The 42589-nt window shown below is 60.3% G+C and carries 48 protein-coding genes and 4 tRNA genes (1 of these 52 running past the window's edge); 51 read left to right on the top strand and 1 reads right to left on the bottom strand.

Annotation, left to right across the window (positions count from 1 at the left end; translation table 11 throughout):
• Positions 1-132 precede the first annotated feature (132 nt).
• The 51 genes from U5A67_RS32855 to dsbD all read left to right on the top strand — a co-directional run bounded on the left by U5A67_RS32855 (position 133) and on the right by dsbD (position 41978).
• Positions 133-218, top strand: a tRNA-Tyr gene (locus tag U5A67_RS32855).
• Positions 219-271: 53 nt separating this feature from the next.
• Positions 272-345: transfer RNA gene (locus U5A67_RS32850), tRNA-Gly, on the top strand.
• A gap of 15 nt (positions 346-360) precedes the next feature.
• Positions 361-435: transfer RNA gene (locus U5A67_RS32845), tRNA-Thr, on the top strand.
• A 107-nt stretch (positions 436-542) separates the two neighbouring features.
• On the top strand, positions 543-1733 hold the full coding sequence (gene tuf / locus U5A67_RS32840; RefSeq protein ID WP_205986964.1) for an elongation factor Tu: 1191 nt from the start codon (positions 543-545) through the stop codon (positions 1731-1733).
• Between the two features lie 68 nt (positions 1734-1801).
• Positions 1802-1877, top strand: a tRNA-Trp gene (locus U5A67_RS32835).
• A 38-nt stretch (positions 1878-1915) separates the two neighbouring features.
• Entirely contained in the window at positions 1916-2296 is a 381-nt protein-coding gene (gene secE / locus U5A67_RS32830) for a preprotein translocase subunit SecE (protein ID WP_205986972.1), read from the top strand.
• A 1-nt stretch (position 2297) separates the two neighbouring features.
• Positions 2298-2855 (top strand): transcription termination/antitermination protein NusG, encoded by a 558-nt coding sequence (gene nusG / locus U5A67_RS32825; RefSeq protein ID WP_027821101.1) that lies wholly within the window; start codon positions 2298-2300, stop codon positions 2853-2855.
• Positions 2856-3046: 191 nt separating this feature from the next.
• Positions 3047-3478 carry a 50S ribosomal protein L11 gene (rplK, locus tag U5A67_RS32820; protein WP_074987833.1) on the top strand — a complete coding sequence of 144 codons (432 nt, stop codon included), beginning with the start codon at positions 3047-3049 and terminating at the stop codon, positions 3476-3478.
• Entirely contained in the window at positions 3479-4174 is a 696-nt protein-coding gene (gene rplA, locus U5A67_RS32815; protein WP_205986971.1) for a 50S ribosomal protein L1, read from the top strand.
• 333 nt (positions 4175-4507) lie between these two features.
• Positions 4508-5008 (top strand): 50S ribosomal protein L10, encoded by a 501-nt coding sequence (rplJ, locus tag U5A67_RS32810; protein ID WP_205986970.1) that lies wholly within the window; start codon positions 4508-4510, stop codon positions 5006-5008.
• Between the two features lie 75 nt (positions 5009-5083).
• The gene (gene rplL / locus U5A67_RS32805; RefSeq protein WP_205986969.1) at positions 5084-5458 is read left to right on the top strand and encodes a 50S ribosomal protein L7/L12; all 375 of its coding nucleotides are present in this window, start codon (positions 5084-5086) and stop codon (positions 5456-5458) included.
• Between the two features lie 384 nt (positions 5459-5842).
• Positions 5843-9949, top strand: a complete 4107-nt coding sequence (gene rpoB / locus U5A67_RS32800) for a DNA-directed RNA polymerase subunit beta (protein WP_205986968.1) — start codon at positions 5843-5845, stop codon at positions 9947-9949.
• Between the two features lie 21 nt (positions 9950-9970).
• The gene (gene rpoC, locus U5A67_RS32795; protein ID WP_205986967.1) at positions 9971-14230 is read left to right on the top strand and encodes a DNA-directed RNA polymerase subunit beta'; all 4260 of its coding nucleotides are present in this window, start codon (positions 9971-9973) and stop codon (positions 14228-14230) included.
• A 281-nt stretch (positions 14231-14511) separates the two neighbouring features.
• The gene (locus tag U5A67_RS32790; protein ID WP_205986966.1) at positions 14512-14838 is read left to right on the top strand and encodes a hypothetical protein; all 327 of its coding nucleotides are present in this window, start codon (positions 14512-14514) and stop codon (positions 14836-14838) included.
• Positions 14839-15044: 206 nt separating this feature from the next.
• On the top strand, positions 15045-16892 hold the full coding sequence (recQ, locus tag U5A67_RS32785) for a DNA helicase RecQ (protein ID WP_321817588.1): 1848 nt from the start codon (positions 15045-15047) through the stop codon (positions 16890-16892).
• 365 nt (positions 16893-17257) lie between these two features.
• Positions 17258-17638: a 30S ribosomal protein S12 gene (gene rpsL, locus U5A67_RS32780; protein WP_027821136.1), complete on the top strand. Its 381-nt coding sequence runs from the start codon at positions 17258-17260 to the stop codon at positions 17636-17638.
• A 184-nt stretch (positions 17639-17822) separates the two neighbouring features.
• Positions 17823-18293 (top strand): 30S ribosomal protein S7, encoded by a 471-nt coding sequence (gene rpsG / locus U5A67_RS32775; protein ID WP_006053291.1) that lies wholly within the window; start codon positions 17823-17825, stop codon positions 18291-18293.
• Positions 18294-18442: 149 nt separating this feature from the next.
• Entirely contained in the window at positions 18443-20545 is a 2103-nt protein-coding gene (gene fusA, locus U5A67_RS32770; protein WP_321817587.1) for an elongation factor G, read from the top strand.
• Between the two features lie 83 nt (positions 20546-20628).
• The gene (tuf, locus tag U5A67_RS32765) at positions 20629-21819 is read left to right on the top strand and encodes an elongation factor Tu (protein ID WP_205986964.1); all 1191 of its coding nucleotides are present in this window, start codon (positions 20629-20631) and stop codon (positions 21817-21819) included.
• A 137-nt stretch (positions 21820-21956) separates the two neighbouring features.
• Positions 21957-22268 (top strand): 30S ribosomal protein S10, encoded by a 312-nt coding sequence (gene rpsJ / locus U5A67_RS32760; RefSeq protein WP_027819357.1) that lies wholly within the window; start codon positions 21957-21959, stop codon positions 22266-22268.
• A gap of 199 nt (positions 22269-22467) precedes the next feature.
• Positions 22468-23127, top strand: coding sequence for a 50S ribosomal protein L3 (gene rplC / locus U5A67_RS32755; RefSeq protein ID WP_167065684.1), 660 nt, complete (start codon positions 22468-22470; stop codon positions 23125-23127).
• Entirely contained in the window at positions 23127-23747 is a 621-nt protein-coding gene (gene rplD, locus U5A67_RS32750; protein WP_027819355.1) for a 50S ribosomal protein L4, read from the top strand. Before rplC ends, rplD begins: the two co-directional genes overlap by 1 nt.
• The gene (gene rplW / locus U5A67_RS32745) at positions 23744-24058 is read left to right on the top strand and encodes a 50S ribosomal protein L23 (RefSeq protein ID WP_167065687.1); all 315 of its coding nucleotides are present in this window, start codon (positions 23744-23746) and stop codon (positions 24056-24058) included. The genes rplD and rplW overlap by 4 nt, the downstream gene beginning before the upstream one ends.
• Before the next feature lie 2 nt (positions 24059-24060).
• Complete coding sequence (gene rplB / locus U5A67_RS32740) at positions 24061-24888, top strand: 50S ribosomal protein L2 (protein WP_205986963.1); 828 nt, start codon at positions 24061-24063, stop codon at positions 24886-24888.
• Positions 24889-24898: 10 nt separating this feature from the next.
• On the top strand, positions 24899-25174 hold the full coding sequence (rpsS, locus tag U5A67_RS32735) for a 30S ribosomal protein S19 (RefSeq protein ID WP_027797286.1): 276 nt from the start codon (positions 24899-24901) through the stop codon (positions 25172-25174).
• A gap of 12 nt (positions 25175-25186) precedes the next feature.
• Positions 25187-25516: a 50S ribosomal protein L22 gene (gene rplV, locus U5A67_RS32730; RefSeq protein ID WP_004199272.1), complete on the top strand. Its 330-nt coding sequence runs from the start codon at positions 25187-25189 to the stop codon at positions 25514-25516.
• A gap of 11 nt (positions 25517-25527) precedes the next feature.
• Entirely contained in the window at positions 25528-26301 is a 774-nt protein-coding gene (gene rpsC / locus U5A67_RS32725) for a 30S ribosomal protein S3 (RefSeq protein ID WP_205986962.1), read from the top strand.
• Between the two features lie 2 nt (positions 26302-26303).
• On the top strand, positions 26304-26720 hold the full coding sequence (gene rplP / locus U5A67_RS32720; protein WP_205986961.1) for a 50S ribosomal protein L16: 417 nt from the start codon (positions 26304-26306) through the stop codon (positions 26718-26720).
• 11 nt (positions 26721-26731) lie between these two features.
• Positions 26732-26926, top strand: coding sequence for a 50S ribosomal protein L29 (gene rpmC, locus U5A67_RS32715; RefSeq protein ID WP_027819350.1), 195 nt, complete (start codon positions 26732-26734; stop codon positions 26924-26926).
• Complete coding sequence (gene rpsQ / locus U5A67_RS32710; protein WP_028206516.1) at positions 26923-27195, top strand: 30S ribosomal protein S17; 273 nt, start codon at positions 26923-26925, stop codon at positions 27193-27195. Before rpmC ends, rpsQ begins: the two co-directional genes overlap by 4 nt.
• Positions 27196-27550: 355 nt before the next feature.
• Positions 27551-27919, top strand: a complete 369-nt coding sequence (gene rplN, locus U5A67_RS32705; RefSeq protein ID WP_205986960.1) for a 50S ribosomal protein L14 — start codon at positions 27551-27553, stop codon at positions 27917-27919.
• A 9-nt stretch (positions 27920-27928) separates the two neighbouring features.
• On the top strand, positions 27929-28237 hold the full coding sequence (gene rplX, locus U5A67_RS32700; RefSeq protein WP_027819348.1) for a 50S ribosomal protein L24: 309 nt from the start codon (positions 27929-27931) through the stop codon (positions 28235-28237).
• Positions 28238-28253: 16 nt separating this feature from the next.
• On the top strand, positions 28254-28793 hold the full coding sequence (gene rplE / locus U5A67_RS32695) for a 50S ribosomal protein L5 (protein ID WP_028206519.1): 540 nt from the start codon (positions 28254-28256) through the stop codon (positions 28791-28793).
• Between the two features lie 7 nt (positions 28794-28800).
• A complete protein-coding gene (rpsN, locus tag U5A67_RS32690) occupies positions 28801-29106 on the top strand; it encodes a 30S ribosomal protein S14 (protein WP_027819346.1) in 306 nt (101 codons plus the stop codon).
• Between the two features lie 14 nt (positions 29107-29120).
• Positions 29121-29516, top strand: coding sequence for a 30S ribosomal protein S8 (rpsH, locus tag U5A67_RS32685; RefSeq protein WP_205986959.1), 396 nt, complete (start codon positions 29121-29123; stop codon positions 29514-29516).
• Between the two features lie 18 nt (positions 29517-29534).
• Entirely contained in the window at positions 29535-30065 is a 531-nt protein-coding gene (gene rplF / locus U5A67_RS32680; protein WP_205986958.1) for a 50S ribosomal protein L6, read from the top strand.
• A gap of 12 nt (positions 30066-30077) precedes the next feature.
• The gene (gene rplR / locus U5A67_RS32675; protein WP_205986957.1) at positions 30078-30443 is read left to right on the top strand and encodes a 50S ribosomal protein L18; all 366 of its coding nucleotides are present in this window, start codon (positions 30078-30080) and stop codon (positions 30441-30443) included.
• 14 nt (positions 30444-30457) lie between these two features.
• Positions 30458-30976 (top strand): 30S ribosomal protein S5, encoded by a 519-nt coding sequence (rpsE, locus tag U5A67_RS32670; RefSeq protein ID WP_027819342.1) that lies wholly within the window; start codon positions 30458-30460, stop codon positions 30974-30976.
• A gap of 10 nt (positions 30977-30986) precedes the next feature.
• A complete protein-coding gene (gene rpmD / locus U5A67_RS32665; protein WP_010106952.1) occupies positions 30987-31169 on the top strand; it encodes a 50S ribosomal protein L30 in 183 nt (60 codons plus the stop codon).
• Between the two features lie 30 nt (positions 31170-31199).
• A complete protein-coding gene (gene rplO, locus U5A67_RS32660; protein ID WP_028222618.1) occupies positions 31200-31634 on the top strand; it encodes a 50S ribosomal protein L15 in 435 nt (144 codons plus the stop codon).
• 59 nt (positions 31635-31693) lie between these two features.
• Positions 31694-33040 (top strand): preprotein translocase subunit SecY, encoded by a 1347-nt coding sequence (gene secY / locus U5A67_RS32655; RefSeq protein ID WP_205986956.1) that lies wholly within the window; start codon positions 31694-31696, stop codon positions 33038-33040.
• Between the two features lie 6 nt (positions 33041-33046).
• Positions 33047-33265, top strand: a complete 219-nt coding sequence (gene infA / locus U5A67_RS32650) for a translation initiation factor IF-1 (protein WP_004521905.1) — start codon at positions 33047-33049, stop codon at positions 33263-33265.
• A 20-nt stretch (positions 33266-33285) separates the two neighbouring features.
• Positions 33286-33402, top strand: coding sequence for a 50S ribosomal protein L36 (gene rpmJ, locus U5A67_RS32645; RefSeq protein ID WP_205986955.1), 117 nt, complete (start codon positions 33286-33288; stop codon positions 33400-33402).
• Between the two features lie 47 nt (positions 33403-33449).
• A complete protein-coding gene (gene rpsM, locus U5A67_RS32640; protein ID WP_103706958.1) occupies positions 33450-33815 on the top strand; it encodes a 30S ribosomal protein S13 in 366 nt (121 codons plus the stop codon).
• 28 nt (positions 33816-33843) lie between these two features.
• Complete coding sequence (gene rpsK, locus U5A67_RS32635) at positions 33844-34248, top strand: 30S ribosomal protein S11 (protein ID WP_006052224.1); 405 nt, start codon at positions 33844-33846, stop codon at positions 34246-34248.
• Between the two features lie 166 nt (positions 34249-34414).
• Positions 34415-35038 (top strand): 30S ribosomal protein S4, encoded by a 624-nt coding sequence (gene rpsD / locus U5A67_RS32630; protein WP_205986954.1) that lies wholly within the window; start codon positions 34415-34417, stop codon positions 35036-35038.
• Positions 35039-35162: 124 nt separating this feature from the next.
• Complete coding sequence (locus U5A67_RS32625) at positions 35163-36140, top strand: DNA-directed RNA polymerase subunit alpha (RefSeq protein WP_158951561.1); 978 nt, start codon at positions 35163-35165, stop codon at positions 36138-36140.
• A 139-nt stretch (positions 36141-36279) separates the two neighbouring features.
• Positions 36280-36672, top strand: a complete 393-nt coding sequence (rplQ, locus tag U5A67_RS32620; RefSeq protein ID WP_167065719.1) for a 50S ribosomal protein L17 — start codon at positions 36280-36282, stop codon at positions 36670-36672.
• Positions 36673-36982: 310 nt separating this feature from the next.
• On the top strand, positions 36983-39418 hold the full coding sequence (locus tag U5A67_RS32615) for a family 20 glycosylhydrolase (protein ID WP_321817594.1): 2436 nt from the start codon (positions 36983-36985) through the stop codon (positions 39416-39418).
• A gap of 279 nt (positions 39419-39697) precedes the next feature.
• Positions 39698-40009 (top strand): divalent-cation tolerance protein CutA, encoded by a 312-nt coding sequence (cutA, locus tag U5A67_RS32610; protein ID WP_321817593.1) that lies wholly within the window; start codon positions 39698-39700, stop codon positions 40007-40009.
• Positions 40002-41978 (top strand): protein-disulfide reductase DsbD, encoded by a 1977-nt coding sequence (dsbD, locus tag U5A67_RS32605; protein ID WP_321817586.1) that lies wholly within the window; start codon positions 40002-40004, stop codon positions 41976-41978. Before cutA ends, dsbD begins: the two co-directional genes overlap by 8 nt.
• A 78-nt stretch (positions 41979-42056) precedes the next feature.
• Here dsbD and hemB read toward each other — a convergent pair whose 3' ends face one another.
• Positions 42057-42589: the 3' portion of a porphobilinogen synthase gene (gene hemB / locus U5A67_RS32600; protein WP_205986951.1), read on the bottom strand. Its footprint extends 466 nt past the window's final position; 533 of the gene's 999 nt are visible here — the last part of the coding sequence; the start codon falls outside the window, past its right edge; its stop codon occupies positions 42057-42059.

Raw genomic sequence — 42589 nt, 5'->3', positions numbered from 1 at the left:
TGCGAAACCCCGGCCCTAAAAAGCCGGGGTTTTTGCTTTTTTCTTTCACTATAAGTGAGAGCGTTGTGGTTTGACGCCGAATAAAGTGCTTGACACGGTTCGGATGTTACTCCATAATCATCAGTTCTCTACGGAGGGGTGCCCGAGTGGCTAAAGGGGGCAGACTGTAAATCTGTTGGCTTACGCCTACGTTGGTTCGAATCCAACCTCCTCCACCAGAATTCAGTTGAAGCAGTAAGTGTCGGGAATCGGCAGTAGTCGGAAACACTGTGCGGGTGTAGCTCAATGGTAGAGCAGAAGCCTTCCAAGCTTACGACGAGGGTTCGATTCCCTTCACCCGCTCCAGCGAAGTAAAGTTTTGCCCATGTGGCTCAGTGGTAGAGCACTCCCTTGGTAAGGGAGAGGTCGGCAGTTCGATCCTGCCCATGGGCACCAGCCGGTTTTAGCAGGCCTCTAAGGGCCTCGCATCAAGCAGGCAGTGCAGCTAAGTGATTGTTTGCGCGCCCCGCGCAACGTACGGAAAATCCTCTTAGGAGTCGAAAATGGCCAAGGGTAAGTTTGAGCGGACCAAGCCGCACGTGAACGTGGGCACGATCGGTCACGTTGACCACGGCAAGACCACGCTGACGGCAGCGATCACGACGGTTCTGACGCAGAAGTTCGGCGGCGAAGCGAAGGCATACGACCAGATCGATGCAGCGCCGGAAGAAAAGGCACGTGGTATTACCATCAACACCGCACACGTCGAGTACGAAACGGCTAACCGCCACTACGCACACGTCGACTGCCCGGGCCACGCTGACTATGTGAAGAACATGATCACGGGCGCGGCACAGATGGACGGCGCGATCCTGGTTTGCTCGGCAGCTGACGGCCCGATGCCGCAGACGCGTGAGCACATCCTGCTGGCACGTCAGGTTGGTGTTCCGTACATCATCGTCTTCCTGAACAAGTGCGACATGGTCGACGACGCCGAGCTGCTCGAGCTGGTCGAAATGGAAGTGCGCGAGCTTCTTTCGAAGTACGACTTCCCGGGCGACGACACCCCGATCGTCAAGGGTTCGGCCAAGCTGGCGCTGGAAGGCGACAAGGGCGAACTGGGCGAAGTGGCGATCATGAGCCTGGCAGACGCACTCGACACGTACATCCCGACGCCGGAGCGCGCAGTTGACGGCGCCTTCCTGATGCCGGTTGAAGACGTGTTCTCGATCTCGGGTCGCGGCACGGTGGTGACGGGTCGCGTTGAGCGCGGCATCGTCAAGGTCGGCGAAGAAATCGAAATCGTCGGTATCAAGCCGACGGTGAAGACGACCTGCACGGGCGTGGAAATGTTCCGCAAGCTGCTCGACCAGGGTCAGGCAGGCGACAACGTTGGTATCCTGCTGCGCGGCACGAAGCGTGAAGACGTCGAGCGTGGCCAGGTTCTGGCCAAGCCGGGTTCGATCCAGCCGCACACGCACTTCACGGCTGAAGTGTACGTGCTGAGCAAGGACGAAGGCGGCCGTCACACGCCGTTCTTCAACAACTACCGTCCGCAGTTCTACTTCCGTACGACGGACGTGACGGGCTCGATCGAGCTGCCGAAGGACAAGGAAATGGTCATGCCGGGCGACAACGTGTCGATCACGGTGAAGCTGATCGCTCCGATCGCGATGGAAGAAGGTCTGCGCTTCGCAATCCGCGAAGGTGGCCGTACCGTCGGCGCTGGTGTGGTTGCTAAGATCATCGAGTAAGTTTTTGCCAGTCTCGTTGATCGACTGAGTGGTTTCGGGGTGGTGTCACCATCACCCCAAAATGGTTTAGGGGTATAGCTCAACTGGCAGAGCGTCGGTCTCCAAAACCGAAGGTTGGGGGTTCGATTCCCTCTGCCCCTGCCAACTTCCCGCGCCTCTGGCGCGTTGTTCTTTAAGGTGTTATGGCGAATCCTTCCGTCGAAACTGTTAATACTTCCAGCGACAAGCTGATGCTTGTGGTGGGCGTATTGTTGGTTGTGGCCGGGTTCGTAGGGTTCTACTGGCTCGGTAGCCAGGAGTGGTATGTCCGCGGTGCAGCACTTGTAGTTGGTGTGGTCGCGGGGGTGGTAGTCGGTCTTCTTTCGGCGCCCGGCAAGAGCTTCATCGCGTTTGCCAAAGACTCGTACAAGGAAGTTCGCAAGGTCGTCTGGCCGACTCGCAAGGAAGCCACGCAAACGACTCTAGTGGTCTTCGGTTTTGTGCTGGTAATGGCCGTAGTTCTGTGGGTTTGCGATAAATCCATCGAATGGGTGATTTTCTCGGCGATTCTGGGTTGGAAATGATATGAGCGATACACCGGCATCCCCGAGCGGAAAACGTTGGTATGTGGTGCACGCCTACTCCGGCATGGAGAAGAGCGTGCAACGTGCGCTTCAGGAGCGCATCGATCGTGCCGGCATGCAGGATAAGTTTGGCCAGATCCTCGTTCCGACTGAAGAAGTGGTCGAGGTGAAGGGTGGTCACAAGTCAGTGACCGAACGTCGTTTCTTCCCGGGCTACGTCCTGGTTGAGATGGAAATGACGGACGAAACGTGGCACCTCGTGAAGAACACGGCAAAGGTGACCGGTTTCGTCGGCGGGGCGCGCAATCGCCCGAGCCCGATTTCGCCGCGCGAAGTCGAAAAGATCATGTCGCAGATGCAGGAAGGCGTTGAGAAGCCGCGCCCCAAGACCCTGTTCGAAGTCGGCGAGATGGTCCGCGTGAAGGAAGGTCCGTTCACGGACTTCAACGGCAGCGTCGAAGAAGTCAACTACGAAAAATCGCGCGTCCGGGTCTCCGTCACCATTTTTGGTCGCGCCACACCGGTCGAACTCGAATTCGGCCAGGTCGAAAAGCTGTAAATCGAATACGACGGATCGCACTTTCGGGTGCGGTCCGTTTTTCCGCGCTTACGGTCCGCGTCATGGCCGTAGAGGAGCGCCAGTAGCACGATTGGCTGTAAATGTCGCCAAAGCGATTGGCACAGCGAAGAGTCTGCGAAAGCGCGCTACCACTCACCTGAACGCTCACGCGTTCCATTGAGGTTTTCAACATGGCAAAGAAAATCATCGGCTTTATCAAGCTGCAGATTCCTGCAGGTAAAGCCAACCCGTCGCCGCCGGTCGGTCCGGCACTGGGCCAGCGCGGCCTGAACATCATGGAGTTCTGCAAGGCGTTCAACGCGCAGACCCAGGCTCTGGAACCGGGTCTGCCGATTCCGGTCGTCATCACCGCGTTCGCTGACAAGAGCTTCACGTTCGTCCTGAAGACGCCGCCGGCTACCGTTTTGATCAAGAAGGCAGCGAAGGTCGACAAGGGTTCGGCAAAGCCGCACACGGACAAGGTCGCTACGATCACCCGCGCGCAAGCTGAAGAAATCGCCAAGACCAAGATGCCGGACCTCACGGCAGCCGATATGGATGCAGCGGTTCGTACGATCGCTGGTAGCGCCCGTTCGATGGGCATCGTCGTGGAGGGCGTGTAAATGGCTAAGGTTTCGAAGCGTCAACAGGCACTGGCTGCCAAGATTGACCGTCAGAAGCAGTACCCGATCGCTGACGCTCTGTCGCTCGTGAAGGAATGCGCTACGGCGAAGTTCAACGAGTCGATCGACGTTGCAGTCCAGCTCGGCATCGATGCAAAGAAGTCGGACCAGGTCGTTCGTGGTTCGGTCGTTCTGCCGGCAGGTACGGGTAAGTCGGTTCGCGTTGCTGTGTTCGCACAGGGCGAAAAGGCTGAACAGGCTAAGGCAGCTGGCGCGGAAATCGTCGGCATGGAAGACCTGGCTGAACAGATCAAGGGCGGCAACCTGAACTTCGACATCGTGATCGCTTCGCCGGACACGATGCGCGTTGTCGGTACGCTCGGTCAGATCCTCGGCCCGCGCGGCCTGATGCCGAACCCGAAGGTCGGTACGGTTACGCCGGACGTCGCCACCGCGGTCAAGAACGCGAAGGCTGGTCAGGTGCAATTCCGTGTCGACAAGGCCGGTATCATTCACGCGACCATCGGCCGTGCTTCGTTCGAAGCAGCTGCGCTGCGCAGCAACCTGGACGCGCTCCTCGAAGCGCTGACCAAGGCCAAGCCGGCAACGAGCAAGGGCGTGTACCTGCGCAAGATCGCTGTTTCGAGCACGATGGGCGTTGGCGTTCGCGTCGACCAGTCGTCGCTGGCAGCCTGATTGTTGCAGTAAGCGTCGCGAAAAGTTTTGCCGCGCTGAAGTTCGAAAGGGCAGCAGTGCGGATTTAAAGGGCTTTGGGCGGTTGTGCGGTGGCAAGTACCGCATCGCGCAACCGGTTGTCAAAGACCGTTGGTGGAAGTGCAGCAGTTGGGTGCTTCCTTAATGCAAAGCCAACGCAGATGGCGAACCCGAAAAGGTTTTGAAGTGTTGATGTGAGCAAAGCAGGCGGCAACGTCTGACGATGCAAACTGATTTACTCCGGACTGGTCGGTCGCCGTTGTTGAACGCGGCATCTGGCGCAATCGCGTTGGGTGTCGAATCTGGAGGTTAACCGTGCCACTGAACAAAGAAGGTAAGCAGGCCGTCGTGGCTGAAGTCTCCGCGCAAGTCGCGAAGGCTCAGACCATGGTGCTGGCCGAGTATCGTGGAATCGCGGTTGGCGATCTGACCAAGCTGCGCGCGAAAGCGCGTGAGCAGCAGGTGTACCTCCGCGTGTTGAAGAACACGCTGGCGCGTCGCGCCGTTGAAGGTACCCCGTTTGCTCCGCTGGCAGAGCAGATGACTGGCCCCCTGATCTACGGCATCTCGGAAGATGCAATTGCTGCAGCGAAGGTCGTGAACGACTTCGCAAAGAGCAATGACAAGTTGGTCATCAAGGCTGGTTCCTACGAAGGCAACGTGATGGACAAGGCGGGCGTGCAAGCGCTGGCCAGCATCCCGAGCCGCGAAGAACTGCTCTCGAAGCTGCTGTTCGTTATGCAAGCTCCTGTCTCCGGCTTCGCGCGTGCACTCGCCGCGCTGGCAGAGAAGAAGCAAGCAGAAGAAGCTGCCTGATTTCAGGCAGTCGAACAAGCAAGAGCGAGCGAATATCGCTAGCTGTTTCCGAATTCAAATCTGGAGTAATTTCAAATGGCAATCGCAAAAGAAGACATCCTCGAAGCCGTTGGCGCGATGTCGGTTCTCGAACTGAACGAACTGGTCAAGGCATTCGAAGAGAAGTTTGGCGTGTCGGCAGCTGCTGTGGCAGTCGCAGGCCCGGCAGGCGGCGGCGCAGCTGCTGCTGCTGAAGAGCAGACCGAATTCACGGTCAACCTGCTCGAAGCAGGCGCAAACAAGGTTTCGGTCATTAAGGCTGTTCGCGAACTGACGGGTCTCGGCCTGAAGGAAGCGAAGGACCTGGTTGACGGTGCACCGAAGCCTGTTAAGGAAGCTGTGCCCAAGGCTGCTGCTGAAGAAGCCAAGAAGAAGCTGGAAGAAGCCGGCGCGAAGGCTGAAATCAAGTAAGTTTCAGCGCGCTGTGCGAAGGCTGGCGGTTTTTACACCGCCGGCCTTTTTGTGCTTTGTGGGTTCTGCGTTTTTAGTGTTCGATTTTTCGGCAGTTTTTCGAAATCGGAGGCGGGATGCGGGACCCAGAAGCCAAAGAAAAACGTCTTGTGCAAGGTGGGTTTTTGAACGCCGTCTGTGCGCACGACGCTTCTCTTTGTCTTCTGAAGCGACTGCAGAAGGCAAGTTTGGTCGGGCAGCGGGCAAGTTATGACAAGCCGGTATCCGCTGCCGTCAGCCAGCGGTTGGTAGAGGCCAACCACCAAGCTTCCAGGGCTCGCGCAGCCATCGGGTCTCAGTCGGTGAACACTCGGGTCGTCCTACCCGCCGTGATTCGGAGATCGTATGCAATATTCCTTCACCGAGAAGAAGCGTATTCGCAAGAGTTTCGCGAAACGCCCCATCGTTCACCAAGTTCCTTTCCTGCTGGCAACCCAGCTTGAATCATTCAGTACGTTCCTGCAAGCAGAAACGGCGAGCGCCCAGCGCAAGTCGGAAGGTCTGCAAGCAGCGTTCACGTCTGTTTTTCCTATTGTTTCCCATAACGGCTTTGCTCGTCTAGAGTTCGTCAGCTACATGCTGTCGTCGCCGGCATTCAACATCAAGGAATGCCAGCAACGCGGTCTGACGTACTGCTCGGCGCTGCGTGCCAAGGTGCGCCTTGTGCTGCTCGACAAGGAATCGCCGAGCAAGCCGGTCGTGAAGGAAGTGAAGGAACAGGAAGTGTACATGGGCGAAATTCCGCTCATGACGCCTACTGGCTCCTTCGTCATCAACGGCACGGAACGTGTCATCGTCTCGCAGCTGCACCGCTCGCCGGGCGTGTTCTTCGAACACGACAAGGGCAAGACGCACAGCTCGGGCAAACTGCTGTTCTCGGCACGTATCATTCCTTACCGCGGTTCGTGGCTCGATTTCGAGTTCGACCCGAAGGACGTTCTGTACTTCCGCGTCGACCGCCGTCGCAAGATGCCGGTCACGATCCTGCTGAAGGCTATCGGCCTGACGCCGGAACAGATCCTCGCTAACTTCTTCGTGTTCGACAACTTCACGCTGATGCCGGAAGGCGCGCAGATGGAGTTCGTGCCGGAGCGTCTGCGAGGCGAAGTCGCGCGTTTCGATATCACCGATCGTGATGGCAAGGTCATTGTCCAGAAGGACAAGCGTATCAACGCCAAGCACATCCGCGACCTCGAAAGCGCGAAGACCACCTTCATTTCGGTCCCCGAAGATTATCTGCTCGGCCGCGTTCTCGCGAAGAACGTCGTCGACGGCGATACGGGCGAAGTCATCGCTAACGCGAACGACGAAGTGACCGAAGGCGTGCTCGACAAGCTGCGCGAAGCGAAGATCAAGGACATCCAGACGCTCTACACGAACGATCTGGATCAAGGCCCTTACATCTCGTCGACGCTGCGTATCGACGAAACCGCCGACAAGATGGCCGCTCGCATCGCGATCTACCGCATGATGCGTCCGGGCGAACCGCCGACCGAAGAAGCGGTCGAGGCGCTGTTCAACCGTCTGTTCTACAGCGAAGAAGCGTACGACCTCTCGAAGGTGGGTCGTATGAAGTTCAACCGCCGCGTGGGCCGTGACGAAATCGTCGGCCCGATGACGCTGCAGGACGACGACATCCTCGCGACGATCAAGATCCTGGTCGAGCTGCGTAACGGCAAGGGCGAAGTGGACGACATCGACCACTTGGGCAATCGTCGTGTGCGTTGCGTCGGCGAACTGGCGGAAAACCAGTTCCGCGCAGGTCTTGTGCGTGTCGAACGCGCAGTCAAGGAACGCCTCGGCCAGGCCGAAAGCGAAAACCTGATGCCGCACGATCTGATCAACTCGAAGCCGATTTCGTCGGCGATTCGCGAGTTCTTCGGTTCGTCGCAGCTGTCGCAGTTCATGGACCAGACCAACCCGCTGTCGGAAATCACCCACAAGCGCCGTGTTTCGGCACTTGGCCCGGGCGGTCTGACGCGCGAGCGCGCTGGCTTTGAAGTCCGCGACGTGCACCCGACCCACTACGGCCGCGTGTGCCCGATTGAAACGCCGGAAGGTCCGAACATTGGTCTGATCAACTCGCTCGCACTGTACGCGCACCTGAACGAATACGGCTTCCTCGAAACGCCGTATCGCAAGGTTGTGGACAGCAAGGTGACCGACCAGATCGATTACCTGTCGGCGATCGAAGAAGGCCGTTACGTGATCGCTCAGGCGAACGCGATGGTGGCTGAAGACGGCACGCTGACCGACGAACTCGTTTCGTCGCGTGAAGCGGGCGAAACGCTGATGGTCACGCCGGACCGCATCCAGTACATGGACGTGGCGCCGTCGCAGATCGTCTCGGTGGCAGCATCGCTGATTCCGTTCCTCGAGCACGACGACGCGAACCGTGCACTGATGGGTTCGAACATGCAGCGTCAGGCCGTGCCTTGCCTGCGTCCGGAAAAGCCGGTCGTCGGTACGGGTATCGAGCGCACCGTTGCGGTCGACTCGGGTACGACGGTTCAGGCGCTGCGTGGCGGCGTGGTCGACTACGTCGACGCAGGCCGTATCGTGATTCGTGTGAACGACGACGAAGCGGTGGCAGGTGAGGTTGGCGTTGATATCTACAACCTGATCAAGTACACGCGTTCGAACCAGAACACGAACATCAATCAGCGTCCGATCGTGAAGATGGGCGACAAGGTCTCGCGCGGCGACGTGCTGGCCGACGGCGCATCGACCGACCTGGGCGAGCTCGCGCTCGGCCAGAACATGCTGATCGCGTTCATGCCGTGGAACGGCTACAACTTCGAAGATTCGATCCTGATCTCGGAGAAGGTGGTTGCCGACGACCGTTACACGTCGATCCACATCGAAGAACTGAATGTCGTTGCTCGCGACACGAAGCTCGGACCGGAAGAAATCACGCGCGACATTTCGAACCTCGCAGAAGTGCAGCTTGGCCGACTCGATGAGTCGGGCATTGTGTACATCGGCGCGGAAGTCGAAGCGGGCGACGTGCTGGTGGGCAAGGTCACGCCGAAGGGCGAAACCCAGCTCACGCCGGAAGAAAAGCTGCTGCGCGCGATCTTCGGCGAGAAGGCTTCGGACGTGAAGGACACGTCGCTGCGCGTGCCGTCGGGCATGAGCGGCACGGTCATCGACGTGCAGGTGTTCACGCGTGAAGGCATCACCCGCGACAAGCGTGCTCAACAGATCATCGACGATGAACTGAAGCGCTATCGCCTCGACCTGAACGACCAGCTGCGTATCGTGGAAGGCGACGCGTTCCAGCGTCTGGCACGTATGCTCGACGGCAAGGTCGCGAACGGTGGTCCGAAGAAGCTCGCGAAGGGTACGAAGATCGACCAGGCTTACCTGAGCGACCTCGACCACTACCACTGGTTCGACATCCGCCTCGCGGACGAAGAAGCAGCGGCGCAGCTCGAAGCCATCAAGAACTCGATCGAAGAAAAGCGTCACCAGTTCGATCTGGCGTTCGAAGAGAAGCGCAAGAAGCTCACGCAAGGCGACGAACTGCCGCCGGGCGTGCTGAAGATGGTCAAGGTGTACCTGGCAGTGAAGCGCCGTCTGCAGCCTGGCGACAAGATGGCAGGCCGTCACGGTAACAAGGGTGTCGTGTCGAAGATCGTGCCGATCGAAGACATGCCGTACATGGCCGATGGCCGTCCGGCCGACGTCGTGCTGAACCCGCTGGGCGTTCCGTCACGGATGAACGTGGGTCAGGTTCTCGAAGTGCACCTGGGCTGGGCCGCTAAGGGTCTGGGCTGGCGTATTGGCGAGATGCTTGCGCGTCAGACGAAGATTGCAGAACTGCGTGAGTTCCTCACGAAGATCTACAACGAGTCGGGCCACAAGGAAGACCTCGACAGCTTCAGCGACGACGACATCTTCGAACTGGCGAAGAACCTGCGCGAAGGCGTGCCGTTCGCAACGCCGGTGTTCGACGGTGCGACGGAAGAGGAAATGGGCAAGATGCTCGATCTGGCATTCCCGGACGACATCGCACAGAACCTCGGCATGACGCCGTCGAAGAACCAGGTCCGTCTGTACGACGGCCGCACGGGCGAAATGTTCGAACGTACGGTGACCGTGGGCTACATGCACTACCTGAAGCTGCACCACCTTGTCGACGACAAGATGCACGCGCGTTCGACGGGTCCGTACTCGCTCGTCACGCAGCAGCCGCTGGGTGGTAAGGCGCAGTTCGGTGGCCAGCGCTTCGGTGAAATGGAAGTGTGGGCGCTCGAAGCGTATGGCGCTTCGTACGTGCTGCAGGAAATGTTGACGGTGAAGTCCGATGACGTGACGGGCCGGACGAAGGTGTATGAGAACCTCGTCAAGGGCGACCACGTGATCGATGCGGGCATGCCGGAATCCTTCAATGTGCTGGTGAAGGAAATTCGTTCGCTCGGTATCGACATCGACCTCGACCGCAACTAATCGGACTACGGAGAGAAGGCAATGAAAGCTCTGCTCGATCTATTCAAGCAAGTCCAACAAGAAGAAGTTTTTGACGCGATCAAGATCGGTCTGGCCTCGCCGGACAAGATCCGCTCGTGGTCGTTCGGCGAAGTGAAGAAGCCGGAGACCATCAACTACCGTACGTTCAAGCCCGAACGCGATGGCCTGTTCTGCGCAAAGATTTTTGGTCCGATCAAGGACTACGAATGCCTTTGCGGCAAGTACAAGCGCCTGAAGCATCGTGGCGTGATCTGCGAGAAGTGCGGCGTCGAAGTCACGCTGGCGAAGGTGCGTCGCGAACGCATGGGCCACATCGAACTGGCCTCGCCGGTCGCGCACATCTGGTTCCTGAAGTCGCTGCCGTCGCGTCTGGGCATGGTGCTCGACATGACGCTGCGCGACATCGAACGCGTGCTGTACTTCGAAGCATATGTGGTGATCGAACCGGGCATGACGCCGCTGAAGGCGCGTCAGATCATGACCGAAGAGGATTACTACAATAAGGTCGAAGAGTACGGTGACGAATTCCGCGCTGAAATGGGCGCGGAAGGCGTGCGCGAGCTGCTGCGTGCGATCAACATCGACGAACAGGTCGAAACGCTGCGCACCGAGCTGAAGAACACCGGCTCGGAAGCGAAGATCAAGAAGTACGCCAAGCGCCTGAAGGTGCTCGAGGCTTTCCAGCGTTCGGGCATCAAGCCCGAATGGATGGTGCTCGAAGTGCTGCCGGTGCTGCCGCCCGAACTGCGTCCGCTGGTGCCGCTGGACGGTGGCCGCTTCGCGACCTCGGACCTGAACGACCTGTATCGCCGCGTCATCAACCGTAACAACCGTCTGAAGCGTCTGCTCGAGCTGAAGGCGCCGGAGATCATCGTCCGCAACGAAAAGCGGATGCTCCAGGAAGCGGTTGACTCGCTGCTCGATAACGGCCGTCGCGGTAAGGCGATGACGGGCGCCAACAAGCGTCCGCTGAAGTCGCTCGCCGACATGATCAAGGGTAAGGGCGGTCGTTTCCGTCAGAACCTGCTGGGTAAGCGCGTGGACTACTCGGGCCGTTCGGTCATCGTGGTGGGCCCGACGCTCAAGCTGCATCAGTGCGGTCTGCCCAAGCTGATGGCGCTCGAACTGTTCAAGCCGTTCATCTTCAACAAGCTGGAAACGATGGGCGTCGCGACGACCATCAAGGCTGCGAAGAAGGAAGTCGAGAACCAGACGCCGGTGGTGTGGGACATCCTCGAAGAGGTGATCCGCGAACATCCGGTCATGCTGAACCGTGCACCGACGCTTCACCGTCTTGGCATTCAGGCTTTCGAGCCGGTGCTGATCGAAGGTAAGGCTATCCAGCTGCACCCGCTCGTTTGCGCGGCGTTCAACGCCGACTTCGACGGTGACCAGATGGCTGTTCACGTTCCGCTGTCGCTCGAAGCGCAGATGGAAGCGCGCACGCTGATGCTGGCGTCGAACAACGTCCTGTTCCCGGCCAACGGCGATCCGTCGATCGTGCCGTCGCAGGATATCGTGCTGGGCCTGTACTACGCCACGCGTGAAGCGATCAATGGCAAGGGCGAAGGCATGACGTTCACGGGCGTGTCGGAAGTGCTGCGCGCCTACGAGAACAAGGAAGTCGAACTGGCTTCGCGTGTGAACGTGCGTATTACCGAAATGGTCCACAACGAGGACAAATCGGAAGGCGCACCGGCATTCGTGCCGAAGATCACGCTGTACGCGACGACCGTCGGCCGTTCGATCCTGTCGGAAATTCTGCCGCCGGGTCTGCCGTTCTCGGTGCTGAACAAGCCGCTGAAGAAGAAGGAAATTTCGCGCCTGATCAACACGGCATTCCGCAAGTGCGGTCTGCGCGAAACGGTGATCTTCGCTGACCAGTTGATGCAGTCGGGTTTCCGCCTGGCAACGCGCGCCGGTATTTCGATCTGCGTGGACGACATGCTCGTGCCGCCGCAGAAGGAAACCATCGTCGGCGATGCCGCGAAGAAGGTGAAGGAATACGACCGTCAGTACATGTCGGGTCTCGTCACCGCGCAGGAACGCTACAACAACGTGGTCGACATCTGGTCGAACACGTCGGAAGCGGTCGGCAAGGCGATGATGGAGCAGCTCGCGACGGAACCGGTTATCGACCGTGACGGCAACGAAACGCGTCAGGAATCGTTCAACTCGATCTACATGATGGCCGACTCGGGCGCGCGGGGTTCCGCAACCCAGATTCGCCAGCTGGCGGGTATGCGCGGCCTGATGGCGAAGCCGGACGGCTCGATTATCGAAACGCCGATTACCGCGAACTTCCGTGAAGGTCTGAACGTGTTGCAGTACTTCATCTCGACCCACGGTGCACGTAAGGGTCTGGCTGATACGGCACTGAAGACCGCGAACTCGGGTTACCTGACGCGTCGTCTCGTCGACGTGACGCAGGATCTCGTGGTCGTCGAAGAAGATTGCGGCACGTCGAACGGCGTGGCGATGAAGGCACTCGTGGAAGGCGGTGAAGTCGTCGAAGCGCTGCGCGACCGTATTCTCGGCCGTGTGGCAGTGGCAGACGTCGTCAATCCGGAAACGCAGGAAACGATCTACGCTTCGGGCGACCTGCTCGACGAAGACGCGGTCGAAGAAATCGAACGCCTGGGTATCGACGAAGTGCGCGTGCGCACGCCGCTGACCTGCGAAACGCGTTACGGCCTGTGCGCATCGTGCTATGGCCGCGACCTGGGTCGTGGTTCGCGCGTGAACGTCGGCGAAGCTGTCGGCGTGATCGCAGCACAGTCGATCGGTGAACCGGGCACGCAGCTGACGATGCGTACGTTCCACATCGGTGGTGCGGCATCGCGTGCAGCAGTGGCTTCGTCGGTTGAAGCCAAGTCGAACGGTACGGTCCGCTTCACGGCGACGATGCGTTACGTCACGAATGCGAAGGGCGAGCAGATCGTCATTTCGCGTTCGGGCGAAGCCATCATTGCCGACGATCATGGCCGCGAGCGCGAGCGTCACAAGGTGCCTTACGGCGCGACGCTGCTGCAACTCGACGGCGACGTGATCAAGGCGGGTACGCAGCTCGCAACGTGGGATCCGCTGACGCGCCCGATCATCACCGAGTACGGTGGTACGGTGAAGTTCGAAAACGTCGAAGAAGGCGTGACGGTTGCCAAGCAGATCGACGATGTGACGGGTCTCTCGACGCTGGTCGTGATCGACGTGAAGCGCCGTGGTTCGCAGGCTTCGAAGAGCGTGCGTCCGCAGGTCAAGCTGCTCGACGCGAACGGCGACGAAGTCAAGATCCCGAACACCGAGCATTCGGTGCAGATCGGCTTCCAGGTCGGCGCTCTGATCACGGTGAAGGACGGTCAGCAAGTGCAGGTCGGTGAAGTGCTCGCACGTATCCCGACTGAAGCGCAGAAGACGCGTGACATTACCGGTGGTCTGCCGCGTGTGGCGGAACTGTTCGAAGCACGTTCGCCGAAGGACGCAGGTATCCTGGCGGAAGTCACGGGTACGACGTCGTTCGGTAAGGACACGAAGGGCAAGCAGCGTCTCGTTATCACGGACCTCGAAGGCAATCAGCACGAGTTCCTGATCGCGAAGGAAAAGCAGGTTCTGGTTCACGATGCACAGGTCGTCAACAAGGGCGAAATGATCGTGGACGGCCCGGCCGATCCGCACGACATCCTGCGTCTGCAGGGTATCGAAGCGCTGTCGCGTTACATCGTTGACGAAGTGCAGGACGTGTACCGTCTGCAGGGCGTGAAGATTAACGACAAGCACATCGAAGTGATCGTGCGTCAGATGCTGCGCCGCGTTCAGATTACCGACAACGGCGATACGCGTTTCATTCCTGGCGAACAAGTCGAGCGTTCGGACATGCTCGACGAAAACGACAAGATGATCGCGGAAGACAAGCGTCCGGCGACGTACGAGAACGTGCTGCTCGGTATTACGAAGGCATCGCTCTCGACCGACTCGTTCATCTCGGCGGCATCGTTCCAGGAAACGACCCGCGTGCTGACCGAAGCGGCGATCATGGGCAAGCGCGACGATCTGCGTGGCCTGAAGGAAAACGTCATCGTCGGCCGTCTGATTCCGGCTGGTACGGGTCTCGCCTTCCACAAGGCGCGCCGTGCGAAGGAATCGTCGGATCGCGAGCGTTTCGACCAGATCGCAGCGGAAGAAGCGTTCGAATTCGGTACGCCGGAAGCCCCGGCCGCCGAAGAGCCGCAAGTGCAGCCGCAGCAACATACGACGGACGAGTAAAGCGAAACGTTACGGCTGGCGGTGCAAACCGCCTGCTGTAGCGCTCGCAGCGCAAGTACGTCACCAAGCCGTCTGGTTCACGCCAGACGGCTTTTTTATTGGCGCAATCGTTTAGGTGTTCTGTATAACGTCGTCGCGTGTGTGCGGCGTCGCGCCGCAGTGCTGGCAGGGTCGCTGCGCGCGGCGGCGCCACGTGCTAACGTAGCGCGCCACGTCCGAACTTGCGCGTTGTTTCGTACTACCGGACAGGCGGCATCTATCTGAATCTGGAGGCGGTAATCATGTGGTTCGTCGGGATCGGTCTCATCCTGAATCTGGTGGCGTGCATCGCCAACTTTTCGCATCTGCTGCATTTCGTCGGCAAGGAACAGGCCGCGAACTTCTTCGCCACGTTCCTCGTTTTGTGGGCATTCCTGATCATCGGCTTCATCATGCAGCTCGCACGCAAGGCGAAGATGGGCGCGTTGCTGCTGATCGTCGGCTCGCTCGTGTTCATGGTGGGCAGTGCCATGATGTTGCCGCTCGGTTTGCTGGTGGCGGTGTCGTTCGTCGCGGGGATCGTCACGATCATCGGCGCGCTGCAGGTCATGCGCCGGCGCGAGGCTTGAACGCGCGGCGCAATGGCGCCGGCTGATTCGAGCGTGTTTTGACTGAAGGGCGTGCATGTTTCGTGCACGCCTTTTTGCATTTCTGCAGCCGTTTTCTGCCGTTCAACCCTGGCCGGATGGCCAATCTTCGTGACCGCGGCGGTTAAGGCGCGTGAGGGTTGGTAAAATCCGGTCCACCGCCTTCGCTCCATTCAGTCGCCGCCTTCATGTCCCGTTCCCTCGAAATCCTTAACGAAGTCTTTGGTTATCCCGCTTTTCGAGGGCAGCAAGGCGAGATTGTCGAACACGTCGCGGGCGGGGGCGATTCGCTGGTGCTCATGCCCACCGGCGGCGGCAAGTCGCTCTGCTACCAGATTCCGGCGCTCGTGCGCCATGAGGCCGGGCAGGGCGCGGGCATCGTCGTCTCGCCGCTGATCGCGCTGATGCAGGACCAGGTGGCGGCGCTCACCGAAGTCGGCGTGCGCGCGGCGTATCTCAATTCGACGCTCAGCGGCGCCGAAGCGGCGGCCACCGAGCGCGCGCTGCGCGAAGGCGATCTCGACTTGCTCTACGTGGCGCCGGAACGTCTGATGACGTCGCGCTTTCTCGATCTGCTCGAACGCACCCGCATCGGCCTGTTCGCGATCGACGAGGCGCATTGCGTGTCGCAATGGGGGCACGATTTCCGCCCCGAGTACATCCAGCTCTCGGTGCTGCACGAGCGTTTCCCGAACGTGCCGCGCATCGCGCTCACGGCCACCGCCGACGCCATCACGCGCGACGAGATCGTGCATCGTCTCGCCCTCGACGACGCGCGCATCTTCGTTTCCAGCTTCGATCGGCCGAACATCCGCTATCGCATCGTCGAAAAAGACAACGCGCGCACCCAGTTGCTCGACTTTATTCGCGCGGAGCACACGCGCGCGGACGGCACGACCGACGCCGGCGTGATCTATTGCCTGTCGCGCCGCAAGGTCGAGGAAACCGCCGAGTGGCTAAAGGGCCAGGGCATCCGTTCGCTGCCGTATCACGCCGGCATGGAATTCGAGGTGCGCCAGAAGCACCAGGAGCTGTTCCAGCGCGAGGAGGGCGTGGTGATGTGCGCGACCATCGCGTTCGGCATGGGTATCGATAAACCCGATGTGCGCTTTGTCGCTCACCTGGATCTGCCCAAGAGCGTGGAAGGCTACTACCAGGAAACCGGCCGCGCGGGCCGCGACGGGCTGGCGGCCAATGCGTGGATGGCCTACGGCCTCGGCGACGTAGTACAGCAGCGCAAGATGATCGACGAGTCCGACGCCGACGATCAGCACAAGCGCGTTCAGACCGGTAAGCTCGACGCGCTGCTCGGCCTGTGCGAGACGGCCACCTGTCGGCGCGTGCGTTTGCTCGCGTATTTCGGCGAAGAGAGCAAGCCGTGCGGCAACTGCGATAACTGTATCGAGCCGCCGGCGACCTGGGACGCCACGCGCGAGGCGCAGATGGCGCTGTCCTGCGTGTTCCGCGCGCAGCGTGCGAGCGGCTTCAATTTCGGCGCCGGCCATCTGATCGACATTCTGCGCGGCAATCGCAGCGAGAAGATCATGCAGCGCGGGCACGAGAAGATTTCCACCTTCGGCATCGGCGCCGCGCTGTCCGAACCCGAATGGCGCGCGATCTTCCGGCAACTGGTGGCGTTCGGCTATCTCACCGTCGATCACGACGGCTACGGCGCCCTCGTGCTCACCGAAGCCAGCAAGGCGGTGCTCAAGGGCGAGCAGAACGTCACGATGCGCCGCTATGTGAAACCTACGCGCACGCGTGCGTCGTCGAGCCGCACCAGCGAGCGCGCCGATCCGACCCTGGGCATGAGCCCGCGCCAGCGTTCGCGTTGGGAGCGCCTGCGGCTGTGGCGCACGGAAACCGCGAAGAGCGAGGGCGTGCCGGCCTACGTCATCTTCCATGACGCCACGCTGGCGGAGATTGCGCGTAACGGTCCCGAATCGGTGGACGAGCTGCGTGACATCCCGGGCATCGGCGCGCGCAAGCTCGAGCGTTTCGGCGAGGAGCTGGTCGAAGTCGTCGGCGACGATTGAGCGCGGGGTTGCGCGCCGTCCCATCGGCTCCACGTGCCGTATCGCCGCTATTTGGCGTGTCGATTAACGGTGAGCGGTGGTTTTAATGCGGCCGCACCGTCGCGCTTCTGTCATATTCTCTGTCGTCCGAAATACCTCAAGTCGTTGACTTGCTTGGTATTTTCGGAATATCATGCTGGGTTCCGGTTCTTGGGATGTCTGCGCTCGTCGACAGTTTCGCCAATCCGTTGGCGAATCGTGGTGGATCTGACGCAGATGTCGATGCTGTATTCCAGACCCGGAGTTCTCGTAAGAGTTTAGATGCGTGGTTTTCCGCTTTGCCCGGAAATAAATGCGTCGATTTTGTTCAATTTCAGGAATAAACAATGCCAACCATCAATCAACTGGTTCGCAAAGGCCGCACTTCGGAAGTCACGAAGAGCAAGTCGCCGGCCCTGCAGGACTGCCCTCAGCGTCGCGGCGTGTGCACCCGCGTGTACACGACGACGCCGAAGAAGCCGAACTCGGCACTTCGTAAAGTTGCAAAGGTTCGTCTGACGAACGGCTTCGAAGTCATTTCGTACATCGGCGGTGAAGGCCACAACCTGCAGGAACACTCGGTTGTGCTGATCCGCGGCGGCCGTGTGAAGGACTTGCCGGGTGTGCGTTACCACATGGTTCGCGGCTCGCTGGATACCCAGGGCGTCAAGGATCGTAAGCAGGCTCGTTCGAAGTACGGCGCGAAGCGCGCGAAGGCTGCGAAGTAAGAGTCGAGCGTCGTCTGCGCTTTCGGGCGTTGGCGATACAAGCGACAGGTGCCGGATTGGCCGGTGCTGTCGAGTAAGTGGTCACCCGACCAGGCTGGTAAGTCGTAATGGATGAATCGGGTTAGTTGGTGGCCGCGGAGCGTGGGTTGATCCCCGCTTCAACTGAAAAGTTAAAGGAAGAAACATGCCGCGTCGTCGCGAAGTCCCCAAGCGGGAAGTGTTGCCGGATCCGAAGTTCGGTAACGTTGATGTAGCCAAGTTCATGAACGTGCTGATGCTCTCCGGCAAGAAGTCGGTTGCCGAGCGTATCGTGTACGGCGCTTTTGAACAGATCCAGACCAAGGGTGGCAAGGACCCGCTGGAAGTGTTCACTGTCGCGCTCAACAACGTGAAGCCGGTGGTGGAAGTGAAGAGCCGCCGCGTTGGTGGTGCGAACTATCAGGTTCCGGTCGAAGTGCGCCCCTCGCGTCGTATGGCATTGGCGATGCGTTGGCTGCGTGAAGCCGCGAAGAAGCGCAGCGAGAAGTCGATGGCCCTGCGTCTGGCAGGTGAACTCTCCGAAGCGGCCGAAGGCCGTGGCGGCGCGATGAAGAAGCGCGACGAAGTTCACCGGATGGCAGAAGCGAACAAGGCGTTCTCGCACTTCCGCTTCTAAGAGAAAACCCCTTCTGGGGTTGGCTCGAAAGACGGAAAAAATTCCGGGCGGGTGCGCTTATCAAGCGCCTCGCCCGTTTGTGTTCAGGCGCGTTGGGATCGACCCAGTCGGGTTCGACCCCGGCGCGCACCTCCCGATAGAGGATCAAAGTGGCTCGCAAGACTCCTATCGAGCGCTACCGTAACATCGGTATTAGCGCTCACATCGACGCCGGCAAGACGACGACGACCGAGCGCATTCTGTTTTACACCGGCGTGAACCACAAGATTGGTGAAGTTCACGACGGCGCCGCGACCATGGACTGGATGGAGCAGGAGCAGGAGCGTGGCATCACGATTACCTCCGCTGCTACGACCGCGTTCTGGAAGGGCATGGGCGGTAACTACCCTGAGCATCGCATCAACATCATCGACACCCCGGGCCACGTCGACTTCACGATTGAAGTTGAGCGCTCGATGCGCGTGCTCGACGGTGCATGCATGGTTTACTGCGCAGTGGGCGGCGTTCAGCCCCAGTCGGAAACCGTGTGGCGCCAGGCGAACAAGTACAAGGTTCCCCGTCTCGCGTTCGTCAACAAGATGGACCGTACGGGCGCGAACTTCTTCAAGGTCTACGACCAGCTGAAGACGCGTCTGAAGGCGAACCCGGTTCCGGTCGTGGTGCCTATCGGCGCAGAAGACACGTTCCAGGGCGTGGTCGACCTGATCAAGATGAAGGCGATCATTTGGGACGAAGCGTCGCAAGGCACGAAGTTCGACTACGTCGACATCCCCGCAGAACTCGTTGACTCGTGCAACGAATGGCGCGAAAAGATGATCGAGTCGGCTGCTGAAGCCAGCGAAGAGCTGATGGAAAAGTACCTCGGCGGCGAAGAGCTGAGCGAAGCGGAAATCGTCAAGGCGATCCGCGACCGTACCATCGCTTGCGAAATCCAGCCGATGCTGTGCGGCACCGCGTTCAAGAACAAGGGCGTGCAGCGTATGCTCGACGCCGTGATCGACTTCCTGCCGTCGCCGGTGGACATTCCCCCGGTCAAGGGCGAACTCGAAAACGGTGAAACGGCAGAGCGCCGTGCAGCCGACGACGAAAAGTTCGCCGCACTCGCGTTCAAGATCATGACCGACCCGTTCGTCGGCCAGCTGATCTTCTTCCGCGCGTACTCGGGCATCGTCAACTCGGGCGACACCGTGCTGAACTCGACCAAGGGCAAGAAGGAACGCCTTGGCCGTATTCTGCAGATGCACGCGAACAACCGTGAAGAAATCAAGGAAGTTCGCGCAGGCGACATCGCTGCTGCTGTCGGCCTGAAGGAAGCAACCACGGGCGACACGCTGTGCGACCCGGCGAACCCGATCATTCTGGAACGCATGGTGTTCCCGGAGCCGGTGATTTCGCAGGCCGTCGAGCCGAAGACCAAGCCTGACCAGGAAAAGATGGGCATCGCCCTGAACCGCCTGGCACAGGAAGATCCGTCGTTCCGCGTCCAGACGGACGAGGAATCGGGCCAGACCATCATTTCGGGCATGGGCGAGCTCCACCTCGAAATTCTGGTCGACCGTATGAAGCGCGAATTCGGCGTGGAAGCAACTGTCGGCAAGCCGCAGGTTGCATACCGCGAAACGATCCGCTCCACGGCGAAGGACGTCGAAGGCAAGTTCGTCAAGCAGTCGGGCGGTCGCGGCCAGTTCGGTCACGCTGTCATTACGCTTGAGCCGAACGAGCAAGGCAAGGGCTACGAGTTCCTGGACGAGATCAAGGGTGGTGTGATTCCGCGTGAATACATCCCTGCGGTCGACAAGGGTATCCAGGAAACGCTGAAGGCAGGCGTGCTGGCAGGCTTCCCGGTCGTCGACGTCAAGGTTCACCTGACGTTCGGTTCGTACCACGACGTTGACTCGAACGAAAATGCGTTCCGCATGGCCGGTTCGATGGCGTTCAAGGAAGCAATGCGCAAGGCGCAGCCGGTCATCCTCGAACCGATGATGGCCGTCGAAGTCGAAACGCCGGAAGACTACATGGGCAACGTGATGGGCGACCTGTCGAGCCGTCGCGGTATTGTCCAGGGCATGGAAGACATGATTGGCGGCGGCAAGATCGTTCGCGCCGAAGTGCCGCTGTCGGAAATGTTCGGCTACTCGACGTCGCTGCGCTCGCTGTCGCAAGGTCGCGCAACGTACACGATGGAATTCAAGCACTACGCAGAAGCACCGCGTAACGTGGCCGACGCGATCATTAGCGCGAAGGCGAAGTAAGCATCGGCGCAAGGCGGGTCCGGCATGGGCTGGACTCGCCCCGCACTGTCACCGATTCACCACTTTTTTGAAAGAAGAGAAACATGGCAAAGGGTAAATTCGAACGGACCAAGCCGCACGTCAACGTCGGCACGATCGGTCACGTTGACCACGGCAAGACCACGCTGACGGCAGCGATCACGACGGTTCTGACGCAGAAGTTCGGCGGCGAAGCGAAGGCATACGACCAGATCGATGCAGCGCCGGAAGAAAAGGCACGTGGTATTACCATCAACACCGCACACGTCGAGTACGAAACGGCTAACCGCCACTACGCACACGTCGACTGCCCGGGCCACGCTGACTATGTGAAGAACATGATCACGGGCGCGGCACAGATGGACGGCGCGATCCTGGTTTGCTCGGCAGCTGACGGCCCGATGCCGCAGACGCGTGAGCACATCCTGCTGGCACGTCAGGTTGGTGTTCCGTACATCATCGTCTTCCTGAACAAGTGCGACATGGTCGACGACGCCGAGCTGCTCGAGCTGGTCGAAATGGAAGTGCGCGAGCTTCTTTCGAAGTACGACTTCCCGGGCGACGACACCCCGATCGTCAAGGGTTCGGCCAAGCTGGCGCTGGAAGGCGACAAGGGCGAACTGGGCGAAGTGGCGATCATGAGCCTGGCAGACGCACTCGACACGTACATCCCGACGCCGGAGCGCGCAGTTGACGGCGCCTTCCTGATGCCGGTTGAAGACGTGTTCTCGATCTCGGGTCGCGGCACGGTGGTGACGGGTCGCGTTGAGCGCGGCATCGTCAAGGTCGGCGAAGAAATCGAAATCGTCGGTATCAAGCCGACGGTGAAGACGACCTGCACGGGCGTGGAAATGTTCCGCAAGCTGCTCGACCAGGGTCAGGCAGGCGACAACGTTGGTATCCTGCTGCGCGGCACGAAGCGTGAAGACGTCGAGCGTGGCCAGGTTCTGGCCAAGCCGGGTTCGATCCAGCCGCACACGCACTTCACGGCTGAAGTGTACGTGCTGAGCAAGGACGAAGGCGGCCGTCACACGCCGTTCTTCAACAACTACCGTCCGCAGTTCTACTTCCGTACGACGGACGTGACGGGCTCGATCGAGCTGCCGAAGGACAAGGAAATGGTCATGCCGGGCGACAACGTGTCGATCACGGTGAAGCTGATCGCTCCGATCGCGATGGAAGAAGGTCTGCGCTTCGCAATCCGCGAAGGTGGCCGTACCGTCGGCGCTGGCGTCGTCGCGAAGATCATCGAGTAAATCGAGTAGAATACTCGGCTTGCTGTAGAAGTTGATGTACCCAGGGACCACCCCGCGGCGCCTTGCCGCGGGGTGGTCCTGCGCTCTTTATATTGTCTGGCGGCGCAAGTCCGCCTCGCTCTTTTTAAGGAATCATCATGCAGAACCAAAAAATCCGTATCCGCCTGAAAGCTTTCGACTACCGCCTGATCGACCAGTCGGCTGCTGAAATCGTCGAAACGGCGAAGCGTACGGGCGCAATCGTTCGCGGTCCGGTGCCGCTGCCGACGCGTATCCAACGTTTCGACATCCTGCGTTCGCCGCACGTCAACAAGACGTCGCGCGACCAGCTCGAAATCCGCACCCACCTGCGCCTGATGGACATCGTCGACCCGACGGACAAGACCGTTGACGCGCTGATGAAGCTGGACCTCCCGGCTGGCGTGGACGTCGAAATCAAGCTGCAGTAAGAGTCTCCAGCGCGGCCAGGATAGCCTGATCGCGCTAAGTCTTTGATTGCTTGCGGAAAACGTGGGAGGACGTTATACTTGACGTCTTTTCGCGCATTCGCGCAAAAAATCGGTGTGTCTTTGCGGGCCTTTACCCCGGAAACATGCCGGTACTTTGTAAATTAGCCCCGACCAATCGCAGTCGGGAATGGAGAAAACGATGAGCCTTGGACTCGTAGGTCGCAAGGTTGGCATGACGCGTATCTTCACGGCTGACGGGGATTCGATTCCCGTGACCGTGCTGGACGTGTCCGACAACCGCGTGACGCAGATCAAGACTGTTGAAACCGACGGCTACACGGCCGTTCAGGTTGCGTTCGGTACGCGCCGCGCTTCGCGCGTGACGAAGCCGATCGCAGGTCATCTCGCCAAAGCCGGTGTTCAAGCCGGTGAAATCCTCAAGGAATTCCAGATCGATGCCGCCAAGGCAGCCGAGCTGTCGAATGGCGCCGTGATCGGTGTGGATCTCTTCTCGGAAGGCCAGAAGGTCGATGTGCAAGGCACCTCGATCGGTAAGGGCTACGCCGGTACCATCAAGCGTTACAACTTTGCTTCGGGTCGTGCTTCGCACGGTAACTCGCGCTCGCACAATGTGCCGGGCTCGATCGGTATGGCGCAGGATCCGGGTCGTGTTTTCCCGGGTAAGCGCATGACCGGTCACATGGGTGACGAAACCGTGACGGTGCAAAACCTCGAAATCGCCCGTATCGACGCAGAGCGCAAGCTGCTGCTGGTCAAGGGTGCTGTCCCCGGTGCTAAGGGTGGCAAGGTTTTCGTGACGCCGGCTGTCAAGGCACGCGTCAAGAAAGGAGCGCAATAATGGAACTGAAGCTCCTGAACGCTAATGGTCAGGATGGCGCAGCAGTTAACGCGTCGGACGTCGTGTTCGGCCGTGACTACAACGAAGCGCTGATTCACCAGATCGTTGTCGCCTATCAGGCGAACGCGCGCAGCGGTAACCGCGCGCAGAAGGACCGTGAGCAGGTCAAGCACACCACCAAGAAGCCGTGGCGTCAGAAGGGTACGGGCCGCGCTCGTGCCGGTATGTCGTCGAGCCCGTTGTGGCGTGGCGGTGGTCGCATCTTCCCGAATTCGCCGGAAGAAAACTTTGCTCACAAGGTCAACAAGAAGATGCATCGCGCAGGCCTCTGCTCGATCTTCTCGCAGCTGGCCCGTGAAGGCCGCATCTCGGTCGTCGAAGAGTTTTCGCTCGAAGCACCGAAGACGAAGCTGCTGGCCGAAAAGTTCAAGGCCATGGGTCTCGAATCCGTGCTGGTCATCACCGACACGGTCGACGAGAACCTGTTCCTGGCGTCGCGCAACCTGCCCCACGTGGCAGTCGTTGAGCCGCGCTTTGCCGACCCGCTCTCGCTGATCTACTTCAAGAAGATCCTGATCACGAAGGCTGCGGTTGCCCAGATCGAGGAGTTGCTGTCATGAGCGAGATTCGCAAGAACGATCATCGTTTGATGCAGGTCCTGCTCGCACCGGTGATCTCCGAAAAGGCGACCCTGGTGGCTGAGAAGAACGAGCAAGTCGTCTTCGAAGTCGCGCCGGACGCGAACAAGCAGGAAGTCAAGGCTGCTGTCGAGCTGATGTTCAAGGTCGAAGTCAAGTCGGTGAACATGCTTGTCCAGAAGGGCAAGGCCAAGCGTTTCGGCCGTTTCAACGGCAAGCGCAAGGACGTCAAGAAGGCGTATGTCTGCCTGAAGCCCGGCCAGGAAATCAACTTTGAAGCGGAGGCCAAGTAATCATGGCAATCGTTAAAGTTAAGCCGACTTCGCCGGGTCGCCGCGCGATGGTCAAGATCGTCAACAAGGACCTCCATAAGGGTGCGCCGTTCGCAGCGCTGCTCGAAAAGAAGTCCTCGAAGGCCGGTCGTAACAACAACGGTCGTATCACGACGCGTCACCAGGGTGGTGGTCACAAGCAGCACTACCGCGTGATCGATTTCCGTCGCAACAAGGACGGTATCGCAGCGAAGGTTGAGCGTCTTGAATACGATCCGAACCGTAGCGCGAACATCGCGCTGGTTCTGTACGCAGACGGCGAGCGCCGCTACATCATCGCGCCGAAGGGCGTGACGGTTGGCACGGCTCTCATGTCGGGTTCGGAAGCGCCGATCCGCGCAGGTAACACCCTGCCGATCCGCAACATTCCGGTCGGTACGACGATCCACTGCATCGAAATGCTGCCGGGCAAGGGCGCGCAGATCGCGCGTTCGGCTGGTACGTCGGCAATGCTGCTGGCACGCGAAGGCATCTACGCTCAGGTTCGCCTGCGCTCGGGTGAAATCCGCCGTGTGCACGTTGAATGCCGCGCAACGATCGGTGAAGTCGGCAACGAAGAGCACAGCCTCCGTCAAATCGGTAAGGCTGGCGCGAACCGCTGGCGCGGTATCCGCCCGACGGTCCGTGGCGTTGCAATGAACCCGGTCGACCACCCGCACGGTGGTGGTGAGGGCAAGACTGCTGCTGGTCGCGATCCGGTTAGCCCGTGGGGCACGCCGGCTAAGGGCTACCGCACCCGCAGCAACAAGCGCACGACGAGCATGATCGTCCAGCGCCGTCACAAGCGTTAAGGAGTAGGCAATGGCACGTTCTATTAAGAAAGGTCCGTTCTGCGACGCCCATTTGCTGAAGAAGGTTGAGGCGGCTGCAGCAACGCGCGACAAGAAACCGATCAAGACCTGGTCGCGTCGTTCGACGATCCTGCCGGATTTCATCGGCCTGACGATCGCCGTTCATAACGGCCGTCAACACGTTCCCGTGTATGTCACGGAAAACATGGTCGGCCACAAGCTTGGCGAGTTCGCACTGACCCGTACGTTCAAGGGTCACGCAGCCGACAAGAAGGCCAAGAAATAAGGGGCAATCAAGATGGAAGTGAAGGCAATTCATCGCGGTGCCCGCATCTCGGCGCAGAAGACGCGTCTTGTGGCTGACCAGATCCGCGGTCTGCCGGTCGACAAGGCACTGAACGTTCTGACGTTCTCGCCGAAGAAAGCGGCAGGCATCGTGAAAAAGGTTGTGCTGTCGGCAATCGCCAATGCAGAGCACAACGAAGGTGCTGACATCGACGAGCTCAAGATCAAGAGCATCTACGTCGATAAGGCTGCTTCGCTGAAGCGTTTTACCGCACGCGCTAAGGGTCGCGGTAACCGCATCGAGAAGCAATCGTGTCACATCACTGTGACGGTCGGGAATTAAGGAGCCATACGATGGGACAGAAAATTCATCCGACTGGCTTCCGTTTGGCCGTCAGCCGCAATTGGGCTTCGCGTTGGTACGCGAACAACAACAATTTCGCGGCGATGTTGAAGGAAGACATCGGTGTTCGTGAATACCTGAAGAAGAAGCTGAAGAACGCTTCGGTGGGCCGTGTTGTGATCGAGCGTCCGGCTAAGAACGCTCGTATCACGATTTACAGCTCGCGTCCGGGTGTGGTTATCGGCAAGAAGGGCGAGGACATCGAACTCCTCAAGGCCGAACTGCAAAAGCGCATGGGCGTGCCGGTTCACGTCAACATCGAAGAAATTCGCAAGCCGGAAACGGATGCGCAACTGATCGCCGACTCGATTACGCAACAGCTCGAGCGCCGCATCATGTTCCGTCGCGCAATGAAGCGCGCGATGCAGAACGCGATGCGTCTGGGTGCCCAAGGCATCAAGATCATGAGCGCCGGCCGTCTGAACGGTATCGAAATCGCACGTACCGAATGGTACCGCGAAGGTCGAGTGCCGCTTCACACGCTGCGTGCTGACATCGACTACGCAACCTCGGAAGCGAAGACGACGTACGGCATCATCGGCGTGAAGGTTTGGGTCTACAAGGGCGACACGCTCGGCCGTAACGACGCACCGGTGGTTGAAGAAGTCGCCGAAGAAAAGCGTCCGCGCCGCAACGCTCGTCCGGGTGGCGACCGTCGTGGCCGTGAAGGCGCGCCGGGTGCCCGTCGTGGCGCACCGCGTCGTGACGGCAAGACTGGAGAATAACGATGCTGCAACCGAAACGCAGGAAGTATCGCAAAGAGCAGAAGGGTCGTAACACCGGCGTCGCAACTCGCGGCAACGCAGTTTCGTTCGGTGAATTCGGTCTGAAGGCTATCGGTCGTGGTCGTCTGACCGCACGCCAGATTGAGTCGGCACGTCGTGCAATGACGCGTCACATCAAGCGTGGTGGCCGCATCTGGATCCGTATCTTCCCGGATAAGCCGATCTCGCAAAAGCCGGCGGAAGTACGTATGGGTAACGGTAAAGGTAACCCTGAGTACTACGTCGCTGAGATTCAGCCGGGCAAGATGCTGTATGAAATGGATGGTGTGTCCGAAGAACTGGCCCGTGAAGCCTTCCGTCTGGCTGCAGCCAAGCTGCCGCTGAAGACGGTCTTCATGGTTCGCCAGCTCGGCGCCTAAGGAGTGATTTGATGAAGGCATCTGAACTTCTTCAGAAAGACAAGGCCGCGCTCGATCAAGAGCTGTCGGACCTCTTGAAGGCGCAATTCGGCCTGCGCATGCAACTCGCGACCCAGCAGCTCACGAACACGAGCCAGCTGAAGAAGGTTCGTCGCGACATCGCACGTGTGCGGACCGTCCTGACTCAGAAGGCGAACCAGAAATGAACGAAAGCGTGAAAACCTCGCTTAAGCGGACGCTGGTCGGCAAAGTCGTCAGCAACAAGATGGACAAGACGGTCACCGTTCTGGTCGAGCGCCGCGTCAAGCACCCGATCTACGGCAAGTACGTCGTGCAGTCGAAGAAGTACCACGCTCACGACGAAGCGAACACGTACAACGAGGGTGACCTCGTTGAAATCCAGGAGACCCGTCCTCTCTCGAAGACGAAGGCCTGGACCGTGTCGAAGCTGATCGAAGCAGCACGCGTCATCTAAAAAATGACGCAAACCCCGGGGAGCCGAAGTTGGCACCATCCCCGGGGAGTAGAAGTTGTTGAAATCGCTAAAGATTTCGCTTGCGAGACCAAGATTATAGAGTTATAGTCTTGGTCTTCCCTCTTTATGGGCGCGTTGTTGGCAAAGCAACGGGCGGTGTAGTGAGGGAAGTGGTTCGGACGCCAGTCCGGATCTGCAAGATTCACCGGAATGCGATGGCCGGTTTCGTTTGCCGTCGCTGCTGTTCTTACCCAAGCAGCTGAGCGGTCGTTCTAGTGGCGGCGCGGCTGACGGGACCAAGACTGACCGGATGTGCCATGGTGGCGCAACCGGATTAAGTTGGGAAAGATAAACCATGATCCAGACCGAAACTCGGCTTGAAGTAGCCGACAACACGGGTGCGCGTGAAGTCATGTGCATCAAGGTGCTCGGCGGCTCGAAGCGTCGTTATGCCAGCATTGGCGACATCATCAAGGTGACCGTCAAAGAGGCAACGCCGCGTGGGCGCGTGAAAAAGGGCGAAATCTACAACGCTGTTGTGGTTCGCACCGCGAAGGGCGTGCGCCGTCAAGACGGCTCGCTGATCAAGTTCGATGGCAACGCCGCCGTGCTTTTGAATACCAAGCTTGAGCCGATCGGCACCCGTATCTTCGGGCCGGTTACGCGTGAGCTGCGTGGTGAACGATTCATGAAGATCGTTTCGCTTGCGCCGGAAGTGCTGTAAGGAGTCGCGATGAACAAGATTCGCAAGGGTGACGAAGTTATTGTCGTCACTGGCAAAGACAAGGGCAAGCGCGGCGTCGTAGTGGCGATTGGCGAAGAGCGCGTTACTGTCGAAGGCATCAACATTGCTAAAAAGCATGTTAAGCCGAACCCCATGAAGGGTACGACGGGTGGCGTGGAAGCCAAGGCTATGCCGCTGGCTATCTCGAACGTCGCATTGGTCGACGCGAACGGCAAGCCGTCGCGCGTGGGCATCAAGGTCGAAGGGGACAAGAAGGTTCGTTTCCTGAAGACGACCGGTGCTGTCCTGAGCGCCTGACGCTGCGGAGTAAAAAATGGCACGTTTGCAAGAATTTTACAAAGAGAAGGTCGTTCCTGGCCTGATCGAGAAGTTCGGTTACAAGTCGGTCATGGAAGTGCCGCGCCTCACCAAGATCACCCTGAACATGGGTGTTGGTGAAGCCGTCGCTGACAAGAAGGTCCTTGAGCACGCCGTTGGCGACCTCACGAAGATCGCCGGCCAGAAGCCTGTTATCACCAAGTCGCGTAAGGCAATCGCTGGTTTCAAGATCCGCGAAAGCTACCCGATTGGCACGATGGTTACCCTGCGTGGCAATGCCATGTACGAATTCCTGGACCGTTTCGTTACGGTTGCGCTGCCCCGCGTGCGCGACTTCCGTGGCGTGTCGGGCAAGGCATTCGACGGCCGTGGTAACTACAACATCGGTGTGAAAGAGCAGATCATTTTCCCCGAAATCGACTACGACAAGATCGACGCACTGCGTGGGCTGAACATCAGCATCACGACGACCGCGAAGACTGACGAAGAAGCAAAGGCACTGCTCGCCGGCTTCAAGTTCCCGTTCCGCAACTGAGGTTACCGTGGCTAAACTGGCACTGATCGAACGTGAAAAGAAGCGCGCTCGTCTGGCAGCGAAATTTGCACCGAAGCGTGCAGAGCTGAAGGCGATCATCGACGACCAAAGCAAGTCGGAAGAAGAGCGTTACGCAGCTCGCCTCGAACTGCAACAACTGCCCCGTAACTCGAACCCGACCCGCAAGCGTAACCGCTGCGCGATCACGGGTCGTCCGCGTGGCACGTTCCGCAAATTCGGTCTCGCACGTAACAAGATTCGTGAAATCGCGTTCCGTGGTGAGATCCCTGGCATCACCAAGGCGAGCTGGTAATAGGAGAAACATAAATGAGCATGAGTGATCCTATCGCCGATATGCTGACTCGCATCCGCAATGCGCAGATGGTCGAGAAGGTTTCGGTTGCTATGCCCTCGTCGAAAGTGAAGATTGCGATTGCGCAGGTTCTGAAGGACGAAGGTTATATCGACGACTTCGCGGTGAAAACCGAAGGTGCGAAGTCGGAATTGAACATCGCGTTGAAGTACTACGCTGGCCGTCCGGTTATCGAGCGCATTGAACGCGTTTCGAAGCCTGGTCTGCGCGTGTACCGCGGCCGCAACGACATCCCGTCGGTCATGAATGGCCTGGGTGTTGCGATCGTCTCGACGCCGAAGGGTGTGATGACGGACCGCAAGGCGCGCGCTACTGGCGTCGGCGGCGAAGTTATCTGCTACGTCGCTTAAGACCTAAGGAGAAGAAACATGTCTCGAGTAGGTAAGAGCCCGGTCGCGCTGCAAGGCGCAGAAGCGACGCTCAGCGACGAGAAGATTACCGTCAAGGGCGCGCTGGGTACGATTTCGCAAGCTGCGAACGGCCTCGTGAAAGTGGTCAACGACAACGGCGTGCTCAAGTTTGAGCCGGCGGACGACAGCCGCGAAGCGAATGCGATGTCTGGCACGATGCGCGCGATCGTCGCGAACATGGTGCATGGCGTGACGAAGGGTTTTGAGCGCAAGCTGACGCTGGTTGGCGTTGGTTACCGTGCTCAGGCACAAGGCGACAAGCTGAACCTGTCGCTGGGTTTCTCGCACCCGGTGGTGCACCAGATGCCGGAAGGCGTGAAGGCTGAAACCCCGTCGCAAACGGAAATCGTGATCAAGGGGATCGACAAGCAGAAAGTTGGCCAGACCGCAGCCGAAGTGCGCGGTTATCGCCCGCCGGAGCCCTACAAGGGCAAGGGTGTGCGTTACGCCAACGAGGTCGTGATCCTCAAAGAAACGAAGAAGAAGTAAGGGTGCGCAATCATGGATAAGACTCAAACTCGCCTGCGCCGCGCTCGTCAGACGCGTCTCAAGATCGCTGAGCTGCAGGTCGCGCGCCTGGCCGTGCATCGCACGAACACGCACATCTACGCGCAAGTGTTCTCGCCGTGCGGCACCAAGGTGCTCGCCAGCGCGTCGACGCTTGAAGCCGAAGTGCGTGCGCAACTGGCTGACCAGTCGGGCAAGGGCGGCAACGTCGCTGCAGCCTCGCTGATCGGCAAGCGTATTGCAGAAAAGGCTAAGGCCGCCGGCATCGAATCCGTCGCCTTTGACCGCTCGGGTTTCCGCTATCACGGCCGCGTCAAGGCGCTGGCTGATGCTGCGCGCGAAGCCGGGCTCAAGTTCTAAGGAAGGAATTCGTCATGGCAAAGATGCAAGCGAAAGTTCAGGCTGACGAACGCGACGACGGCCTTCGCGAAAAAATGATTTCGGTCAATCGCGTGACCAAGGTTGTGAAGGGCGGCCGTATTCTCGGTTTCGCCGCTCTGACCGTGGTTGGCGATGGTGATGGCCGCGTCGGTATGGGCAAGGGCAAGTCGAAAGAAGTGCCGGTTGCTGTCCAGAAGGCGATGGAACAAGCTCGTCGCAACATGTTCAAGGTGCCCCTGAAGAACGGCACCCTGCAACACGAAGTGCACGGCAAGCATGGCGCATCGGTCGTCCTCCTCGCTCCGGCGAAGGCAGGTACGGGCGTGATCGCCGGCGGCCCGATGCGCGCAGTGTTCGACGTGATGGGCGTGCAGAACGTCGTGGCAAAGAGCCACGGTTCGACGAACCCGTACAACCTCGTGCGTGCAACGCTGGACGGTCTGCGCAAGCAGTCGACGCCGGCTGACATCGCGGCGAAGCGCGGCAAGTCCGTCGAAGAAATTCTGGGCTAAGGTGGGCACCATGTCTGAAAAAACTGTCAAGGTTCAGCTCGTCAAGAGCCTGATTGGGACCCGCGAAACGCACCGTGCCACTGTGCGCGGTCTCGGCCTGCGCCGCCTGAACTCGGTTTCCGAGCTGCAGGACACGCCGGCTGTGCGCGGCATGATCAACAAGGTCTCGTACCTCGTTAAGGTCATCGGCTAAGCGGTCGACCAAAGACTCCAGGAGTTGAAAATGGAATTGAATAACCTGAAGCCGGCAGAAGGCGCGAAGCACGCTAAGCGTCGCGTCGGCCGCGGCATCGGCTCTGGCCTCGGCAAGACCGCAGGTCGTGGTCACAAGGGTCAGAAATCGCGTTCGGGCGGCTTTCATAAAGTCGGCTTCGAAGGCGGTCAGATGCCTCTGCAGCGTCGCCTGCCGAAGCGTGGCTTCACCTCGCTGACGAAGGAATTCGTCGGTGAAGTGCGCCTTGCTGACATCGAGAAGCTGCCGGTCGACGAAATCGATCTGTTGGCTCTCAAGCAGGCAGGTCTCGTTGGCGAAATGACCCGTTCCGCAAAGATCATCGCTACTGGCGAGATCAAGCGCAAGGTCGTGGTCAAGGGCCTGGGTGCGACGAAGAATGCGCGTGCTGCGATTGAAGCAGCAGGCGGTTCTTTTGCCGAGTGATTGTGAGTGGTGCGTGCGGGCTTGCCCGCCGTCACTAACATCTGCATCGGAGAAGGTACTTGGCTAACAGCCCGAGTCTCGCAAAAACCGGTCGCAGCGCTCCGAAGTTCGGCGACCTGCGCCGGCGTGCAATGTTCTTGCTGCTGGCGCTGGTCGTTTATCGTATCGGTGCGCACATTCCGGTGCCGGGCATCGACCCGGATCAACTGGCGAAGCTCTTCCAGAGCCAGTCAGGCGGCATCCTTGGCATGTTCAACATGTTCTCGGGCGGCGCACTGTCTCGCTTTACGATCTTCGCGCTGGGTGTGATGCCGTATATCTCGGCGTCGATCATCCTGCAGCTGATGGCGATCGTCTCGCCCCAGCTCGAGGCGCTGAAGAAGGAAGGGCAGGCTGGACAACGCAAGATTACGCAGTACACGCGGATCTTCACGGTAGTGCTGGCGACCTTTCAGGCCTTCGGCATTGCAGTCGCGCTGGAAAATCAGCCGGCACTCGTGATCGATCCGGGCATGGTGTTCCGTCTGACGACGGTCGTGACGCTGGTGACGGGCACGATGTTCCTGATGTGGCTTGGTGAGCAGATCACGGAACGCGGGCTTGGCAACGGTATCTCGATCATCATCTTCGGCGGTATCGCAGCGGGTTTCCCGAACGCGATTGGCGGTCTCTTCTCGCTGGTGCAAACCGGCTCGATGGGCCCCGTCTCGGCGATCATCATCGTGGCGCTGATTGCAGCCGTGACGTACCTGGTGGTGTTCATCGAACGCGGCCAGCGCAAGATCCTCGTGAACTATGCGAAGCGTCAGGTTGGCAACAAGATCTACGGTGGGCAGTCGTCGCACCTGCCGCTCAAGCTGAACATGTCGGGCGTGATTCCGCCGATCTTTGCATCGTCGATCATCTTGTTCCCGGCAACCATCCTGAACTGGTTCAGTTCGGGTTCGCGAGACAGCTGGTTCGCGAACACGCTGCACAACGTGGCCGAAGCCCTCAAGCCTGGCCAGCCCGTGTACGTGTTGCTGTATGCGTTGGCGATCGTCTTCTTCTGCTTCTTCTACACCGCTCTGGTGTTCAACAGCAGGGAAACGGCCGACAACCTGAAGAAAAGTGGCGCGTTCGTTCCTGGCATCCGTCCGGGCGATCAGACGGCACGTTATATCGACCGCATCCTCACGCGTCTGACGCTGGCCGGTGCGATCTATATCGTGTTTGTCTGTCTACTGCCTGAGTTTCTGGTGCTGCGCTGGAATGTGCCGTTTTATTTTGGTGGAACGTCGCTGCTGATCATTGTCGTCGTCACAATGGACTTCATGGCGCAGGTGCAGTCGTACGTCATGTCGCAACAATATGAATCGCTGCTCAAGAAGGCCAACTTCAAGGGTGGCGGAGTCCCGATGCGTTAAGGACCTATGGCCAAAGACGATGTAATCCAGATGCAGGGTGAGGTGATCGAAAACCTCCCCAACGCTACCTTTCGGGTGAAGCTGGAAAACGGCCATGTCGTTCTAGGGCATATTTCCGGAAAAATGAGGATGCACTACATCCGCATTCTTCCGGGCGACAAGGTGACGGTTGAATTGACGCCTTACGATCTGTCGCGTGCGCGGATCGTGTTCCGGGCGAAGTGATTTAGAAAAAGGGTAATATCATGAAAGTGATGGCATCGGTAAAGCGCATGTGCCGTAACTGCAAGATCATCAAGCGTAACGGCGTCGTTCGCGTGATCTGCAGCACGGAGCCGCGCCACAAGCAGCGTCAAGGCTGAGTGATTTAAGCGCACTTTTGCCTGCGCTTTTTGTTTGAGGAAAAACAATGGCTCGTATTGCAGGGGTTAACATCCCGAACCACCAGCACACTGAAATCGGCCTGACGGCAATTTTCGGTGTCGGTCGCACGCGTTCGCGCAACATCTGCGTTGCCGCGGGTGTGCCGTTTAACAAGAAGGTCAAGGACCTGAACGACGCGGATCTGGAAAAGCTGCGCGAGGAAGTGGGCAAGTTTGTTGTCGAAGGCGATCTGCGCCGTGAAACGACGATGAACATCAAGCGCCTGATGGACCTCGGCTGCTACCGCGGCGTGCGCCATCGCAAGGGCCTGCCCCTGCGTGGCCAGCGTACGCGCACCAACGCACGTACGCGCAAGGGTCCGCGCCGCGCAGCACAGTCGCTGAAGAAGTAAGCGGTTCTGACAGTTACAGGAAAACGTAATGGCTAAGGCTTCGAACAACTCCGCGGCGCAACGCGTTCGCAAGAAGGTTAAGAAGAACGTCGCCGAGGGCGTAGTTCACGTTCACGCGTCGTTCAACAACACGATCATCACGATCACCGATCGTCAAGGCAATGCTCTTGCCTGGGCAACGTCGGGTGGCCAGGGCTTCAAGGGTTCGCGTAAGTCGACCCCGTTTGCAGCTCAGGTCGCAGCGGAGTCGGCTGGCCGTGTTGCAATGGAATACGGCGTCAAGAACCTCGAAGTGCGTATCAAGGGCCCCGGCCCGGGTCGCGAATCGGCGGTGCGCGCGCTGCATGGTCTTGGCATCAAGATCACCGCGATCTCCGACGTTACGCCGGTCCCGCACAACGGCTGCCGTCCGCCGAAGCGCCGTCGTATCTAAGGCGTCGCATAAGCCGACTGCCTGAGCCGCCGGTAACGGCGTCCCAGGCTCTCGGCGTTATTGAATTGACTAAGCCCACCGTTCGGTCCAAAGGGCCGGACTAGCGCGAGCCGCGGGGTCTCCCCGTTCCAAGGCTTTGCGTGATCAATTATCGAAGGAAAGCAACGTGGCACGTTATATCGGCCCGAAGGCCAAGCTGTCCCGCCGTGAAGGCACCGACCTCTTCCTGAAGAGCGCACGCCGCTCGCTCGCTGACAAGTGCAAGCTCGACAGCAAGCCGGGTCAGCATGGCCGCACCTCGGGCGCCCGCACGTCCGACTACGGCACGCAGCTTCGCGAAAAGCAAAAAGTGAAGCGTATCTACGGTGTCCTCGAGCGCCAGTTCCGCCGCTACTTCGCGGAAGCTGACCGTATCAAGGGCAACACCGGCGAAAACCTGCTGCAACTGCTCGAATCGCGTCTCGACAACGTCGTGTACCGCATGGGCTTCGCATCGACCCGCGCTGAAGCGCGTCAGCTCGTGAGCCACAAGGCTCTCACGCTGAACGGCGTCGTCGCGAACATCCCGTCGATGCAAGTGAAGGCAGGCGACGTCGTTGCTATTCGCGAAAAGGCGAAGAAGCAAGTGCGTATCGTCGAAGCGCTCTCGCTGGCTGAGCAAGGTGGCATGCCGGGTTGGGTTGCGGTCGACGCGAAGAAGTTCGAAGGTACGTTCAAGAGCGTGCCGGAGCGCAGCGACATCGCTGGCGACATCAACGAAAGCCTGATCGTCGAATTGTATTCGCGTTAATCGGATTGACGGCCGGGGTAGCCTCTGTGCTTCGCGCAGGAGGTGGCCTCGGCTGTTTTTTTCAGGTTGTGGCCATCTCAGCCTTATCGGTGTAACGAGCCGAGGGTATTGAAAAGGAAAACCTATGCAAACCAGTTTGTTGAAACCCAAGATCATCGCTGTGGAATCGCTCGGCGACAACCACGCGAAAGTGGTCATGGAGCCGTTCGAACGCGGTTATGGCCATACCTTGGGTAACGCGCTTCGGCGCGTTCTGCTGTCGTCGATGATCGGCTATGCGCCGACCGAAGTGACGATCGCAGGCGTCGTGCACGAGTACTCGACGCTCGATGGTGTGCAAGAGGATGTGGTCAACCTGCTGTTGAACCTGAAGGGCGTGGTCTTCAAGCTGCATAACCGTGACGAAGTGACGGTTACGCTGCGCAAGGAAGGCGAAGGCGTTGTCACCGCTGGCGACATCGAACTCTCGCACGACTGCGAAGTCATCAACCCGGAACACGTCGTTGCGCATCTGACGAAGGGCGGCAAGCTCGACGTCCAGATCAAGATCGAGAAGGGCCGCGGCTACGTGCCGGGCAACGTGCGCCGTTACGGCGACGAATCGGCCAAGATCATCGGCCGTATCGTCCTGGACGCGTCGTTCTCGCCGGTTCGCCGTGTGAGCTACGCCGTGGAAAGCGCGCGTGTCGAACAGCGTACCGACCTCGACAAGCTCGTGATGAACATCGAAACCAACGGCGTGATCTCGCCTGAGGAAGCGATCCGCCAGTCGGCGCGCATCCTCGTGGATCAGCTGTCGGTGTTCGCTGCACTGGAAGGCACCGAAACGGCAGCGGAAGCGCCGTCGCGTGCGCCGCAGATCGATCCGATCCTGCTGCGTCCGGTGGACGATCTCGAACTCACGGTTCGCTCGGCGAACTGCCTGAAGGCCGAGAACATCTACTACATCGGCGACCTGATCCAGCGTACCGAGAACGAGCTGCTCAAGACCCCGAATCTGGGTCGCAAGTCGCTCAACGAGATCAAGGAAGTGCTTGCTTCCCGCGGTCTCACGCTCGGCATGAAGCTCGAAAACTGGCCGCCGGCTGGTCTCGACAAGTAAGTAATGTGGCAGCGACGCGGATTTTCCTTTAGAATCCGCGTCTTGCCTTTTTCTGTACCGGCCCGTGCCTTGGTCGGGGTTGCGAAACCCGCGAGGCGATAGAAGAGCTGGACTAAAACTTTGTTTCAAGGAAATTGAAATGCGTCACCGCCATGGTCTGCGGAAACTGAACCGCACGAGCAGCCACCGTCTGGCAATGCTCCGTAACATGTCCAACTCGCTGATCGAGCACGAAGTCATCAAGACGACGCTGCCGAAGGCGAAGGAACTGCGTAAGGTTGTCGAGCCCCTCATCACGCTCGGCAAGAAGCCCTCGCTGGCAAACCGTCGTCTGGCGTTCAACCGCCTGCGCGATCGTGACTCGGTCACGAAGCTGTTCGAAGTTCTGGGTCCGCGTTTCGCGAACCGTCCGGGCGGCTACCTGCGTATCCTGAAGTTCGGTTTCCGTGTTGGCGACAACGCACCGATGGCACTGGTCGAACTGCTCGACCGTCCGGAAGTCACGGAAGAGAACGTCCAGGAAGCGGAATAAGCTTCTAGTCGCTTGATCCCAGGATCAAGCGGCGCGCGAAAAAGCCAGGCCTAGCCTGGCTTTTTTGTTTTTGGCGTCCCCGGCTGCGATGCGCGCAGCCAAATGCCATCGAGCTTGATCTACCGCCACCTTCGGGTTGAGTCGTCAACTTATAGTAAGGGTCTGAGCGGGCGTCGCCGGCAATGGGGGAGACATGTCTTATTATTCGGGAATTATTTTAGGATTCCGTAGTAATTGTGAGGCCGAACGGAGGCGATTGTCCGTGCGTTCGGCCATTCGATTTTTGGCTGCGTTGTGCGCGTTGACGGCCATGCTGGCGCTGTCCGCGTGCGGCAGTTCCGTGGATACCACGGCGGGCGCGACCGTTCAGGCCGCCAAGCTGGCCGAAAGCCTGAAACTGAGCGTCGCGATCGATACCAACGACGCGAGCCAGGCGGGCGTGTCATGCGCGAACCTCGGCGCGGACTGGGCGAGTTGCGCGCGCGGCCGCTTGATCCTCGAAAATCTGGGCTCGGAGCCGCTCAAGGCCGGCGGATGGACGCTCTATCTGCACAGCATCCGCCGCGTGCTCGCCATCGATAACGCAGCGATTGTCTGGCGTCACATCACTGGCGATCTGTACGCGCTTTCGCCCGCGCAAGGCGCATTTACGCTCGCGCCGGGACAACGCATCGAAGTGCCGTTCGTGGGCGAGTACTGGTATCGGCGCTATAGCGATTTGCTGCCGCGTGCTTACGTGGTGGTCGAAGGCGCGACGCCCGTCGTCCTCAAGGCAAACAATACCGACGACGAAACCCAGTACGTCGAAAGCCTGCCGCCCAACCCCGATAGCGCAGCCGATTTCACGCAGACGCCCGCGCAAATCCAGCGTGCTCGCGCCGAGGCCGCGGCACCGTCCGCGCAGCAGGTTGCCGGGCGTGCCGTTCCCGCTGTCCTGCGCGAAGAGAGCGGCGACGGCGATCTGAACGTCGCCGGCGTGGCGCTCTCGTTGCCGGGACTGCAGGCCGGGCAGCTTGCTTCGTTGCAGTCGCGGGCATCGGCACTTGGGCTGACAGGTACGCCCGTGACCGTGACTGGCCGCATCGCGCCCGCTGCGTTGCCCGCCGACGTGGCCGTGTCGGGCGGTTATCGCCTGACGATCGCGCGCGATGGCGTGAGCATCGACGGCTACGACGCAGCAGGCGTCTACTACGGCGTCCAGACGCTCTTTTCGCTGACGCCTGCAGGCGGCGGCCGCGTGCCCGCGCTGACGATCGAGGATGCGCCGCGCTACACGCATCGCGGCATGATGGTCGATCTCGCGCGCAACTTCCGCCATCCGGCGACGCTGCAGCGCCTCATGGACCAGATGAGCGCCTACAAGCTCAACCGCCTGCACCTGCATCTCTCCGACGACGAAGGCTGGCGCATTCAGATTCCCGGCTTGCCCGAGCTGACCGACATCGGCGGCCAGCGCTGCCATGATCTGGACGAAAACCGCTGTCTCCTGCCGCAACTGGCATCGGGTCCGAACAACGAATCGGGCGGCGGTTACCTGAGTCGTGCCGATTACGTCGCGCTCGTGCGCTACGCGTCGGATCGCTTTATCGAGGTCATTCCCGAAATCGACATGCCGGCGCACGAGCGTGCCGCCGTGGTGTCGATGGAAGCTCGCTACCGCAAACTGCACGCGCAGGGCGACGAACAGGGCGCCAACGAGTACCGGCTGCTGGACCCGCAGGACACGTCGAACATCACGTCGGTGCAGTTCTACGACCGTCGCACGGCGCTCAATCCGTGTTCCGACAGCGCGCGTCGTTTTGCCGGCAAGGTGATCGGCGAAATCGCGGCGATGCATCGCGAAGCCGGCGCGCCGCTATCGGTCTGGCACTTTGGCGGCGACGAGGCGAAGAACATCCTGCTCGGCGCGGGCTTCCAGGCGCTCGACGGCAGCGACGCCGGCAAGGGGCGCATCAATCTCGCCGCGCAGGACAAACCGTGGGCGCGCTCGCCGTGGTGCACCGCCTGGGTTCAGCAAGGCAAGGTCGCTTCTGTCGATGAACTGCCGACGAAGTTCGCGATCGATGTCAGCCAGCTTGTCAGCGCCAATGGCATCGGCGCGATGGCGGCCTGGCAGGACGGCGTGAAGCACGCCAATGGTCCGCAGGACTTTGCGACCGGCAGCGTGATGGTGACGCTCTGGGACACGCTCTACTGGGGCGGCGCGGATACCGTGCAGTCGTGGAGCCAGAAGGGTTATCGCGGCGTGCTCGCCTTGCCGGATTATCTCTACTTCGACTTCCCGTACACAATCGATCCGCACGAGCGCGGCTATTACTGGGGCTCGCACGCGACCGACAGCTTCAAGGTCTTCTCGCTCGCGCCCGACAACCTGCCGCAGAACGCCGAAATCATGCCCGATCGCGACGGCAAGCCGTTCGAGATCGTGACCACGGGCACGGCGCCGCATATCGAAGGCATGCAGGGGCAGGCGTGGGCCGAGGTGATCCGCAACGACCAGCTGTTCGAGTACATGGTGTATCCGCGTCTGCTCGCGCTGGCCGAACGTTCCTGGCACCGGGCGTCATGGGAGTTGCCGTATCGGGTGGGCGAGCGCTTCAAGCTCGGCGATACCGATAAGGTCGACAAGGCCGCACTGGCGCAGGACTGGGCCGCGTTCATGCGCGTGCTGGAGACGCGCGAGATCGCCAAGCTGCAGCGCACGGGTGCGATCGTGCGCCCGTCGCTCAGACTTTCCAGCAACTAACGGGAAAGAGCGGACAAAAAGCGGATCAAGCGCGATCCTGCGTCGCGCGATGTCCAGGAAAGCCAGGCCAGCCCTGGCTTTTTTGTTTGCGGCGCGGGAATAAACGCCAGGTGGGCGCGTTTGCCACTCACGGGCGCCGCAGGTGCATGAGTAAAGCCAATCGGCGCCGGTGGTACGATAACGTTCTGCCTTTCCTGGCCTTGGCGCGCACGCGCGCAGCAACGAGGCCGCCTGCCGGAGTTCGTCGTGACCCTCAATGTGATCCCCAGCGTAACCCTGATGCTGACCACCGTGCCCGACGAGGACATCGCCGAAAAGCTCACCGCCGGTATACTGGCGCAGCGGCTCGCGGCCTGCGTGACGCGTCTGGGCGCGGTGCATTCGCAGTATCACTGGCAGGGCAAGATCGAATCCGGCGACGAGATCCAGTTGCTTTTCAAGACGAGCCTCGCGCGCGCGGCCGAGCTCGAACAGTTCATCCAGACCGAGCATCCCTACGAAACGCCCGAGATTCTTTCGTGGCAGGTCACGGCGTCGAACGCCTATGGCCAGTGGGTTCATGCCGAGACACAGCGTCCCATTCATGTCTAACCGCTTCGATCGGCGCCTGCGCGCCGCGCCGTACGCCCCGTTGCAGGCCTTTCTTGCGTTCATCGCTTGCTTGCTGCCGCTGTTGTTCGGCGCCGCGCCTGCCCACGCCGACGACGATTTCCTGCCGCCCGATCAGGCCTTCACCTTCAGCGCGAGCGAAGAGCCGGGCATGGTCGATGTGCATTTCAAGATCGCCGATGGCTACTACATGTATCGGGAGCGTTTTGCCTTTGCGGCGCGCAATGCGGCCAATGGCGGTACGGCCACGCTTGGCGACGCGCAGATCCCGCCCGGCCACGTGAAGTTCGATCCGACCTTCAACAAGAACGTCGAGACCTATCGCAAGGAACTGACGATCCGCGTGCCCGTGAAGGCCGCGAGCGCTGCGTTCGATCTCGCGGTGACCTCGCAGGGTTGCGCCGATGCAGGCATCTGCTATCCGCCCGCCGAACACGTCTACCACGTGAGCGGAGCTGCGTTGCAAGCGGCGGGTGCGCCTCAGGGCGCCGCACCCGGCGTCGCCGCCGACTCCGCCCAGCCGTGGTACGAGCGCGCCACCAGCGCCGATTACGCGCAATCGCTGCTGCAAGGCGGCGGTTTCTTCGCGGTCGTCGGTCTCTACTTCGTCGCGGGCATGGTGCTGAGCCTGCTGCCCTGTTCCTATCCGATGATCCCGATCCTCTCGGCGATCATCGTCGGCGAGGGCGCGCAGGTCACGCGCGCGCGCGGCTTCGCGCTGTCGTTCGTCTACGTGCTCGGCATGGCGCTGGTCTACACCGTGCTCGGCATTGCCGCCGCGCTGGTCGGGCAGAGTCTGGGCGCGTGGCTGCAGAATCCGTGGGTGCTGGGCGCCTTCGGCATCCTGCTGACGGCCTTCGCCATGATGCTGATCGCCGGCTACGACATCGCGCTGCCGCAGCGCTGGCAGGACGGCGCCTCGCGCGCGTCGCAGGGCCGCTCGGGCGGCAAGTTCGCCGCCGTTGCGCTGATGGGCGCGCTGTCCGCGCTCGTGGTCGGCGCCTGCATGACCGCGCCGCTCTTCGCCGTGCTCGCGTTCATCGCCCATACGGGCAACGCCGTGCTCGGCGGTGCGGCGCTGTTCGCGATGGGCATCGGCCTTGGCGTGCCGCTGATGATTCTCGGTCTGGGCGCGGGCACGCTGCTGCCGCGCGCGGGCACGTGGATGGACGGCGTGAAGGTGTTCTTCGGCGTGGTGCTGCTGGCGGCGGCGCTGTGGATCGTCTGGCCGGTGCTGGGCGCGACCGCGCAGATGTTGCTGGCCGCGCTCTGGCTGCTGCTGGCGGCCGCCGCGCTGGGCCTGTTCACGCCGAACGCCGGGCCCGCCAACGTCTGGCGCCGGCTCGGCCGCGGCGTGGGCGCGGCATTCGCCATCTGGGCCGCGACGCTGATCGTCGGTCTGGCTGCCGGCTCGGTCGACCCGCTGCGCCCGCTCGCCGTGCTGGCGGCACATGAAGGCGCGGCCGGTGCAGCGCAAACTGCAGGCGCGCCGGCTGATGCATTGAGCTTTGCGCCCGTGCGCTCGTCGGCGCAACTCGACGCGGCGCTCAAGACGGCGGGCAAGCCGTCGATGCTCGACTTCTACGCCGACTGGTGCGTGAGCTGCAAGGAGATGGAGAAGTTCACCTTCAGCGACCCGCGCGTGCAGGCGAAGCTCGCGCAACTGGGCCTGCTGCGCGCCGACGTGACCGCCAACAGCACCGACGATCAGGCGCTGCTCAAACGCTTTGGCCTGTTCGGCCCGCCGGGCATTATTTTCTTCGATACGAAGGGCAACGAAGTGCTGCGCGTGGTCGGCTATGAGAACGCCGATAAATTCCTCGCACGTCTCGATCGCGTGTCCGCGACGCCGGCATCGTCGGCACCTGCGCCCAATGCCGATGCGCAAGCGCCATCGGCATCGGTCGTGCCGTCGCGGGATCTGCTCAAACTGCCGGGAAATCAGTCGTAAATCCGTCGCGCAAACGAAAAAGGCACGTCTCGCGACGTGCCTTTTTGCATGGCGTCTTGCCCGTAAGCGGCGTGCCGCTTACTTCTGCGCGCGCAACAACCGTGCGGCGTCCAGCGCGAAATACGTCAGGATGCCGTCAGCGCCCGCGCGCTTGAACGCGAGCAGCGATTCCATCATCGCCTTGTCGTGATCGAGCCAGCCGTTTTGCGCGGCGGCCTTGAGCATCGCGTATTCGCCGCTGACCTGGTACACGTAGGTCGGGAAGCGGAATTCGTCCTTCACGCGGCGCACGATGTCCAGATACGGCATGCCGGGCTTGACCATCACCATGTCCGCGCCTTCCTCGATGTCGAGGCGCACTTCACGCAGCGCTTCGTCCGAGTTCGCCGGGTCCATCTGGTAGGTCATCTTGTTGCCCTTGCCCAGATTCGAGGCCGAACCCACCGCGTCACGGAACGGACCGTAGAACGCCGAAGCGTACTTGGCCGAGTAGGCCATGATCTTCGTGTGGATGTGGTTCTCGCTTTCGAGCATCTCGCGGATCGCGCCGATACGGCCGTCCATCATGTCCGAAGGCGCGACGATATCGACGCCCGCTTCGGCCTGCGTGC

This window comes from Paraburkholderia sp. J69-1, from assembly GCF_905220255.1.
GTDB lineage: Bacteria > Pseudomonadota > Gammaproteobacteria > Burkholderiales > Burkholderiaceae > Paraburkholderia.
Note: the sequence above shows the minus strand (reverse complement) of the source record. Positions and strands in the feature narration are given on the sequence as shown.

Excerpts from the sequence above, each read along its gene's own strand:
- rplP (WP_205986961.1), top strand. The coding sequence starts at position 26,304 with ATGCTGCAACCGAAACGCAGGAAGTATCGCAAAGAGCAGAAGGGTCGT.
- rplX (WP_027819348.1), top strand. The coding sequence starts at position 27,929 with ATGAACAAGATTCGCAAGGGTGACGAAGTTATTGTCGTCACTGGCAAA.
- rplQ (WP_167065719.1), top strand. The coding sequence starts at position 36,280 with ATGCGTCACCGCCATGGTCTGCGGAAACTGAACCGCACGAGCAGCCAC.
- rpsJ (WP_027819357.1), top strand. The coding sequence starts at position 21,957 with ATGCAGAACCAAAAAATCCGTATCCGCCTGAAAGCTTTCGACTACCGC.
- secE (WP_205986972.1), top strand. The coding sequence starts at position 1,916 with ATGGCGAATCCTTCCGTCGAAACTGTTAATACTTCCAGCGACAAGCTG.
- tuf (WP_205986964.1), top strand. The coding sequence starts at position 20,629 with ATGGCAAAGGGTAAATTCGAACGGACCAAGCCGCACGTCAACGTCGGC.
- rplL (WP_205986969.1), top strand. The coding sequence starts at position 5,084 with ATGGCAATCGCAAAAGAAGACATCCTCGAAGCCGTTGGCGCGATGTCG.
- rplE (WP_028206519.1), top strand. The coding sequence starts at position 28,254 with ATGGCACGTTTGCAAGAATTTTACAAAGAGAAGGTCGTTCCTGGCCTG.
- rpoB (WP_205986968.1), top strand. The coding sequence starts at position 5,843 with ATGCAATATTCCTTCACCGAGAAGAAGCGTATTCGCAAGAGTTTCGCG.
- rpoC (WP_205986967.1), top strand. The coding sequence starts at position 9,971 with ATGAAAGCTCTGCTCGATCTATTCAAGCAAGTCCAACAAGAAGAAGTT.
- rplW (WP_167065687.1), top strand. The coding sequence starts at position 23,744 with ATGAGCGAGATTCGCAAGAACGATCATCGTTTGATGCAGGTCCTGCTC.
- rplK (WP_074987833.1), top strand. The coding sequence starts at position 3,047 with ATGGCAAAGAAAATCATCGGCTTTATCAAGCTGCAGATTCCTGCAGGT.
- cutA (WP_321817593.1), top strand. The coding sequence starts at position 39,698 with ATGCTGACCACCGTGCCCGACGAGGACATCGCCGAAAAGCTCACCGCC.
- U5A67_RS32625 (WP_158951561.1), top strand. The coding sequence starts at position 35,163 with ATGCAAACCAGTTTGTTGAAACCCAAGATCATCGCTGTGGAATCGCTC.
- U5A67_RS32615 (WP_321817594.1), top strand. The coding sequence starts at position 36,983 with ATGCTGGCGCTGTCCGCGTGCGGCAGTTCCGTGGATACCACGGCGGGC.
- U5A67_RS32790 (WP_205986966.1), top strand. The coding sequence starts at position 14,512 with ATGTGGTTCGTCGGGATCGGTCTCATCCTGAATCTGGTGGCGTGCATC.
- rpsM (WP_103706958.1), top strand. The coding sequence starts at position 33,450 with ATGGCTCGTATTGCAGGGGTTAACATCCCGAACCACCAGCACACTGAA.
- rplN (WP_205986960.1), top strand. The coding sequence starts at position 27,551 with ATGATCCAGACCGAAACTCGGCTTGAAGTAGCCGACAACACGGGTGCG.
- rpmD (WP_010106952.1), top strand. The coding sequence starts at position 30,987 with ATGTCTGAAAAAACTGTCAAGGTTCAGCTCGTCAAGAGCCTGATTGGG.
- rplV (WP_004199272.1), top strand. The coding sequence starts at position 25,187 with ATGGAAGTGAAGGCAATTCATCGCGGTGCCCGCATCTCGGCGCAGAAG.
- rpsL (WP_027821136.1), top strand. The coding sequence starts at position 17,258 with ATGCCAACCATCAATCAACTGGTTCGCAAAGGCCGCACTTCGGAAGTC.
- rplC (WP_167065684.1), top strand. The coding sequence starts at position 22,468 with ATGAGCCTTGGACTCGTAGGTCGCAAGGTTGGCATGACGCGTATCTTC.
- dsbD (WP_321817586.1), top strand. The coding sequence starts at position 40,002 with ATGTCTAACCGCTTCGATCGGCGCCTGCGCGCCGCGCCGTACGCCCCG.
- rplA (WP_205986971.1), top strand. The coding sequence starts at position 3,479 with ATGGCTAAGGTTTCGAAGCGTCAACAGGCACTGGCTGCCAAGATTGAC.
- rplO (WP_028222618.1), top strand. The coding sequence starts at position 31,200 with ATGGAATTGAATAACCTGAAGCCGGCAGAAGGCGCGAAGCACGCTAAG.
- rpsQ (WP_028206516.1), top strand. The coding sequence starts at position 26,923 with ATGAACGAAAGCGTGAAAACCTCGCTTAAGCGGACGCTGGTCGGCAAA.
- rpmC (WP_027819350.1), top strand. The coding sequence starts at position 26,732 with ATGAAGGCATCTGAACTTCTTCAGAAAGACAAGGCCGCGCTCGATCAA.
- rplR (WP_205986957.1), top strand. The coding sequence starts at position 30,078 with ATGGATAAGACTCAAACTCGCCTGCGCCGCGCTCGTCAGACGCGTCTC.
- rpsS (WP_027797286.1), top strand. The coding sequence starts at position 24,899 with ATGGCACGTTCTATTAAGAAAGGTCCGTTCTGCGACGCCCATTTGCTG.
- rpsH (WP_205986959.1), top strand. The coding sequence starts at position 29,121 with ATGAGCATGAGTGATCCTATCGCCGATATGCTGACTCGCATCCGCAAT.
- infA (WP_004521905.1), top strand. The coding sequence starts at position 33,047 with ATGGCCAAAGACGATGTAATCCAGATGCAGGGTGAGGTGATCGAAAAC.
- rpsC (WP_205986962.1), top strand. The coding sequence starts at position 25,528 with ATGGGACAGAAAATTCATCCGACTGGCTTCCGTTTGGCCGTCAGCCGC.
- rpsK (WP_006052224.1), top strand. The coding sequence starts at position 33,844 with ATGGCTAAGGCTTCGAACAACTCCGCGGCGCAACGCGTTCGCAAGAAG.
- rpsE (WP_027819342.1), top strand. The coding sequence starts at position 30,458 with ATGGCAAAGATGCAAGCGAAAGTTCAGGCTGACGAACGCGACGACGGC.
- recQ (WP_321817588.1), top strand. The coding sequence starts at position 15,045 with ATGTCCCGTTCCCTCGAAATCCTTAACGAAGTCTTTGGTTATCCCGCT.
- nusG (WP_027821101.1), top strand. The coding sequence starts at position 2,298 with ATGAGCGATACACCGGCATCCCCGAGCGGAAAACGTTGGTATGTGGTG.
- rpsG (WP_006053291.1), top strand. The coding sequence starts at position 17,823 with ATGCCGCGTCGTCGCGAAGTCCCCAAGCGGGAAGTGTTGCCGGATCCG.
- rplB (WP_205986963.1), top strand. The coding sequence starts at position 24,061 with ATGGCAATCGTTAAAGTTAAGCCGACTTCGCCGGGTCGCCGCGCGATG.
- rplD (WP_027819355.1), top strand. The coding sequence starts at position 23,127 with ATGGAACTGAAGCTCCTGAACGCTAATGGTCAGGATGGCGCAGCAGTT.
- rpmJ (WP_205986955.1), top strand. The coding sequence starts at position 33,286 with ATGAAAGTGATGGCATCGGTAAAGCGCATGTGCCGTAACTGCAAGATC.
- tuf (WP_205986964.1), top strand. The coding sequence starts at position 543 with ATGGCCAAGGGTAAGTTTGAGCGGACCAAGCCGCACGTGAACGTGGGC.
- rplF (WP_205986958.1), top strand. The coding sequence starts at position 29,535 with ATGTCTCGAGTAGGTAAGAGCCCGGTCGCGCTGCAAGGCGCAGAAGCG.